Annotated in this window: 39 protein-coding genes and 1 tRNA gene (2 of these 40 cut by a window edge); 22 read left to right on the forward strand and 18 right to left on the reverse strand. The window is 69.5% G+C overall.

Annotated features, from left to right (window positions below):
- On the reverse strand, nucleotides 1-1,784 hold the 5' portion of the coding sequence (locus CYJ26_RS07480; RefSeq protein ID WP_101638220.1) for a prolyl oligopeptidase family serine peptidase. 514 nt of this gene lie to the left of the window's left edge; 1,784 of the gene's 2,298 nt are visible here — the first part of the coding sequence; the start codon lies at nucleotides 1,782-1,784; its stop codon lies off the left edge, out of view.
- 238 nt (nucleotides 1,785-2,022) lie between these two features.
- Between CYJ26_RS07480 and CYJ26_RS07485 the strand changes: the two genes are divergently transcribed.
- Nucleotides 2,023-2,550, forward strand: a complete 528-nt coding sequence (locus tag CYJ26_RS07485) for a YceI family protein (protein ID WP_006547637.1) — start codon at nucleotides 2,023-2,025, stop codon at nucleotides 2,548-2,550.
- A gap of 20 nt (nucleotides 2,551-2,570) precedes the next feature.
- Here the strand turns inward: CYJ26_RS07485 and CYJ26_RS07490 are convergent, their stop codons facing one another.
- From CYJ26_RS07490 to lysX, 3 genes are read right to left on the reverse strand one after another with little or no spacing between them, the layout of a single operon-like run.
- Nucleotides 2,571-3,470: an alpha/beta fold hydrolase gene (locus tag CYJ26_RS07490; RefSeq protein ID WP_180950872.1), complete on the reverse strand. Its 900-nt coding sequence runs from the start codon at nucleotides 3,468-3,470 to the stop codon at nucleotides 2,571-2,573.
- Complete coding sequence (locus tag CYJ26_RS07495; RefSeq protein WP_024036238.1) at nucleotides 3,460-4,194, reverse strand: DUF998 domain-containing protein; 735 nt, start codon at nucleotides 4,192-4,194, stop codon at nucleotides 3,460-3,462. The genes CYJ26_RS07490 and CYJ26_RS07495 overlap by 11 nt, the downstream gene beginning before the upstream one ends.
- Complete coding sequence (gene lysX, locus CYJ26_RS07500; protein WP_101638223.1) at nucleotides 4,191-7,508, reverse strand: bifunctional lysylphosphatidylglycerol synthetase/lysine--tRNA ligase LysX; 3,318 nt, start codon at nucleotides 7,506-7,508, stop codon at nucleotides 4,191-4,193. The genes CYJ26_RS07495 and lysX overlap by 4 nt, the downstream gene beginning before the upstream one ends.
- A gap of 677 nt (nucleotides 7,509-8,185) precedes the next feature.
- Here lysX and CYJ26_RS07505 point away from each other — a divergent pair.
- From CYJ26_RS07505 to CYJ26_RS07520, 4 genes are all read left to right on the forward strand, one after another.
- On the forward strand, nucleotides 8,186-9,121 hold the full coding sequence (locus CYJ26_RS07505) for a hypothetical protein (RefSeq protein ID WP_101638224.1): 936 nt from the start codon (nucleotides 8,186-8,188) through the stop codon (nucleotides 9,119-9,121).
- A 906-nt stretch (nucleotides 9,122-10,027) separates the two neighbouring features.
- Nucleotides 10,028-12,739 (forward strand): ATP-dependent Clp protease ATP-binding subunit, encoded by a 2,712-nt coding sequence (locus CYJ26_RS07510; protein ID WP_101638225.1) that lies wholly within the window; start codon nucleotides 10,028-10,030, stop codon nucleotides 12,737-12,739.
- 185 nt (nucleotides 12,740-12,924) lie between these two features.
- Complete coding sequence (locus tag CYJ26_RS07515) at nucleotides 12,925-13,608, forward strand: TetR/AcrR family transcriptional regulator (protein ID WP_034237323.1); 684 nt, start codon at nucleotides 12,925-12,927, stop codon at nucleotides 13,606-13,608.
- Between the two features lie 451 nt (nucleotides 13,609-14,059).
- The gene (locus tag CYJ26_RS07520) at nucleotides 14,060-18,295 is read left to right on the forward strand and encodes a Rib/alpha-like domain-containing protein (protein WP_101638226.1); all 4,236 of its coding nucleotides are present in this window, start codon (nucleotides 14,060-14,062) and stop codon (nucleotides 18,293-18,295) included.
- 340 nt (nucleotides 18,296-18,635) lie between these two features.
- Here the strand turns inward: CYJ26_RS07520 and CYJ26_RS07525 are convergent, their stop codons facing one another.
- Nucleotides 18,636-19,460 (reverse strand): glycerophosphodiester phosphodiesterase family protein, encoded by an 825-nt coding sequence (locus CYJ26_RS07525; RefSeq protein ID WP_081449119.1) that lies wholly within the window; start codon nucleotides 19,458-19,460, stop codon nucleotides 18,636-18,638.
- A 96-nt stretch (nucleotides 19,461-19,556) separates the two neighbouring features.
- On the opposite strand from CYJ26_RS07525, the gene CYJ26_RS07530 reads away from it, so the two are divergent.
- Genes CYJ26_RS07530 through CYJ26_RS07540 form a run of 3 tightly spaced genes read left to right on the forward strand, consistent with a single transcriptional unit; the run spans nucleotide 19,557 to nucleotide 23,531 of the window.
- A complete protein-coding gene (locus CYJ26_RS07530; protein ID WP_180950873.1) occupies nucleotides 19,557-21,761 on the forward strand; it encodes an NAD(+) synthase in 2,205 nt (734 codons plus the stop codon).
- Between the two features lie 10 nt (nucleotides 21,762-21,771).
- On the forward strand, nucleotides 21,772-22,710 hold the full coding sequence (locus CYJ26_RS07535) for an HAD family hydrolase (protein WP_244902047.1): 939 nt from the start codon (nucleotides 21,772-21,774) through the stop codon (nucleotides 22,708-22,710).
- Nucleotides 22,707-23,531 carry an HAD family hydrolase gene (locus tag CYJ26_RS07540; protein WP_101638227.1) on the forward strand — a complete coding sequence of 275 codons (825 nt, stop codon included), beginning with the start codon at nucleotides 22,707-22,709 and terminating at the stop codon, nucleotides 23,529-23,531. Before CYJ26_RS07535 ends, CYJ26_RS07540 begins: the two co-directional genes overlap by 4 nt.
- 36 nt (nucleotides 23,532-23,567) lie before the next feature.
- Here the strand turns inward: CYJ26_RS07540 and CYJ26_RS07545 are convergent, their stop codons facing one another.
- Nucleotides 23,568-24,017: a GNAT family N-acetyltransferase gene (locus tag CYJ26_RS07545; RefSeq protein ID WP_006547623.1), complete on the reverse strand. Its 450-nt coding sequence runs from the start codon at nucleotides 24,015-24,017 to the stop codon at nucleotides 23,568-23,570.
- A 245-nt stretch (nucleotides 24,018-24,262) separates the two neighbouring features.
- Here CYJ26_RS07545 and CYJ26_RS07550 point away from each other — a divergent pair, with 245 nt between their 5' ends.
- Complete coding sequence (locus CYJ26_RS07550; RefSeq protein WP_006547622.1) at nucleotides 24,263-25,642, forward strand: PAS domain-containing protein; 1,380 nt, start codon at nucleotides 24,263-24,265, stop codon at nucleotides 25,640-25,642.
- 51 nt (nucleotides 25,643-25,693) lie between these two features.
- Here CYJ26_RS07550 and CYJ26_RS07555 read toward each other — a convergent pair whose 3' ends face one another.
- Nucleotides 25,694-26,926 (reverse strand): methyltransferase domain-containing protein, encoded by a 1,233-nt coding sequence (locus CYJ26_RS07555; protein WP_006547621.1) that lies wholly within the window; start codon nucleotides 26,924-26,926, stop codon nucleotides 25,694-25,696.
- 34 nt (nucleotides 26,927-26,960) lie between these two features.
- Between CYJ26_RS07555 and ispF the strand changes: the two genes are divergently transcribed.
- From ispF to CYJ26_RS07575, 4 genes are all read left to right on the forward strand, one after another.
- The gene (gene ispF / locus CYJ26_RS07560; RefSeq protein WP_006547620.1) at nucleotides 26,961-27,479 is read left to right on the forward strand and encodes a 2-C-methyl-D-erythritol 2,4-cyclodiphosphate synthase; all 519 of its coding nucleotides are present in this window, start codon (nucleotides 26,961-26,963) and stop codon (nucleotides 27,477-27,479) included.
- Nucleotides 27,480-27,631: 152 nt separating this feature from the next.
- Nucleotides 27,632-29,122, forward strand: coding sequence for a cysteine--tRNA ligase (gene cysS, locus CYJ26_RS07565; protein ID WP_048685220.1), 1,491 nt, complete (start codon nucleotides 27,632-27,634; stop codon nucleotides 29,120-29,122).
- A gap of 100 nt (nucleotides 29,123-29,222) precedes the next feature.
- Complete coding sequence (rlmB, locus tag CYJ26_RS07570) at nucleotides 29,223-30,215, forward strand: 23S rRNA (guanosine(2251)-2'-O)-methyltransferase RlmB (RefSeq protein WP_024036740.1); 993 nt, start codon at nucleotides 29,223-29,225, stop codon at nucleotides 30,213-30,215.
- A gap of 182 nt (nucleotides 30,216-30,397) precedes the next feature.
- A complete protein-coding gene (locus tag CYJ26_RS07575) occupies nucleotides 30,398-31,666 on the forward strand; it encodes a hypothetical protein (protein WP_101638229.1) in 1,269 nt (422 codons plus the stop codon).
- Here the strand turns inward: CYJ26_RS07575 and CYJ26_RS07580 are convergent.
- Both CYJ26_RS07580 and CYJ26_RS07585 read right to left on the reverse strand, forming a co-directional pair.
- Nucleotides 31,650-33,029 (reverse strand): DUF4032 domain-containing protein, encoded by a 1,380-nt coding sequence (locus CYJ26_RS07580; RefSeq protein WP_006547616.1) that lies wholly within the window; start codon nucleotides 33,027-33,029, stop codon nucleotides 31,650-31,652. The two genes, CYJ26_RS07575 and CYJ26_RS07580, sit on opposite strands and share 17 nt — an antisense overlap.
- A 356-nt stretch (nucleotides 33,030-33,385) precedes the next feature.
- Nucleotides 33,386-34,513: an ABC transporter ATP-binding protein gene (locus tag CYJ26_RS07585; RefSeq protein ID WP_006547614.1), complete on the reverse strand. Its 1,128-nt coding sequence runs from the start codon at nucleotides 34,511-34,513 to the stop codon at nucleotides 33,386-33,388.
- 221 nt (nucleotides 34,514-34,734) lie between these two features.
- On the opposite strand from CYJ26_RS07585, the gene CYJ26_RS07590 reads away from it, so the two are divergent.
- From CYJ26_RS07590 to CYJ26_RS07600, 3 genes are all read left to right on the forward strand, one after another.
- On the forward strand, nucleotides 34,735-36,612 hold the full coding sequence (locus CYJ26_RS07590; RefSeq protein ID WP_006547613.1) for a serine/threonine-protein kinase: 1,878 nt from the start codon (nucleotides 34,735-34,737) through the stop codon (nucleotides 36,610-36,612).
- Between the two features lie 147 nt (nucleotides 36,613-36,759).
- Nucleotides 36,760-37,587 (forward strand): DsbA family protein, encoded by an 828-nt coding sequence (locus tag CYJ26_RS07595; protein ID WP_034237330.1) that lies wholly within the window; start codon nucleotides 36,760-36,762, stop codon nucleotides 37,585-37,587.
- Between the two features lie 135 nt (nucleotides 37,588-37,722).
- A tRNA-Thr gene (locus CYJ26_RS07600) sits at nucleotides 37,723-37,798 on the forward strand.
- Nucleotides 37,799-37,947: 149 nt separating this feature from the next.
- Here the strand turns inward: CYJ26_RS07600 and CYJ26_RS07605 are convergent.
- The gene (locus tag CYJ26_RS07605) at nucleotides 37,948-38,625 is read right to left on the reverse strand and encodes a uracil-DNA glycosylase (RefSeq protein ID WP_006547611.1); all 678 of its coding nucleotides are present in this window, start codon (nucleotides 38,623-38,625) and stop codon (nucleotides 37,948-37,950) included.
- A 196-nt stretch (nucleotides 38,626-38,821) separates the two neighbouring features.
- On the opposite strand from CYJ26_RS07605, the gene CYJ26_RS07610 reads away from it, so the two are divergent.
- The 3 genes from CYJ26_RS07610 (at nucleotide 38,822) to groL (ending at nucleotide 42,891) form a co-directional block, all read left to right on the forward strand.
- The gene (locus CYJ26_RS07610; protein WP_006547610.1) at nucleotides 38,822-39,478 is read left to right on the forward strand and encodes a LytR C-terminal domain-containing protein; all 657 of its coding nucleotides are present in this window, start codon (nucleotides 38,822-38,824) and stop codon (nucleotides 39,476-39,478) included.
- A gap of 169 nt (nucleotides 39,479-39,647) precedes the next feature.
- A complete protein-coding gene (locus tag CYJ26_RS07615) occupies nucleotides 39,648-40,985 on the forward strand; it encodes a glycoside hydrolase family 15 (RefSeq protein WP_145990775.1) in 1,338 nt (445 codons plus the stop codon).
- A gap of 286 nt (nucleotides 40,986-41,271) precedes the next feature.
- Entirely contained in the window at nucleotides 41,272-42,891 is a 1,620-nt protein-coding gene (gene groL, locus CYJ26_RS07620) for a chaperonin GroEL (protein ID WP_006547606.1), read from the forward strand.
- Between the two features lie 110 nt (nucleotides 42,892-43,001).
- Here the strand turns inward: groL and CYJ26_RS07625 are convergent, their stop codons facing one another.
- The 7 genes from CYJ26_RS07625 to CYJ26_RS07655 all read right to left on the reverse strand — a co-directional run bounded on the left by CYJ26_RS07625 (nucleotide 43,002) and on the right by CYJ26_RS07655 (nucleotide 51,411).
- Nucleotides 43,002-43,295, reverse strand: coding sequence for a WXG100 family type VII secretion target (locus CYJ26_RS07625; RefSeq protein WP_006547605.1), 294 nt, complete (start codon nucleotides 43,293-43,295; stop codon nucleotides 43,002-43,004).
- A gap of 140 nt (nucleotides 43,296-43,435) precedes the next feature.
- On the reverse strand, nucleotides 43,436-44,779 hold the full coding sequence (locus tag CYJ26_RS07630) for a hypothetical protein (RefSeq protein WP_101638232.1): 1,344 nt from the start codon (nucleotides 44,777-44,779) through the stop codon (nucleotides 43,436-43,438).
- A gap of 126 nt (nucleotides 44,780-44,905) precedes the next feature.
- The gene (locus CYJ26_RS07635) at nucleotides 44,906-46,447 is read right to left on the reverse strand and encodes a sensor histidine kinase (RefSeq protein WP_034237314.1); all 1,542 of its coding nucleotides are present in this window, start codon (nucleotides 46,445-46,447) and stop codon (nucleotides 44,906-44,908) included.
- A 121-nt stretch (nucleotides 46,448-46,568) separates the two neighbouring features.
- On the reverse strand, nucleotides 46,569-47,315 hold the full coding sequence (locus tag CYJ26_RS07640) for a response regulator transcription factor (protein WP_006547601.1): 747 nt from the start codon (nucleotides 47,313-47,315) through the stop codon (nucleotides 46,569-46,571).
- An 84-nt stretch (nucleotides 47,316-47,399) separates the two neighbouring features.
- Nucleotides 47,400-48,011, reverse strand: coding sequence for an NYN domain-containing protein (locus CYJ26_RS07645; RefSeq protein WP_006547600.1), 612 nt, complete (start codon nucleotides 48,009-48,011; stop codon nucleotides 47,400-47,402).
- A 167-nt stretch (nucleotides 48,012-48,178) separates the two neighbouring features.
- The gene (locus CYJ26_RS07650; protein ID WP_006547599.1) at nucleotides 48,179-49,006 is read right to left on the reverse strand and encodes a PspA/IM30 family protein; all 828 of its coding nucleotides are present in this window, start codon (nucleotides 49,004-49,006) and stop codon (nucleotides 48,179-48,181) included.
- Between the two features lie 161 nt (nucleotides 49,007-49,167).
- Nucleotides 49,168-51,411, reverse strand: coding sequence for a TPM domain-containing protein (locus tag CYJ26_RS07655; protein ID WP_101638233.1), 2,244 nt, complete (start codon nucleotides 51,409-51,411; stop codon nucleotides 49,168-49,170).
- A 194-nt stretch (nucleotides 51,412-51,605) separates the two neighbouring features.
- Between CYJ26_RS07655 and CYJ26_RS07660 the strand changes: the two genes are divergently transcribed.
- A complete protein-coding gene (locus CYJ26_RS07660) occupies nucleotides 51,606-52,559 on the forward strand; it encodes a type 1 glutamine amidotransferase (protein ID WP_101638234.1) in 954 nt (317 codons plus the stop codon).
- Between the two features lie 1,021 nt (nucleotides 52,560-53,580).
- Here the strand turns inward: CYJ26_RS07660 and CYJ26_RS07665 are convergent.
- Nucleotides 53,581-55,260 carry a DNA repair helicase XPB gene (locus CYJ26_RS07665; RefSeq protein WP_006547596.1) on the reverse strand — a complete coding sequence of 560 codons (1,680 nt, stop codon included), beginning with the start codon at nucleotides 55,258-55,260 and terminating at the stop codon, nucleotides 53,581-53,583.
- A gap of 133 nt (nucleotides 55,261-55,393) precedes the next feature.
- Between CYJ26_RS07665 and CYJ26_RS07670 the strand changes: the two genes are divergently transcribed.
- Nucleotides 55,394-57,490, forward strand: a complete 2,097-nt coding sequence (locus CYJ26_RS07670; RefSeq protein WP_101638235.1) for a helicase-associated domain-containing protein — start codon at nucleotides 55,394-55,396, stop codon at nucleotides 57,488-57,490.
- Between the two features lie 66 nt (nucleotides 57,491-57,556).
- Nucleotides 57,557-57,671: the beginning of a DUF3027 domain-containing protein gene (locus tag CYJ26_RS07675; protein WP_006547593.1), read on the forward strand. Its footprint extends 1,112 nt past the window's final position; only the first 115 of its 1,227 coding nucleotides appear in the window; its start codon is at nucleotides 57,557-57,559; its stop codon lies beyond the right edge, outside the window.

Here is a 57,671-nt window from a genome sequence, read left to right on the forward strand (position 1 = left end):
TGCCGGTCCTCCTTGAGGCCGGCGCGGTGCCAGGCCGGTCCGTACTCCCCGCCGCCACGGATATTGGCGATGACGTAGGTGCCGCCCTGCTCCAGCCAGGCCTTGCCGGTCACGGCCAGGTAGCCCACGCCCATCGGGATCTCGAAGCCGCCGTAGCCGTAGAGGATCGTGGGGGCCGGACCGTCTGCGGGCCTGCCGATCTGGAAGTAGGGCACGCGCGTGCCGTCCTCGGAGACCGCCACGTGCTGGGTGGCCACGACGCCGGAGGAGTCGTAGCGGTGTGGTGCCTGCCGCAGGACCTCGGCTGAGTCCAGGCGGCCGTCCGGGGTCAGCCTTCCCAGGGCCAGGGTGGTTGGCTGAGTGAAGGAGGAGACCGTCATCCACAGCTCGTCGGAGTCCAGGGAGTCGACGGCGCCTGCTGACACCTCCACCAGGGTGCGTCCCGGACGCAGCAGGGTCGGGTCTGGCGTGTTGGCGCCTGATCCGCCTGGGATCGAGGCCGACGGCGCAGCCAGGGCGGCAAGGTCCAGGGCCTGTTGGGTCCAGCCCTCCTGGCTCGTCTCCTCACCCGCGCCCGACGCCGGGGGAGTGAGGACCTGGAGGGTGGCGACGACGTCGTCGAGCAGGGAGAGGACCAGGTGGTGGGAGGTGACGGTCCACCCCTGCAGGAAGGTTGAGCTGGTCGGGGTGAACAGTGCGGTCAGCTGGCGCTCGCCGTCGAGCCAGGCGGCCAGGGGCGCCGCGAGCAGACTGCCGGTGGGGTAGGTCTGGGCGCCCAGGGTCCATGGTTCGCGCAGGTGGATGAGCAGGTAGTCCCAGGCGGCGGAGACCTCAGCCGACTCGGGGACCTCGATGAGGTGGGTGCCCTCTGCGCTGACGGTGGCGGTGGCCGCCAGCAGCTCAGCCGAGCGCTCAGCGGCCAGAGCGGTGGCGTCGTCGTCCACCAGCCAGGTGCGCGAGGTGTAGAAGCTCATCTGCTCGCTCAGCCACGTGCGGCCTCGGCGGTCACGCCAGGCGCTGACCGCCATGGACTCGTGCGGTGCGGTCAGGAGGATCTCGGCCTCGGCCAGGTCCTGGCCCCGGCGGGCGCGGCGCACCTGGCGGGGGTAGCCGGAGCTGGAGAGGCTGTCTGGCCCCCAGTCGGTGGTCACGAGCACGCTGTGGCCGGCGTCGTCCGCCCAGGTCATGGAGCCCTTGGACGGGGACCGGTAGAAGCCGCCGTCGGCCGGGTCGATGAAGGTCAAGGTGTCCAGGTCAAGCTCGCGCGTGACGTCCGTGTCCGAGCCGCCGTCGGACAGGTCAATGAGTGCGCGGAGGCCAGCCAGGGGGCCGGTGCGCAGGACGCTGGCGCCGTGCCACACCCAGGTCACGCCCTCGGCCTGCCCCAGGGCGTCCAGGTCCAGCAAGACCTCCCACTGGGTGGTGCCGCCCGCCTGCGGGGCGCCGGCACGGTAGGACTCCCAGGTGGTCCGGCGCCACAGGCCGCGCGGGTGCTCGGCGTCTGTCCAGAAGTTGTAGAGCTTGCCGGCGGCCAGGGCCACGCCGGGGATCTTGTCTGCGGAGTCGAGGATCTCCTCGATGTCGGCGCGCAGCTGCTCAAAGCCGGGGGCGTCCTCGTAGGTGGCGCGGGTGGCCTCGTTGCGCTCGCGCACCCACTCCAGGGCCTGCTCACCCTCGACCTCGTCCAGCCAGGCAGGGGTCTCAGGCAGGGGCGGGAGGGCTGCGGCGGGATCGGCCTGTGAGGAGGGGTGTGCCTGGGCTGGCTGGCGCGGCGTCGTCGTCATAAGGGAAGTTCATCACGGGGGCGTGCCCTCCCGCACCCCTGAGTGTGCACGTACGTGCATCAGTGTGCAGCGGCCGGGTGCACACCCATGGATGCACCTGCACACTCGCGCTCGATGGGGGTGTGGCGTCCTTCATGCGAGAAATGATTGAAGATGAAACATCTGCAAGCTAAGATTTAATCATCAACCACATCGAGGTTGCACTGACCTCGATCCCATCATCTCGACAGGAGCACTCATGACCACCTACGTCATCGACGCTGACCACTCCACCCTCGGCTTCACCATCCGCCACGCCGGCATCGGCAAGACTCGCGGCCAGTTTGACGAGTTCAACGGCACCATCGAGGTCGCCGACGACTCCACCCCCACCGGCTCCACCGCCTCCGCGACCATCAAGGCGGCCTCGGTCAACACCCGCAACAACGACCGTGACAACCACCTGCGCTCGGCCGACTTCTTCGACGTCGAGACCTACCCCGAGTGGACCTTCGCGACCACGGGCGTGTCCGGCTCCAAGGAGTCCTTCACCCTCACCGGTGACCTCACCATCCACGGCGTGACGAAGTCCGTGGACCTGGAGGTCGAGTTCCTGGGCGCCGCCACGGACCCCTTCGGTAACGACCGTGCTGCCTTCGAGGCCTCGACGGTCATCTCCCGCAAGGACTTCGGGCTGACCTGGAACGCTGCGCTGGAGGCCGGCGGCGTCCTCGTGGGTGACAAGGTCACGATCACCCTGGAGATCGAGGCGATCAAGCAGGCCTGAGCCCGCTGGTGGCACCGGCGTCAGGATCGCTCGCTCATCTGCCGGATGGCCGCCACGATCTGCTCGGGCGCGTCCAGCATCATGAGGTGGCGCGAGTGCGGCACCTGCCGGAGCTCGACGGCGGCAAAGGCCTCGCCTAGCGCCTCCTCCTGCGCCCTGCTCGCGTAGGGCGGAGCCTGGAGGACGACGGCGCAGGCGGTGGCCGGAGCGTCCTGGCGCCGGCGCAGCTGGTCCAGGGCAGCGGCCTGCTGGCCGTAGGACAGCCACTCGGCCGCACCGGCGGCCAGTGCGGCCTGCGAGTCCCAGGTGCGTTCCCACTCGCGACGTCCCGTCTCCTGCGGGCGGTGGGTCTGGGAACGCAACCCGGCGCGAAATCCCATCTGAGCCAACTCGCGCACCGGCCGCAGCGCCAGGCTGTGGCGGGCCGCCTGCCACAAGGGGCCCGCCAGCCGGGGCCGGCGGGCGGAGGACACCAGGAGCGAGGGGTCCACCAGGACGACGCCGCGGACAAGGTCCGGACGCAGCCGCGCCAGGGCCTCGGCCTGGAAGGCTGCCATCGAGTGGGCCGCGACCGTGACCGGTCCTGTGCCCAGGCGGTCGAGGACCCTGGCCAGCACCCGCACCTCGCCCGGCAGTGTGGGCAGGCGGCGTCGGGTGGTGCCGCGGTAGCCGGGGCGGTCCACGGTGATGATCTCGCCCTGCCTCAGCCTCTCCCAGACTTCCCGCCAGCCTCCGGAGACCAGGCCTGCGCCGTTGAGCAGGAGCACGGGGGAAGGAGCGGGGCGCGCTGCCACCGCGGGGGCGGTGGGCTCACCAGTCCCTGCGGCGCCCGTGGCCTGGGCGGCACCGTGAGGAGGCTGAGAAGGCCGCCACCGGATGACGTGTTCGTCAGTCTTCCAGCTCTGCCAGCTATCGCTCATGCGCCCCATCATCCAGCCGCCAGGCCAGCCACGCCACCCACGCCGAGCAGATGAGGACCTGGATCGCCTGGGCCGCGCCCTGGGTACCCGGGGCAACCCAAGGGGCGACGGCGCTGACGAGCATGAGCAGGCCGGAGACGGTGCCGGCCACGGTCACCACCAGCGCGGCGCGCGACCAGCCGCCGCGGCCCAGGAGGGCGGCCAGTACCAGGATGAAGCTGGCTACGAAGGCCAGGCCCACGGTCGATGACGTCACCGCGTGCAGGTCCCGGACCAGGCTTGGCGTCGCCTTGCAGACGGCGTCATGGCTCTCTGCGCAGGGCAGGGCGACCACGCAGTCCAGTGCCGTGGCGGCTGCGACCACGGCCAGGGCTGCTGCCAGGCGAGGAGCCCAGGGCCCAAGCCACGGACGCCAGGCGCGCCTGCCGATCCAGGCGATGACGGCGAAGAGCAGCGCAGAGATGAGGTCGCCGGTGCGGAAGAACCAGAAGTAGGGCTGGTCGGAGGCTGCGAGCTCAGACAGGTACCCCGTCAGGATCCGGGGATTGCCGTTGATCGGCCAGGCCAGCCAGGTGTTGTAGGTCAGGAGCACGCTGATGGCCAGCGCCGGAGCGAGAGCCCGCAACCGGGAGTGGGGTTGCGGACGGGCGCTGCCGGGTGCGGGCGTGGCCGTCCCAGCGGGCGAGGCCCCCTGCGGGGGCTCAGTGCGACGTCGTGCGCTCACTTGCCGGGCCTGACCAGAGGGAAGGTGATGGTCTCCCGGATCGAGGCGCCGGTGAGCATCATGACGAGGCGGTCCAGGCCCACCCCCAGGCCGCCGGTGGGAGGCATGCCCTGCTCCAGGGCCTGGAGGAAGGCCTCGTCCAGTTCCATCGCCTCCGGGTCGCCGCCCGCGGCGGCCAGGGACTGGGCCGTGAGCCGCTCGCGCTGGAGGACCGGGTCCACCAGCTCGGAGTAGGCAGTGCCGACCTCGGAACCAAAGATGATGAGGTCCCAGCGCTCCGCCAGCAGGGGCAGGCTGCGGTGCGGGCGCGTGAGCGGCGAGGTCTCGGCCGGGAAGTCGGTGAAGAAGGTGGGCTGTGCCGTCGTGCCCTCGGCCAGGTGCTCGTACAGGTGCTGGACCAGCGTGCCCCAGCCCCAGGCCGGGTCGTAGGCCAGGTTGAGGCGGTCCGCGAAAGCCTGGAGGGTGCCCAGGCTCGTGCTGGCGTCCACCGGCTCACCCAGGTGCTCGGCCACGGCGTCGCACACGCTTACCGTGCGCCAGGGAGCAGCCAGGTCCACCTCATGGACGACCCCGCCCACGGTGCCTCGGATGACTGTGGTCCCCAGGGCCGCCTTCGCGGCGTGTACGGCCAGGTCCTGGACGACCTCCTTCATCACGGTGTAGTCCGCGTAGGACTGGTAGGCCTCCAGCATGGTGAACTCGGGGTTGTGCGTCGCGTCCGCCCCCTCGTTGCGGAAGGACCGGCCGATCTCGAAGACGCGGTCAGCCCCGGCCACCATGAGGCGCTTGAGGTAGAGCTCCGGGGCGATGCGCAGGTAGAGGTCGAGGTCGTAGGCGTTGATATGGGTGCGGAAGGGCCGCGCGTTCGCCCCACCGTGGACCGGGTGGAGCATCGGGGTCTCGACCTCCAGGTAGCCGCGCTGCAGCAGCGTGGAGCGCACGGCCTGGATGGCGTGGGAGCGGGCCACGAGCATCCGGCGGTCACGGGAGGAGATGATCAGGGCCAGGTGACGCTGACGCACGCGCATCTCCGGGTCCTGCAGACCGCGGTGCTTGTTCGGCAGCGGGCGCAGGGCCTTGGAGGTCATGGTCCAGGAGGAGGCCACGAGGCTGGGGGTCCCGTTGCGCGAGGCCCCGGGCGCGCCCGTGACTGCCACCTGGTCACCGATGCGCACCAGGCGGCGGAAGGAGGCCAGGCACTCCTGCCCAGCGCCACCGGCGTCCAAGAGCACCTGGAGGTCGCCGCTCCAGTCACGTAGCGAGGCGAAGATGACGCCGCCGTGGTCGCGCAGGGACATCACTCGCCCGGCCACCGTCACGGGAGAGATGGCACCGGTGCCTGCTGCGGCGTCGTCGGAGCCGGAGCCGGAGCCGGAGGCGGGGGTGGGCTGCGCCGGGCCGGCAGCCAGCGCTGCGGCGCAGCTGGAGGTCACGGTGACGCAGGCGGGGTAGGGCTCGACGCCGTCGGCCAGCATCCGCTCGCGCGACGCCAGCCGCTCGCGCACCTCAGTGGGCACGCGAGCCGGGCGCTTGCGCTCGACGGCCCCGGCGGTGACGGCGAGCAGGCGCTCGGAGTCCTCAGCGCTGCGCATGGGCTGCGGGCCCGTGTCCCCGCCCAGGCGCGCCGGGAGGTTGACGAATCCCTCGGCCACGCCCATGGCCAGGGACGTGCGGGGCATGTCTGCGGCGTCGGCGTAGCAGATCAGACGCGGGAACCACTCCGGGTTGTACTTCTGGTTGGAGCGGTAGAGCGACTCCAGCTGCCACCACCGCGAGGCGAAGAGCAGGATCTTGTGCCACAGGCTCAGCAGGGCGCTGGCGCCGATCTTCTCGCCCTGCTCGAAGGCGGAGCGGAAGACGACGAAGTTGAGCGAGACCTGGTTGATGGACAGGTCCGAGCCGGCGGCCATGAGCGAGGAGACCATGAGCTCGGTGACGCCGTTGTCCGCTCGGGGGTGGCGGCGCATGACGTCCAGGCTCAGTCCGTCGGCGCCCCAAGGCACGAAGGAGAGCAGGGCGGCGACCTCGCCGCGCTCGTCGCCGGCGGGGAAGAGGGCCTCGACCATGACGCACTGGCCGTCTGAGGGGTCGCCCAGGCGTGACAGGGCCATGGAGAAGCCGCGCTCCTCCCCGCCGCCCAGCCACTGGTCGGCCAGGAAGGTCAGGTGGGCCAGCTCCTCGGCCGGGATCTGGCGGTGACGGCGGATACGGACGGTGTAGCCCAGATCGGTCACGTGCCGCACCGCGCGGCGCACCTCAGGAAGCTCGGCCAGTCGGAAGCGGGAAGGACGCAGGACCGCCTCGTCGCCGATGCGCACGGCTTTCAGACCCGCCTGGACGTAGGCGCGCGCGCCGGCCTCCGAGGCGCCGATGACGGCTGGGGCAAGGCCGTAGTCGGAGGCGTGAGTGAGGAAGGCGCGGGCCGCCGTCGGCCACACCGAGGGGTCACCGAGGGGGTCTCCCGAGGCCAGTGCCACGCCCATGGTGGAGCGGTAGACCACGCCGCCGTGCTCGGTGAGGATCGCGGACTTGTCCCGGCGGGTGGCGAAGTAGCCCAGGGAGTCAGTCGGGTTGTCCGCCAGGAGAGCGCGGATGCGCAGCTCTTCCTCGGTGTCGATCTGCGCGGCCTTGTGCCGGGCCTGCATGATGAGCCACAGGGACGCCAGCGCGCACAGGGCCCAGCCCAGGCCCATGGCGCTGAAGAGCCAGTCCGGCTCGTGGCGTCCGGCGAGCAGGTCGAAGACCTGGTGCAGGCCCACACCTCGCATCATGAACAGGACATTGATGCCGATGACGGCGACGGTGGTGGCGCCCAGGACGAAGACGCTCAGGGCCCGCTTGTAGTCACCGGGCTGGGAGCGCACGGTGTAGTAGCCGCGGTGGCGCAGCAGTGCGGCCAGAATGATGAGGAGAATGATGACGTTGGCCGTCATCGCGCATACGAGCCACGCGGGCAGCGTCTCGGGGGTGGCTTGCGCGGGGCTCGGGGCATCCGAGACGGAGTTGGGGACGAATAGCGCGACGCCGAGGATCAGCGAGTAGAGGACAAGCAGGCCTGCGGCGATGAGCGTGGTGGCGACCCAGGCCAGGCGCTTGCGCCTGCCCAGGCCTGCGGCGAGCAGGATCGTGACGATCGCGGAGAACCAGTCGATGATCGGCAGCGGGATGAGCCAGGTGAAGACCAGGTCCAGGGAGCGGTCCACCCAGGAGATGGAGCCGAAGACCGTCTCGATGATCACCAGGACAGCCGCGATGTACAGGCCAGTGGGCAGCAGCCTGCAGGCCAGTGGTGGCTTGTGGCGGGCAGAACGCATGTCTTCCTTCTCTGGTTCGGATGTCGGCTGCCGTGGGAGGTGGAGGTCGACGCGGTGCGCCGATGGGTGGCGGCGCGTCATGGCAAGCAGGCTATCGGTCATGGGCTCACGCGTCCTCGTGCCGGGGGAGGACCTTGGTGGCGGTGGGGCTCTCCGCCTGAAGGAGGAGCGTGGGAGGCATAGTGGAGGAGGAACGGGGCTCGGCGGAGGTGGAGCGGGGCCCGGTGGAGACTGTGCCTGGCCAATTCAGTCCTCGTACTCCTCCTTCTTCCTCGGTCTGCACTTCTTCCCCGGGCTGCCGCTTTTCCCTGGCCTGCCGCCGGCGCTGTCCCCTGACCACCCCATGCGCGACGGACCGCGTGTTCCTGGTCTGACCGCCGGTGTGCTGTCCTGTTCCTCCGCGACCGACCACCAAATGCGCGACGGACCGCGTGTTCCTCGAGCGACCACGGTATTCGCGCGAATGCGGTGGTCGGCGGAGGTTTTTGTGGTCTGTCGCGCATGGGGTGGTCGGTGGGCGCATAGGTGGTCGATCGGGGAAGCGAAGGCGGCCCGAAGAGCGGCGGCCGCGTCCAGAGTCGTTGCTCGGGCTCCACAGGCTGGCCCCGTGACACCCCTGGAAGCTCCCGTCCACAGGCGCCAAGCGGCGCGAGCTCCTCTGCCTCCATCCTTGGACCATGGTGGATGCGCCGATCGAGATCACGCTGACCCGGGACCTGCTAGATCGCGGGCTGAGTCGTTACGCCCTGGCACGCGCGACCCGCGAGGACAGTGCCGATCTGATCCGACTGTGCCCGGGGGCGTACGTGCGCGCAGCGGACTTCCGCGAGCTTCATGCCAGTCAGCAGCACCTTGTGCGTGTCTGTGCGTTGAACCTGGTTGACCGCGTCCGCCCGGGGGCGGTGCTCGCGCGGGAGTCGGCGGCCGTCATCCATGGCATCCCGCTCATTGGAGCGCTGCCCGAGCAGGTGCAGCTGGTTCGTGTGGGCCGAGCCGGCGGCCGGCGCACGACGGCGACGCGCACCCTTCCCGGCCCGGCTGACTATGAGGTGGTTGAGACCGAAGGTATATCGATATCCAGCGTCGCCCAGACCCTCGTCGACCTGGGCAGACGCCGGTCTCTCGCCTCGAACCTGGCCAGCCTGGACCATGTGCTCAGACAGGGGTGGGTGACGAAGGAGTCCCTCATGGAGCTCGTCGACCGCCATCCTGGAACGAGGGGCAATGCGTCGATGCGGAGATGGATTGAGCTCGCGGACCCGCAGTCAGAGTCTCCGGGTGAGAGCCTGAGCCGAGCGGTGATGATCGAGAACCATCTGCCGATGCCCAAGCTTCAGCGCAAGGTGCTCGATGCGCGGGGCACGTTCCTAGGGCGGGTCGATTTCATCTGGCCTGAGCTCGGCGTCATCGGTGAGTTTGACGGGAAGGTGAAGTACGGGCGGGAGTTGACGAGCGGGAGGATCGAGGATGTCATCGAGCGTGAGCGGCGGCGAGAGATCGCGATCGAGCAGGCGACCGGCATGCGCCTGGTGCGGTGGATGTGGAGTGACGTGTGGGGCAGTCAGTGCATGGTGCAGATGCTCGCGGATGCTGGAGTGTGCGCCACGCACTGAATGCTCGCAAGCGCTGTGCACTGCGGTGGAGCAGCGAGGTGGTGCCGGACGGTGGTCGTGCCGGAGTGGGCGGGCCTCTTGCTGTCCGACGGCGCGAGTCACGACCGACCATCCAGTGCGCGACGGACCGCGTGTTCCTCGTCCGACCGTCGGCGTGTGGCCTCCTTCTGTCCTGATGGACCACATAGCCCTCGTTGGACCACCTATTCCTCGATCGACCGTCGGTGTGCTGTCCTTGTGCTCCGCGACCGACCATCCAGCGCGCGACGGACTACTTCTTCCTCGAGCGACCACGGTATTCGCGCGAATGTGGCGGTCGGTGGAGGTTTTTGTGGTCGGTCGCGCATGGGGTGGTCGGTGGGGAATGCGTGATCGATCGTTGGGCGGTCGGTCGTGCATGAGGTGGTCGGCGGGCACACACGTGGTCGGTGGCGTGCAGGCAGTTAGTGAGGTGGCGGCCGGCTGGGCCAGAGTCGGCCTTCATGGCGCAGACAGGATCGGGGTGTCGGCTGCCGGCTGGGGTGTGGCCGGGGTGTCGGCTACTGCTGGGGTACGCGCACCTGGCAATGGCAACCTGCCGTGGCGCCGGCGGCCAGTTCCTGCCTCGGCGCATGCTCCGGCGCCGGCGCACGCTCTGGCCCTGGCACGCTCCGCCGAACCAGCACCTGTCTGGGGCGTCACGCGCATTCGGGGAAGGAAAATGAAGTTGAGTGGAATAGACTCAACCTTGCTTCGGTTGGACTGATCGGAGACCCACGGGACCCCCGCCCGGGACCAGGCCTGGACCTCACCGCCACCGGCCGACGGCGTCGCGCAGCTCGCGCCGCACGTCACCGGAGTGCGGACCCCAGGCCCGGCTCCCTGGCCAGGACCCGCGAGCCTGATCAACCTCAAGGAGGTCCGAATATGGACACGAACTACACCACCCGATCGCAGGAGGCCATCAGCGGCGCCATGCAGGCCGCTGCGGCTGCCGGCAACCCGCAGGTCGACACTGCGCACCTGCTCAACGAGCTCCTCGGGCAGGAGGACGGCGTGGCCCTCGGCCTGCTCGCCGCCGTCGGCCCTGACTCCTCGCAGGCAGCCACCACCCGCACCGCCGTGGGCCAGAAGGTCCGCCGCGTGCTGACCCAGCTACCCGCGTCGTCCGGTTCCTCGGTCAGCCAGCCCCAGCCCTCGCGCGCCCTGCTCGCTGCGTTGGAGGCTGCCTCCACGGAGGCCAAGAACCTTAACGACGACTACATCTCGACCGAGCACCTGCTCATTGGCCTGGCCTCGGGCAGCCCCTCCAACGATCCGGTCGCCCGCATCCTCGCCGAGGCTGGCGCCACCGCGGTCGCCCTGCGTGACGCCCTGCCCAAGGTCCGCGGCAACGCCCGCGTGACCTCGCCCAACCCCGAGGGCACCTACAAGACGCTGGAGAAGTACGGCACGGACCTGACCGAGGCCGCCCGCGAGGGCAAGCTCGATCCGGTCATTGGCCGCGATTCCGAGATCCGGCGCGTGGTCCAGGTCCTGTCCCGCCGCACCAAGAACAACCCGGTGCTCATCGGTGAGCCGGGCGTGGGCAAGACGGCGGTCGTCGAGGGGCTGGCCCAGCGCATCGTCGCCGGGGACGTCCCGACCTCGTTGCGGGGCAAGCGCCTGATCGCGCTGGACCTGGCGGGCATGGTCGCGGGCGCGAAGTACCGCGGCGAGTTCGAGGAGCGGCTCAAGGCCGTCCTGCAGGAGATCAAGGATTCCGACGGCGAAGTCGTCACCTTTATCGACGAGCTCCACACAGTGGTCGGTGCTGGCGGCGGCTCCGAGGGCGCCATGGACGCGGGCAACATGCTCAAGCCCATGCTGGCGCGTGGCGAGCTGCGGCTGGTCGGTGCGACCACGCTGGACGAGTACCGTGAGCGCATCGAGAAAGATCCGGCCCTGGAGCGTCGTTTCCAGCAGGTCTTCGTCGGTGAGCCCTCGGTGGCGGACACGGTCGCCATCCTGCGCGGCATCGCACCCAAGTACGAGGCCCACCACCAGGTGACGATCTCCGATGGCGCCCTCGTGGCGGCGGCCCAGCTGTCCGACCGCTACATCACCGCCCGGCAGCTGCCGGACAAGGCGATCGACCTGATCGACGAGGCCGCCTCGCGCCTGCGTATGGAGCTGGACTCCTCGCCGGTGGAGATCGACGAGCTGCGTCGGCGCGTGGACCGCATGACGATGGAGGAGTCCTACCTGGCTGACTCCCTGGAGGAGTCGAGCGAGAGTGACCCGGCCGCCGTCGAGCGCCTGGAGAAGCTGCGCGCTGAGCTGGCTGACGCCACCGAGAAGCTCACGGCCCTCAACGCCCGCTGGGAGGCGGAGAAGGCGGGGCACAACCGCATCGGTGAGCTGCGTGCCCACTTGGACGAGCTGCGCACCAAGGCTGACCTGGCTGAGCGCAACGGCGACTTCGAGGAGGCTGGGCGCCTGCGCTACGGCGAGATGCCGGCCCTGGAGAAGCAGATCCGTGACGCCGAGGCCTCCGAGGCTGCGGCGGAGACGGTGGTGGGCCCCGACGGCGTCGAGCGCGCGGCGAGCGAGCCGATGATCGCCGAGAAGGTCGGCCCGTTGGAGATCGCTGAGGTGGTTGGCTCGTGGACCGGTATCCCGGTTGGCAAGCTCATGCAGGGCGAGCAGGCCAAGCTGCTCCAGATGGAGCAGGTCATTGGTGAGCGCCTCATCGGCCAGAAGAAGGCTGTGGCGGCTGTGGCTGACGCGGTGCGCCGCTCGCGCGCTGGCGTGGCTGACCCGGACCGTCCGACCGGCTCCTTCCTCTTCCTGGGTCCCACGGGCGTGGGCAAGACCGAGCTGGCTAAGTCCCTGGCGGACTTCCTCTTCGATGACGAGCGCGCCATGGTGCGCATCGATATGTCCGAGTACTCCGAGAAGCACTCGGTGGCGCGTCTGGTTGGCGCACCCCCGGGGTACGTGGGCTACGAGGAGGGTGGTCAGCTGACCGAGGCCGTGCGGCGTCGCCCTTACTCGGTGGTGCTGCTGGATGAGGTGGAGAAGGCCCACCCTGAGATCTTCGACATCCTCCTGCAGGTCCTCGACGACGGGCGCCTGACCGACGGTCAGGGCCGGACCGTGGACTTCCGCAACGTCATCCTGGTGCTCACCTCCAACCTGGGCTCCCAGTTCCTCATCGACCCGATCATGAGCCCGCAGGAGAAGGAGCACGAGGTGATGACCCAGGTGCGTGCCTCCTTCAAGCCGGAGTTCCTCAACCGCCTGGACGACATCCTCATCTTCGACGCCCTGAGCAAAGAGGAGCTGGGCCGCATCGTCCAGATCCAGCTGGACAAGATGCAGGAGCGCCTGGCGGACCACCGCCTCACGCTTACGGTCACTGACGCGGCTCGCTCCTGGCTGGCGGACGAGGGCTACGACCCGGCCTACGGGGCGCGCCCGCTGCGCCGCCTGGTCCAGCGCGAGATTGGCGACCAGCTGGCACGCATGATCCTGGGTGGCGAGGTGCTCGACGGCCAGGAGGTCGTCGTCGACGTCAGCCCGGAGGGCGCCTCGGCAGGGCTTGTGCTCGCGGCACGCGGGGAGGCCTGGGCGCCGAGCGCAGCCAGCGCCGTGTGAGCCGGCCTAGCGAGTACTGATTGCCGACGGCGCAGCGCGGTCGGTAGCGCGGCTGGGCTCGGCGCTGCGGGCAGGAAGGATGACCCGGCTGGTCTAGGACCGGCCGGGCCGCTTCTGCAGGTTGGCGAGGGGTGCTGGCCTAGGCACTGGAAGCACCGTGTTGCGCGAGATGGGACAATGCCTGCATGGCTACCTCACAGTCCTCGGATTCCAACGTTTCGCCCCAGCCTCGTCGGCGCGGGCCGGGGCGTCCGCCGGCAGGCAGTGAGGACAAGCGTGAGCGAGTGCTGACCGAAGCGGTACGGCTGTTCGGGGCGCACGGCTACGCCGGGACCTCGCTAGCGGATATCGCAGAGGCTGCGCAGATCTCGAAAGCGGGTCTGCTGCACCACTTCTCCTCGAAGGAGGAGTTGTTCGCGCGGGTGCTGGAACACCGTGACGAGGAGACGGGGCAGGCCTTCCTGGCAGCCGTGGATGATTCTGATCCCTGGGGTGTGCTGGACGCTTTTGTCCGTCTGGTGGAGCACAACACCCACCAGCGGGAGATGGTGGCCATCTACACGGCGACGGCGGCCTCGGTCATGGACGCGGAGCACCCGGCGCACACGTGGTTCGCTCGGCACCTGGAGACCTCGGTGGTGAGCATGGAAGAGGCTCTGGAGCTGGGTAAGAAGCGGGGGCTGGTGCGGCCTGAGGCGCCGTCACTGCTCATTGCGAGGACGTTGACCGCGCTGAGTGACGGTCTGCAGATCCAGTGGCTGTGCTCGACGACGCCGGGCAGCGCGGCGAGCAAGGCACTGGCCACGCAGATGGTGGAGGAGATCCAGCTGTACGTCGATGGGCTCAAGGAGCTGTGGCGGTTGCCGTAGGGCAGACACAGAGATCTAGGACGAGCTTGGTTGCGGTGGCCCTGGGAGCGTAGCTCCCGGGACCACCGTTGTCTGTACTGCCGGCTCGCGGAGACGTCGTCGTGAAGCGCGCTGCCAGGGGGCGGCGGCGTGGGACGTTCGACCTTGGGGCCGTGAGGCGGCAAGAGACTGTCTCTGAGAGTGTCGAGAATGCAGTGGTGTTCGTCACGAAAAAAATAGGTGAAGAAACCGCGCAGGAGGGGGGCGTTTTTGTTGGAATTACAGGGTTTAGTCGCTGTTGGTCTGTAGGTCGCCCAGTGGTGGACGATCGAGAAAAACCTTGGAAAACACCAAATCGTCACTAGTCTTAACGGCGTCTACATGCCTCGTCGCATCCCTACTCCCCTAGCGGTCCCGGCGGACCTAGGGCCCAGTGCGGTGATGGCAGGCAATCCCTATTCAAGGAGAAGTTATGAGATCTTCCCTCGACGTGCCCCGCAAGTCGGTGCTTCTCACGCGACGTTCGAAGACTGCGGCTGCCATGGGCGCCGTTGCGCTCGTTCTTGGTGTTGGAGCCGGTGTGGCGGTGCCTGTACTGACTAGCCTGTCTCCGGCTGCTGTCGCTGCAGTCACGCCTGGTAACTCGGTGGCGCCCGAGATTGACGGAGTCAACGTCATCGAGAGCGGCACGACCGACAAGAATGCTCAGCACAGCGTCAACGGAAAAGTTGTCCTCCAGACCTCGGGTCATGGCGGTGAGATCGACAATACGGCCGTTGCGACCCCGCTGGAGAATGTACGTGTCTATGCCCAGTGGTACGAGAAGGACGGTTCGGCCTCCCCGATCTACACCGGCACAACGGCGGCTGACGGCACCTACAGCATCGTCATGAAGGACTTCGTCAAGCATGACGGCACGACGGTCTCGTTCGACGCGGACCCGAACTTGCCTCAGGGGGAGAAGTGGCGCGTATGGGCAAAGACGCCGGAGGGGACGTATCTCTGGTACAGCTGGGAGGAAAGCCAGCTTGGTCCGCAGTCGTCCATTATGGATACCGCTTTCGGAGCGGGAAACCTGGTGGGATCTGACCAGCTCACCGGCTTCAACTTCATCTATGCCCCCAAGACCGACGCCGTCATGCATGACATGGCCCACGCTCGCGAGGCGAAGGCTGTCAGTGGTGAGCAGGGCTACATCAGCGGTGAGGTCTATTGGAACAATCGCGCCAATCCGGGTGCGACAACCATGGACATGGTGACGGCACGCGATAGCGGTGATACCGCGGCTCGTCACATTAAGGTTGTCGGGTCGTACCTCTCGGACTACGCGCTCACGCGGATCTACGCCGACGGCCCGGCTGCGATTGGCACCAATGACATTCGTGGACTTGGCTGGAACGACAGCAAGGAAGCGGCTCTGCAGGCCTGGATCAAGGAGCAGATCAAGGCTGAGGGCGTGGACAAGTGGATTGCTGAGACGGTCACCACGACTACTGACGATAACGGCCAGTACCGTCTTCAGTTCAATGGCACCTACGGCAAGGCATATAACGACCGTGGGTACAACGACCGCGTTCTACTTGCTTCTAACCTCTACTCGGACGCGCTGCTTCCTGACAATGTCGCTACTGCCGAGGGGATGACTCCTGGCAAGGCAAAGTATTCTGATCTCTTCAACCGTGTTGCCTCGAGCCCTGAGGTCGGTTCGTGGTACAGGAACGAGACTGACAAGAAAGCGAGGAGCATCGACAAGACTCCGAAGCATGTCAACTTCGACTGGGCTTATGTCTCTCTTGAGGGTGTTGACAGGTACGGCGTGACGACTCCGTACTACGGAAACAAGTTCGCGTTCGATGACGCTGGCACGAGTTGGACTGGCTTCATCTACAACACCACCACCGCGCCTGGTGCGTCGATGCAGAACATTGTTCGTGCGAAGTTCGCCTTGTCTCTCGACGAGCTGTCCTTTGATGTGACGCCTTATGACTCCTTCGGGAACTTCGCCTCCTCGGGGGACACAGTCAAGACGGTCACGACGGGACTACCGAGCGCTGATCTTGGTAACAACCGCTACCAGATCGCCTGGTTTGACCCTGAGGGTAAGGAAGTCAAAGCCTGCAATATAGCGATTCCTGACAACACCGGGACTCTCGCGTCCTGTGGCTTTGAGGCTCCGAACGTGAAGGAAGCGACCACGTACACGGCGCGCCTCTACGCTATCGATACGGAAGGCGAGCGCGGCAGCTACCCGATGTCTCAGGACGCCTTCACTGTCCTCCCGAAGACTACTGATTACGACCCGGTCTACAAGGATGACACCAAGGTTGTGCAGGGAAGCTCGACCACCATCCCGGTGCCAACCTTTGACGACCCTCGCACCAAGGACGTCGTTGAGACCAATGCCACTCCGAAGGACACCACCTTCGAGCAGGATGGCACGGATGTCACCCTTCCTGACGGCACGAAGGGTGCCTTCCCGGGCACCATCGTCGTCAACGACGATGGATCCATCGAGGTGACCCCAAACGCGGACGCTTCGTTGGGCTCCTACCAGGTCCCGGTCAAGGTGACTTACGTGGATGGCTCGACTGACACGGTCTCTGTCCCCTTCGAGGTGACCGAGAGGCTCACGAATGCGGATGAGAATGATCCGTCGTATGAGGGGGTGTCGGTGACTAAGGGTGAGTCGGTGACGTCTGAGTCGCCGAAGAACTCTGACGGTTCGGAGGTTCCGTCTGGTTCAGAGTTCTCGATCCCGGCGGACTTCAAGGCTCCTGAGGGTACGACGGTGTCGGTGGACAAGACCACCGGCAAGGTGACTGTGAAGACGAGTGACGGTACTCCTGTGGGTGAGATCAAGGTGCCGGTGACGGTGACTTACCCGGACAAGACCACGGACTCGACCTCGGTGACGGTTACCGTCAAGGACGCTGCGCCCCAGCCGTCTGACGCGGATGAGAATGATCCGTCGTATGAGGGGGTGTCGGTGACTAAGGGTGAGTCGGTGACGTCTGAGTCGCCGAAGAACTCTGACGGTTCGGAGGTTCCGTCTGGTTCAGAGTTCTCGATCCCGGCGGACTTCAAGGCTCCTGAGGGTACGACGGTGTCGGTGGACAAGACCACCGGCAAGGTGACTGTGAAGACGAGTGACGGTACTCCTGTGGGTGAGATCAAGGTGCCGGTGACGGTGACTTACCCGGACAAGACCACGGACTCGACCTCGGTGACGGTTACCGTCAAGGACGCTGCGCCCCAGCCGACGGTCGACCCGAAGCCGGTTTACGCCGACACCGTTGTCCCCGCAGGGAAAACCACCACGGTCACGCCGACCAACGAGGGCGACGCCTACCCAAGCGGCACGGTCTTCGCGATCGACCCGAGCTTCCAGGCTCCTGGGGGCTACACCATTACGATCGACCCGGCTACTGGCACCCTCTCGGTGACCGTCGCCCCGGCCGGCAAGGACGGCGCGGACGCCGAGTCCGTCACTGTCCCTGTCGTCGTCACCTACCCCGACGGGTCCAACGCCACCAACGACTCCGTCAACGCCGTGATCAAGCTCGACACCGACGGCGACGGCCAGCCGGACGTGACGGACCCCGACGACGACAACGACGGTGTCTCTGACGAGGATGAGGCCAAGAACGGTACCGATCCGAAGAACCCCGACACTGACGGCGACGGTCTGAACGATGGTGACGAGATCACTCGCGGCACCGACCCGAACAAGGCCGACACCGACGGTGACGGCGTCAACGACGGTGACGAGGTCACTGGTGACAAGAACAAGGACTGGGACGGTGACGGGAAGGGTGACCCGACCGATCCGACCAAGGCCGACTCTGATGGCGATGGCCTGAACGATGGTGACGAGATCACTCGCGGAACCGACCCGAACAAGGCCGACACCGACGGTGACGGCGTCAACGACGGTGACGAGGTCACTGGTGACAAGAACAAGGACTGGGACGGTGACGGGAAGGGTGACCCGACCGATCCGACCAAGGCCGACTCTGATGGCGATGGCCTGAACGATGGTGACGAGATCACTCGCGGCACCGACCCGAACAAGGCCGACACCGACGGTGACGGCATCAGCGACGGTGACGAGGTCACTGGTGACAAGAACAAGGACTGGGACGGTGACGGGAAGGGTGACCCGACCGATCCGACCAAGGCCGACTCTGATGGCGATGGCCTGAACGATGGTGACGAGATCACTCGCGGCACCGACCCGAACAAGGCCGACACCGACGGTGACGGCATCAGCGACGGCAACGAGGTCTCTGGCAAGGACAACCCGTTCCAGGACGGCAAGCACGACCCGAACGGCGAGCCCGGCAACACTGACCCGCTCAACCCCGACACTGACGGCGATGGCATCAGCGACGGCGACGAGGTCACCGGCAAGGGCAACACCTACGATGGCAAGCCCACTGACCCGAACAAGGCCGACACTGACGGTGACGGCGTCAACGATGGTGACGAGGTCAAGAACGGGACTGACCCGCTTGTGCCGAACGCGGATGGCAAGCCCTCCACGCAGCCGACTGACCAGGGATCTCAGAAGTCTTCTGGCAAGACGGCCTCGGTGAAGAAGTCGCTGGCGAAGACTGGTGCTGCTGCGGGTCTGACTGCTGTGGTGGCCGCTGGTCTGGCTGGTCTGGGTGGCCTCCTGGTGCGTCGTCGTCGCACTGATGAGGACTGAGACCCTGGCTGGGTTGAGCAGTGACTGACTGTCTGGCCGATGGCCTGAGTCGGTCCTGATGAAGGTGGCCCTGGGAGCACACGCTCCCAGGGCCACCCCCTCTTTGCTCGTGGGGCTCGAAGGTTCGAAGGTCCGAACCAGAGAACCTTTGAGTACAGCAGTCGCACAGATAAAACCTGTAGAAAACACAGGCGTGGCCCAGTGCTATGCACTGGGCCACGGTCGGTATCGGAGGCGCGGTCCCTGAAACGCGTCATCTCCGAACGCGGCAGCAGGTCATCGGGGTCCCTGATCCCCTCGTGCTAGACGCGGTCCGACATTTCTATGGTACAGGTAAGAACTACCTTTCTCCGGCCAGTGGTCCTAGCCGGTGCACCCGGTCCGTGAAGATCCCGCTCACGCCCCACGAGAACAGCTCCTCGGCGCGCTCGTAGGAGTTCACGGTCCACACGTTGACTCCGTAGCCCAGCTCCCTGATCTCCTCGACCCGGCTACGTTCCAGGCCCTCGTCGCCAGGATTGACCGCGATCGCTCCGAGATTCTCCACGTAGGAGCGCCAGTCATCACCCAGCATGCGTGAGTCAGTCAGCAGCGCCAGGTCCGTGCCCTCTCGTCGCACCCGCATCCGCTCCAGCAGCAGCGGGTTGAAGGAGGAGACGAGGACCTCCTTCCCGCCTCGCTCGGCATGAGCGTCAAGCAGCTCAGCCACGCCGTCGGCCAGCCTCCGGCACGCCTGGGCTCCAGCCTCGCAGGACTTCAGCTCGACGTTGACGTTCATCCCGGTCTGCGCCACCACGTCCAGGGCCGCTCGGAGAGTCGGCAGGCTCTCGCCGGCATAGGGGTGGGCGCCCTCGGCGTCTGCGAACCAGGATCCCGCATCAACCTGCGCCAGGTCGGCAGCGGTGAGGTCGTAGTACGAGCCCGAGCGGTTCGTGGTGCGGTCCAGGCGCGAGTCGTGGATGACGATGACGGTCCCGTCGCTGATGACGTCGACGTCTAGCTCGATCCACGCAGCACCTTCGGCTGCCGCCCGGCGGAAGGCCGCCAACGTGTTCTCCGGAGCCAGCGCCGAGGCGCCGCGGTGGGCGAAGACGGTGCGTGCGCCTCCAGGGACGGGAGAAGGACTGGCAAGGGCAGGGTAAGCGCGTGGCGTTGGTGCGGACATGGCGGGATTGTCCCACCGACCGGTAGTCGGCAGGTGACCAATCGCTGTCAGTCAGGTGATCGACGCCGTCGGCCCGGCTCATGGGAGGATCGGGGTATGTCGAGCGACCTGGCACCCTCCACCCAGCCACCTGCCCCCACGACCGAGGCTGACGCGAATCTCGAACCGACCCTGGTCTTCCGCTCCGCTTACGATCAGGGCTTTGCGCGCGTGGCCGCCGTGACGCTGCCGGTGCATCTGGCCGATCCCGCGGCCAACGCCCGCGCCATGATCGAGCAGGCGCGCGCGCTGGACGGCAAGGGAGTCTGCCTGGTCGCCTTCCCGGAGCTGAGCCTGACCGGCTACTCAGTGGACGACCTCTTCCTGTCCGACGTCCTGGCCACCGCCGTCCTTGAGGCTATCGAGCAGATCCGTGCTGCCAGCGCCGAGCTTCTGCCGGCGCTCGTCATCGGCGCCCCGCTGCGCGTGGGCACACGGCTGTACAACTGTGCCGTCGTCATCCAGGGCGGCCGGGTCCTGGGCATCGCGCCGAAGTCCTACCTGCCCACCTACCGCGAGTTCTACGAGGGCCGGTACTTCGCCTGTGGGACCGAGATCGGCGTCGAGCACCTCACGCTGCCCGGCGTGAGGGACGCCGCCGCCCCCTCCTCCGCCCCGCAGCCTGCCTCGGCCGGTGCCGCGCAGCAGGCGGCAGGTCGCGGTGCCTGCGTGCCCTTCGGTGCGGACCTGCTCTTCGAGGTCCCAGACGTGCCGGGCCTGACCTTCCACGTCGAGGTCTGTGAGGACATGTGGGTCCCAGTGCCCCCCTCCTCGCTGGCCGCGCTGGCCGGCGCCTGCGTCCTGGTCAACATCTCCGGCTCGCCCATCACGGTTGGCCGGGCCGAGGACCGCGAGCTGCTGGCCCGCGCCTCCTCCGCCCGGAACCTGGCTGCCTACGTCTACGCCGCCGCCGGCCAGGGGGAGTCCTCCACGGACCTGGCCTGGGACGGGCAGACCTTCGTCTACGAGTGTGGGCAGCTGCTGGGCTCCACCGAGCGCTTCCCGGACGGCCCGCGCGCCACGGTGGTCGACGTCGACATCGAGTCCTTGGCAGCCGAGCGCCTGCGCCAGGGCACCTTCGATGACAACCGCGCCGCGCTGCTCACTGACGCCTCCTTCCGGCGTATCCCGGTCCCCGGACTGCGCGCCCCGCGCACCGACATCGGGCTGCGCCGCGCCGTGGACCGCTTCCCCTTTGTCCCGGACGACCCTGCCCGCCTGGCCCAGGACTGCTACGAGGCCTACAACATCCAGGTCGCGGCCCTGGTCCAGCGTATGCAGGCCATCGGCCTGCCCACGATCGTCATCGGCGTGTCCGGCGGGCTGGACTCCACCCACGCCCTCATCGTCGCCGCCCGGGCGGTGGACCGCCTGGGTCTGGGGCGCGAGCACATCCACGCCATCACCATGCCGGGCTTCGCCACCTCCGAGCACACCAAGTCCAATGCCCTGGCCCTGGCCCGGGCTCTGGGCTGCCACGTCGAGGAGCTGGACATCCGTCCCGCCGCCACCCAGATGCTCACTGAGATGGGTCACCCCTACGGCCGCGGCGAGCGGGGCCGGGAGGTCTATGACGTCACCTTTGAGAACGTCCAGGCGGGCCTGCGCACTGACTTCCTCTTCCGTATCGCGGGCCAGCGCGGCGGGATCGTGCTGGGTACGGGGGACCTGTCCGAGCTGGCCCTGGGCTGGTGCACCTTCGGTGTGGGCGACCAGATGAGCCACTACAACGTCAACGCCGGTATCCCCAAGACCCTCATCCAGCACCTCATCCGATGGGTGGTCTCCGAGAAGCTCTTCTCTGACGACGCCGGCCGGGTTCTGCTGTCCATCCTGGACACCGAGATCAGCCCCGAGCTGGTCCCGGCCGCTGACGGTGAGCCGATCCAGTCCACCCAGGCCAAGATCGGTCCCTACGCCCTGCAGGACTTCACCCTGTGGCACGTGCTGCGCCGAGGCGCCCGCCCCTCGCGGATCGCCTTCCTGGCGGAGAAGGCCTGGGCGGACGCCTCCAGTGGCCTGTGGCCCGAGGGCCTGCCTGAGGAGGACAGGGTCTCTTATGACCTGGCCACGATCCGGCGCTGGGAGCTGCTGTTCTTCCGCCGCTTCTTCACCAACCAGTTCAAGCGCTCGACCCTGCCCAACGGCCCGAAGGTCGTAGCCGGCGGCTCCCTGTCCCCGCGCGGGGACTGGCGCATGCCCTCGGACGCCTCCGCCGCGGCCTGGATCGCCGAGCTGACCCGCAACGTCCCTGAGGCCTGAGGAACGCATGATGACAACACGCCAGAGCCAGAACTGCTCGGGCTGTCCGGGCCACCAGGACGCCCCGGACCAGCCTGCGATCAAGCTCCTGTCCACGGACCTGGACGGCACTATCATCTTCGACGGCCGCGTGCGGCCCGAGGACGCCGAGGCGATGCGCCGGTGGCGCGAGGCCGGCCACTTGCTGGTCATGAACACCGGCCGCTCCAACACTGCCCTGGCCTCGGCCCTGGACGGCTTCGGGGTCGACTACGACTACGCGGTGCTCTACACCGGCGCCGTCCTGCTCGATGCTGCCGGGACCGTGCTCAGCGCCCGCACCTTGCCTCACGGCGTCGTCGACGAGGTCCTGGAGACTCTGTCTGCCGAGGACCCGATCACGATCTTTGCCACCACCTTGAGCGGCGACCTCCAGCTGCACGACTCGATCGGCTCCGGCACTGAGCTCCTCACCCTCTTTGCCAAGGGGACGACGGCGGACCTGGGCGGGCGCGACGTCATCGGCATCCCCCTGCACCTGGGACGTCCGGAGGAGAACGAGCGCATCCTGGCCACGGTGCGTGAGCGCTGGGGCCAGGTGCTCGACGGCGCCCGTAACCAGGACTTCCTTGACCTCATCCCCGCCGGAGCGAGCAAGGGTGCGGGGCTCACCGAGCTGGTCGAGCTGCTCACGGCTCCCGGCGGCGCCTACGAAGGGCGCGAGATCCTCACCTACACGGTGGGAGACTCCTGGAACGACATCCCCATGCACGAGGTGGCGGACTGCGCCGTCGCCATGGGCGGGGCCCCGGACGACGTCGTGGCGGCCTGCGACGTCACGACCCCCTCCGTAGCGGCCCTGGTGGACTGGGTCCTGGCCCACGAGCAGGACGGTGAGGCTGCCTCGGCGCGCTGGAGGACGGACTTGGGCGAGAACGTCTGGCCGCTGGACCTGGGGGCGGGGCGATGAGCGAGCAGCCCATGCTGCTGGTCACCGACCTGGACGGCACGCTCGTGCGCGAGCGCGACGTCGATCCTCGCGACGCGCGCGCCCTGCTGCGCTGGCAGGAGGCGGGCAACCTCCTGGCCGTGGCCACCGGACGCTCAGTGACGCTGGCGCGTCTGGCCGTGGCTGACGCTTCCGCGGCTGCCGAGGTGGCGCTGCGCCCCGACTTCGTCATCTGCGCCTCGGGAACCACCCTCCTGGACGCTGATGGCCAGGTGCTGCGTAGCCAGACCATTCCGCCCCAGGAGGTGACCCGGGCGGTGGACTACCTGTCCACGCGCCAGGACTGCGCCGTCGTCGCTACCACGCTGGAGGGCGACTACCTCCTGCACAACCCCTTCGCTGGGCGTGAGGACTCCTTCAACCGCTTTGCCGCCAGCTTCTACACCACGATCCCTGCCCAGGACGCCGCGGGGCTGGCGGTGACCTCCATGCCTGTGCGCGTGCCGGATGATGCTCTGGCCGACGCGCTGGCAGCCGAGCTGGAGCGGCGCAGCGGCGGGGCGATCAGCGTGCCGCGCTCGATCCAGTACCTGGACCTGGTGCCCGCCGGCCAGGACAAGGGCGCGGCGGTACGCCATCTGCGCCAGGTCCTGGCGGAGCGCGGCGTCACGCTCTCGCGCACGGTTGCGGTGGGCGACTCCTGGAATGACATCCCCATGTTCGCCGTCGCTGACCACGCCTATGCCATGGCCGACGGCGCCGCGGGCGCCCGGCGGGCCGCGCTGGAGGGCGGCGGGTCGCTGACGCAGGGGCTGGCCGACATCGTCGACCGTGAGCTGTGAGGCCGGGGTACGGCGGGCAGCGGGCGGCCGTGGCCCCTACTTGCCGGTGAAGCGGTAGACGTTGGTCTCGCGCAGCTCGAAGCCGGCGCGGCGGTAGAGCCGGTTGGCGGCCTCACGCGAGGGGCGGGAGGTCAGGTCCACGGTGCGCGCGCCCAGCTCGCCGGCGTGGGCGACGGCAGCCTCAACCAGTGCTCGCCCGGCGCCCTGGCCGCGGGCCTGAGAGTCGACGACGACGTCCTCGACCCAGGCGCGCAGGCCGGTGGGGATGGAGAAGGTTGCCAGCGTCAGCATGCCCAGGATCGGGTAGGTGCCGTCCTCGGCGCGCTTGGCCGGGCGGAAGACGAAGAGGTAGACGCCCTCCTGCGCGATGAACTCCTCGCACTGCTCAGGCGTCAGCGGCGCCGCCGAGCGCGAGAGCTGGGGAATGAGGCGCTCCATGGCCTCGACGATCTCAGGGCTGGACTCGGTGACGATCTCGACGGTCATGGTCTCTGCCTCTCCTTAGCGTCCCTGCGGTCAGGTGCGTGTCATCGGTCTGGGTGCAGGACGAGCCTAGCCTCCGCTCCACCAATTCTCGGCGCACCCGGGCAAGTGCGAGTAACCTCGGCCACAGGTCCAACGTCCTAGGGTTCCTGCAGGGGCACATCGCTGCGGGAGCGGGCGGCGCGCGTCGGCCGCATGGCCCTGGGCGCTCGCGGGACGATCTACCCCTTGCTACTGGAAGGCTCTTGATGACTGAGACTGCTGCCCTGCACCCCGCAGGAACCGAGCGCACCTATGCTGCCGAGGAGCTCTTCTTCTCCACCACGGACGCTGCCGGCCGCATCCGCCGCGCCAACTCCACCTTCATGCGTCTGGCGGGTTACCCCCGTGGCGCCCTGGTGGGCAAGCCGCACAACGTCGTGCGTCACGAGGTCATGCCGGCCGGCGTCTTCCGTTTGGTGTGGAACGCGATCCAGGACGGCAAGGCAGCCAGCGCCTACATCACGAACAAGGCCTCGGACGGCAACTACTACCGTGTCTTCGCCACCATCGTCCCCTCCGGGGACGGGTACCTGTCTGTGCGCACCCTTCCCATGCTCACCGAGCTGCGGGACAAGGTGGAGGCCGCCTACGCCCGGGTGCTGGAGGTCGAGCAGGCCTCCGCCCAGGCCGGTTCCCCGGCACGTGAGGTCGCCGCGGCGGGGGAGGCCGCGCTGCTGGCCGAGCTGAAGGAGCTGGGGTACGCCGACGCCGTTGAGTTCACCCGTCAGACCCTCACCGCCGAGGTCGCCGCGCTGGTGGCCAGCGGCGTCGACATCCCCGAGCGTCCGGACGCTGAGGGCGCGGTGGCCACGGTCCTGGCGCAGATGAACGCCATCGAGTCGGCCACCGGCGGGCTGGTGGGCCTGTTGGACGAGTGCGCCCGCCTCGTCACGCTCCTGGGGCGCCGGGCTGAGGAGATCGGGGCCCTGTCCACGCGCCTGAGCCAGCTGCGCGAGGACCTGCGCCTGGCCGCGGACGACGTCGACCGCCTGGGCGCGGGCCAGGAGGCGGACGAGGTGCGTGAGCGCTACCAGGAGGTGGACGCCCTGGTCCTGGAGTGCTTTGAGCAGCTACGCCCCCTGGCCGGGCAGGTCGAGGAGCTGGGACGGGACACGGACTCCGTGCGCTTCGCGATCGCGCTGCTGCGCCTGCACAACCTGGCGGCCGGCTTCTTCGCCCTCCAGCTCCTGGACGGCGAGGACGCCCTGGACGCCAATGACGCCGTCGGCTCCCTGCACGAGCTCACCCAGGCCCTGCACGAGGGTGCGGCCTCCCTGGCGCAGCGCCTGTCTCTGTACCGGGCGCGTGCTGAGCTCGTGGGCGGGGAGCTCGACGTCGTCGCCCGAGCACTGACGGACACGCACCGCCCGCTCATTGACCTGCTGGGCGCGGCCTCGGACGCGGGGGCCGCGAACGAGACCTCGGTGCGCCAGGCCCGCTCCCTGGTGCGTGATGGCTTCCCGGAGGCCCGGGACCTGGCGGATCTGGCTGACGCGGTGCGGGACCTGGAGGTGCCGGACCTGACCGAGACCATCGACTCCTGCCTAGCCAAGGTGCGCACCGCCCTGGCTGAGCTGAGCGCCTAGGGCTTGGGAACGCGCTGAGGGCCTGGGCGAGCGTAGGGTCTGGGGCCTCGCCTAGGCGCTGGGGGAGCGACGCAGCTCGATCAGGACCTCGGCGTGGTCGGTGTGCGGGAACATGTCGAACAGCTGGGCTCGCACGGCCGTGTAGGAGCTCATCGCCTCCAGGTCGCGGGCCAGGGAGGCCGGGTTGCATGAGGAGTACAGGACCCGCTCCACTCCTGCGGACTCGATCCGCGCGGCCAGGTCCTGCCCGATCCCGCGCCGGGGCGGGTTGAGGACCAGCAGGTCCGGGACCGCGCCGGCGCCAGGGTCCAGCACCCGTGCGTCACCTGCCTCAAAGCGCGCCGCCTGCGCATCGAGCCCCATGAGCCGAGCCGCCTGGCGGGCGCCGTCGATCGCCGGGGCGGAGACCTCCACACCCAGCACCTGGCGGCCTGGGCCCGCCAGAGCCAGGGCGAAGCCTCCCACGCCGCAGAACAGGTCCCACACCTGGGCCGGCCGGCTGCCGGTGTCTAGGTCTCCGGCCCAGCGTGCGGCCGTGGCGTAGAGCTGCTCGGCTACCGCGGTGTTGGTCTGGAAGAAGGACTGCGTGGGCAGCAAGAGCGGCAGGTCCCGGTGGTCCGCGCTAGGACCTGCCTGCTCGGGCAGCTCCAGCCGCATGAGCAGACGGTCGCCGCCTGGCTCTGTGGTCAGGACGATCTCCTCCTCGCCCTCGATGATCGCCTGGTGCACGGGCTGGAGGTTGACGCTCATGACCGCTAAGGTCTCCAGCTCCTCGCGCAGACGGGGCAGCTCATCGCGCAGCACCTCCAGGTGACGGCGCGAGCGCAGGACCCAGCGCACCATGAGGTCGCCGTCGGGAGAGGCGGTGACCAGGAGGTGCTTGAGCTCGCCGCGGCGCGCGGAGACGTCATAGGGCACCAGGCCGAGCCGGGTGACGGTGCGCGCGAGCACCGGCAGCGCCTCTTCGATGGCCTCAACGTGGAGCGGGCAGGCGCGCAGGTCGATGCCGCGGCCCTGCGGCCCCAGGATCCCCAGAACAGGAGCCTGGACGGTTCCGGAGACCACCATCTTGGCCTTGTTGCGGAATCGCGACGCGGCGCTGGCCACCGGCTCCTGCCAGACCTGCGGACTGAGCGCAGCGGCGCCGTCGGCCAGCAGCGCGGCCACGCGAGCCTGCTTGAGCGCCAGCTGCTCGGCCAGAGGCAGGTCCTGGTGCGGGCACGAGTGGCAGGTGCCCGCACGGTGCCGCTGGCAGAAGGCGGCGCTCGGCCCGGTCGCAGTCATGGGGCCATTGTGCTGCCTCGGGCACACTAGACCCATGACGCACGCACCTGCCCTCCTTCCTCGCACCGGGATCGGCACCGATGTCCACGCCTTCGCCGCGGCCGACTCCGGCACCCCGATGCACCTGGCCTGCCTGTCCTGGCCCGGCGAGATCGGTCTGGAAGGGCACTCCGACGGCGACGTCGTCGCCCACGCCTGCTGCGACGCCCTGTTCTCCGCGGCGGGGCTGGGGGACCTCGGCTCGAACTTCGGGACCGCGCAGCCGCAGTGGAAGGGGGCTGCGGGCGCGACGCTTCTGGCCGAGGCCGCTCGGCGCGTGCGGGAAGCCGGATTTGAGATCGGCAACGTAGCCGTCCAGCTGGTGGGGGCGCGCCCCCGCGTGGCCGGCAGGATGAGTGAGGCCAGCCAGGCTCTGAGTCAGGCCGCCGGAGCGCCTGTCTCCTTCAGCGCCACCACCACCGACCACCTGGGATTCCTCGGACGTGAGGAGGGGCTGCTCGCCATCGCCTCGGCCCTGGTCTACCCGGCGGCGACGGCGACCCCCGGCGCCTAGGCGCGGTCCTGGCGGTCGGCAGGGCTGGAGAGGCTCCGGAGCGGCTGGAGGGTCCTGGCTCGGGTGGCGATGGCTCCGGAGCGGCTGGAGGAGCCGAGGCCAGCTGGTGGGCCGGGCCAGCCCCTACTTGCTCGGACCGATACCCTGGTGCGGTGACTACCGACACCGCTCCTGCCCTGCGCCTGTATGACTCCGCGGCGCGCGCCGTCGTCCCGCTGGCGCCCACCGTCACGCCCGGCACGGTGGCGATCTACCTGTGTGGTGCCACGGTTCAGGGTTCACCGCACATTGGGCATATGCGTTCGGGAATCGCCTTCGACGTCCTGCGTCGCTGGCTGGAGCGCTGCGGGCAGCATGTCCTGCTGGTTCGTAACGTCACGGACATTGATGACAAGATCCTGGCCAAGTCCGCCGCCGCCACGCCGCCCGTACCCTGGTGGGCCTGGGCCCAGCGTTTTGAGCGCGAGTTTGACGCCGCCTACCGCGCCTTGGGGGTCACCCCTCCCACCTACGAGCCGCGCGCGACCGGCCACGTGCCCCAGATGATTGATCTCATCCAGCGTCTGCTCGACGCCGGGCACGCCTACGTCGGTGAGGCCGGCAACGTCTACTTCGACGTGCGCTCCCTGCCCGACTACGGGTCACTGACCAACCAGTGGGTGGACGACCTGGCCACCACCGAGGACGAGTCCCAGCTGGACGAGGACGTCGAGGCGGACAAGCGCGACCCGCGCGACTTCGCCCTGTGGAAGAAGGCCAAGCCCGGCGAGCCCGCCGATGCCGCCTGGGACACGCCCTGGGGCCGTGGCCGGCCTGGCTGGCACCTGGAGTGCTCGGCCATGAGCCGGCGATACCTGGGGGAGTCCTTTGACATCCACGGCGGCGGCATCGACCTGCGCTTCCCCCACCACGAGAACGAGCAGGCCCAGTCTCACGGTGCCGGCTGGGGATTCGCCCGCCGCTGGGTCCACAACGCCTGGGTCACGGTCAAGGGCGAGAAGATGAGCAAGTCGCTGGGCAACTCCCTGGTGGTGGCCGAGCTGCTCAAGTCCTACGACCCTGCCGTCCTGCGCCTGGCGCTGGGGACGGTCCACTACCGCTCGACGGTTGAGTTCTCTGAGGAGACCCTCGACTCCGCCGCCGCCCTGTGGGAGCGCCTGGCCGGGGCCGTTACCCGTGCCGCGGAGGTGAGCGACGACGTCGACGCCCCCGGCGAGCAGCTGCGCGAACGTGCGCTGCCGGCCGAGTACGTGGCCGCCATGGATGATGACCTTAACCTTGCCGGCGCCATGGCAGTGGTCCACGCGACCCTCAAGCGCCTCAACACCGCGCTCGCGGCCTCGGCCGTGGACGCGACCGAGGTAGGCGAGGCGGCGCTGGACCTGCGCGCCGAGCTTGACGTCATGGGGCTGGACCCGTTGGCCGAGCCCTGGCGCTCGCGGGTGCTGGGGGCGGGCGCGGCCGGAGGGTCGGACGCCGCGATGTCCGCGCTCGACCACCTCGTGACCGCCCTCATCGAGGACCGTGCTGCAGCCCGCGCTGCGAAGGACTGGGCCCGCGCTGACGCCCTGCGTGATCAGCTCACCGCGGCCGGCGTCGTGGTCGAGGACGGAGCCGACGGCGCTCGCTGGCACCTGGCGTAGCCCACCGGCCACCTAGCACCACCCTGGCTACGGGGCGCCGTCGTCCCGTAGCGTCACCGCTTCAGCTGGCTAGCCGACCGGCACAGAAAGGACCGAGACCATGCCTGGAAACGAGCAGTACCCCGGAGCCCGGCGCCGCCCCGGATCCAAGAAGGGACCGACCAAGGGCTCAGGGGGCAACCGCCGCCAGGGCCTGGAGGGACGTGGCCCTACGCCCAAGGCCGAGGACCGCGTAGGCCACCCCAAGGCTCGCGCCAAGGCGAGGGCCGAGGCTCGCGCGGCCCAGCCCACGCGCACCAAGCAGCTGGAGAAGATCCGGCGGCGCTTCGATGTGCCCGAGGGCTACGAGATCGTGTGCGGGCGCAACGCCGTGGCGGAGGCCGCGCGCGCTGGAGTCCCGATCAGCCGCGTCTTCATGGCGGTCTCGGCCGAGTCAGACGATCGCCTGGGCGCGGTGGTGCGTCGCGCGACCCTCATCGGCTGCCCGGTCCTGGAGACCACGAAGCTGGACCTGGAGGCCCTGACCGACGGCGCCGTCCACCAGGGGGTGGCCATCGAGGTACCGGCCTACGAGTATACCAGCGCGCTTGACCTGCTGGACCGCGCCCGCGCGGTGGGGCACACGCCGCTGCTGGTGGCGCTGGACCAGGTCACGGACCCGCACAACCTTGGCGCCGTGCTGCGCTCGACCGGTGCCTTTGGTGGCGACGGCGTCATCATCCCCGAGCGGCGCTCGGTAGGTGTCAACGCCACCGTTTGGAAGGTCTCGGCCGGGGCTGCCGCGCGTGTGCCGGTGGCGCGGGAGACCAACCTCGTGCGCACCCTGGAGACGCTGAAGAAGGAGGGCTGCTTCGTCGTCGGGCTCGACGGCGGGGGTGAGACCCTCATGGAGGATCTCAGCCTTGCGGACTCTCCCCTCGTGCTGGTGACCGGCGCCGAGGGGGCCGGCCTGTCCCGGCTCGTGCGCGAGACCTGCGACGTGATCGCCTCGATCCCGATCTCCCAGACCGTGGAGTCCCTCAACGCCGCTGTCGCCACCGGAATCAGCCTCTACGAGGTTGATCGGCTGCGTCGCGCGGCGGCCAAGGCCTGAGGCGCTTGCCCCGGGCGCGTGCCGCGCTGCGGGCTCCCGGGCGGGCCGTGGGCTCCCGGGCGGGCCGTGGGCTCCCGGGCGGGCCGTGGGCTCCCGGCCGCGGCCCGATACTGACACAATGGGGCTCGTTGACGCGCCGGCCCACAAGGCTGGTCGCACCGCCACCGACAGGAGGCCACCTCATGGCACAGGACACGGCTCAGCGCTGGAACCGCACCGAGGGCGTACTCATCGCACCCCGGTCCACGCCGCAAGACGTGGAGGAACGCCTGCGCGAGCACGGTGTGGTGGCGCGCATGGAGTGGTACCCCTCGACCGCCCACCTGCTGAGTCTGACCCTGCTGTCTGACGCCGAGGGCAGGGTCGCCGTCACTCCGCCCTCACGCGGCGGCGTCGTGCCCGGGATCAAGGTCTCTGAGCTGGCGGAGGACCTCGCGCGTGAGCTGGCTGCTGACGCCAGCATCGGCCCGGCGTCGTTTGACGCCCTGCCGCAGGACGTCGAGCTGCCCCAGATCAGCACGGGTGGCTCGGCCACCAGCCGCACCGTCGTCGTCTCGCCGTTGAGCGCCTACACGGTTCCGCTGCAGGCCACGCTGCTCGAGCGTCCGCTGGCGGTCGCCTCCGCTCCCGGGATCGACCGTCGCATCGTCATGTACAGCGGCCAGGGACCTGAGCTCGGTGCCTTCGGCTGGGATGACGAGTCCCTGCCGGCTCTCATCCTCAGCGCGGACGAGCGCGATTTGTCCGTGCGCGCCGTCCCCACCGGGGAGAGCGAGGATGACGCCGTCTACTCCTGGTCCATGACCTCGCGCTACGTGTGGGGCTCGGTCGATGAGCCGGGTCCGGCGCTGCGGACCCTGGTGGACGAGATGCTCACCGACTCCACCGACGCTTCAGTCATCGCCGCGGCGGTCCCCGGGGCCGACGTCGAGGCGGCGGCCCAGGCGCTGGCTGAGCCCGGCACTCAGGGACTGGCGGCCATGATCACGGCGCTGGGACTGCCTGGCTGGATCGAGGACGTGCTCACCGGCCGTCTCGCTCCGGCTGAGGTCCCGGGCGCCGTCGTCCACGAGCCGCGTGGGTTGTCTAACGCCGTCAGCCGCTCGGTGGGCATGATGCTGCGCGATCCGGAGGTCCCCGGTTCTGCCTACTGGCAGCGCTACGTCCAGGCCGTCACGGAGATGCCGTGGCTGATCCGCGCCGGCGCTGCGGTGCAGGCCGGTGTGGGCGGCGCCCTGATCGGCGCCGCGATCCGGCGCCGCAACCGCACCGGCGAGCTGCCGGGTGGCTTCGTGGCGGTGGGCGCCCTGCTGGTCTTGGACGCCGTGGCGGAGACCTCGCTGGCCTCGTGGACGCGGCATCGTGAGCTGCGCCGTCGTGCTGACGAGGAGACGGCTCTCGTGACCGAGGAGCTGGGGGCCCGAGCCCGGGCCGCTACTCCTCGCCCTTGAACTTCATCCCCGCGGTGAAGCCCATGGGGTTGAGGGCGTACTGGTTGGCGGTCTCCTCGTCGCGGGCGGCGAACTCGGCGTCGTCCTCGGGGACGTCTTCCTCGTCGTCGGCGAAGATCGCCTCCATCTCCTGGGTGTCGCCCAGGGACAGGTAAGACTCCTCGTCCCAGTGCTGGGGCAGGACCGTTGCCACGTAGTCCGCCACGGCCTCCTCGGTGGAGACGTCACTCTGGCGCTGCTCGGACATGTACCAGCGGTGCTCCAGGACCTCGTGGAAGATCTCGGCAGGCTCGATCTTGCGTCGCAGCTCCACCGGGACGGCAGCGATCGTGGGCTCGAAGACCTCGGCCAGCCACGCGTGCGCGACCAGTTCGATCGGCTGGTCCTCGCGCCCGGTGTAGGTGCGGTAGGCCTCCAGGTTATTGAGCATGCGCTGGCCCTGACGCTCCTGGACGTCCAGACCCGTCAGGCGCATGACCTGGCGGTGGTAGTGGCCGGCGTCGACCACCTTGGGCTGGATGACCACGCGGGCACCCGAGCCGTCTGCCTCGGTCTTCATCGACAGCTCGCCGACGTCGAAGCCGAGCTCGTTGAGGCGCTCCACGCGCTGACGCACGCGCCAGCGCTCGCTCATGGGGAAGCTCTCCTTGGCGGTGAGCACCCGCCACAGGTCGGTGTAGCGCGAGACGATGCGGTCGCCGACCTCGATGGTGTCGACGCTGGGCTCCAGGAGGGCGCCGGCCTGGAGGTCCATGAGCTCGCCGATGATGTTGGTGCGTGCGACGTCGATGTCGTACAGGCGCTTGCCCTCGGTCAGGCCCTCGGGGTAGAGCTCGCCGGTCTCGGCGTCCACGAGGTAGGCGGCGAAGGCACCGGCGTCACGCCTGAACAGGGTGTTGGACAGCGAGACGTCTCCCCAGTAGAAGCCCAGCAGGTGCAGGCGTACGAGGAGTACGGCCAAGGCGTCGATGAGACGCGTGGCGGTCTCAGGCCTCATGTACTGACTGAACAGGGCGCGGTAGGGCAGGGAGTAGGACAGGTGCTCCGTGACAAGCACGGAGTTGAGAGGTTCGCCATCCAGGTCGCTGCGGCCCGTGATGACGGCAGTCGGCGTCACGCAGGGGGCGCCCAGGCGCACGAGGTCTCGCAGGAGCTCGAACTCGCGGTAGGCGACGGACTCGCCGATCTCCTTGACGGCGATGACGCGCTCGGAGAGGTTGACGAAGCGCACGATGTGCCGGGACAGGCCGCGGGGCAAGGCGGCCAGGACATCAGTCGGCCACTGCTCAAGCGGGATCTCCCACGGCAGGTCGAGCAGCGCGGGGTCAATGGTCGCTGCGGTGATCTGCATGGACTGTGGCATGGGCTCATCCTCTCAGAACTCGGCGTCCTTGGCCTACCCGCGGGCCGATTCAGATTGGGGACAACCGGCTGGGGTGCCTCCCTGCCGTCGGTTGAGGTCATGGGCAGATCGGTTCTGGCGCTGGTGGCCTTCGGGCTCCCCTCCACCTCCGTCGGTTTAGGCCGGGAACAGTCGGTTTGGTTGTGGCGGGGATGGGGCTTGACTGTTGAGGGCCTAAGGCGACGGGGTGTGGGCGTACCTGGGTAGGAGCGGCGCAGGGACGCAGGCGGTTGCGGGTCTTAGACGACGGCGAGCCCCGCACCTCACGAGGAGGAGCAGGGCTCGCCATCATCCGGTCACGCCGGACTCAACGTCGCTCAGGCTGGCAGGCGCTTGCCAGTGGAGGCGGAGAAGATGTGCGCCTGGCCGGGGCGGATGCGCACGTGGATCGTGTCGCCCGGCTGCGGGGCGGTGCGCGGAGGAACGCGGACGATCACCTGGCTGGAGTCCTCACCGGATCCCAGCTTCTCGTCCGAGCTCTCGGCGCCGACCAGCTCGCCGTAGATGTAGGCGTCCGAGCCCAGCTCCTCGACGAAGGACAGGCGCACCGGGATGGAGTGCTCGTCCGTCTCGGAGACGACGTCGAGGGACTCGGGGCGGAAACCGATGACGATCTTGCCGCCATCCTCCGGGGTCATGGCGTCCAGGGTGGCCTTGGACAGCTTGACCTTGGCCGAGCCCAGGGTGGCAACGTCACCCTGAACGGTGAAGCGGCCCAGGTTCATGGCCGGGGAGCCGATGAAGCCGGCAACGAACTCGTTGGCCGGGTGCTCGTACATGTCGCGCGGGGTACCGACCTGCTGCAGGACGCCGTCCTTGAGGACCGCGATGCGGTCACCCATGGTCAGGGCCTCGGTCTGGTCGTGGGTGACGTAGACCGTGGTGACACCGAGCGAGCGCTGCAGCGAGGCGATCTGGGTGCGGGTCTGGACACGGAGCTTGGCGTCCAGGTTGGACAGCGGCTCGTCCATGAGGAAGACCTTGGGCTTACGCACGATGGCGCGGCCCATGGCCACACGCTGACGCTGACCACCGGACAGAGCCTTGGGCTTGCGGTCCAGGTACTCGGTCAGGCCCAGGATCTTGGCGGCCTCCTTGACGCGCTGCTCGATCTCGGCCTTGGGGGTGCCGGCGATCTTGAGAGCGAAGCCCATGTTGTCCGCGACCGACATGTGCGGGTACAGGGCGTAGTTCTGGAAGACCATGGCGATGTCACGGTCCTTCGGCTGGACGTCGGTCACGTCCTTGTCGCCGATGAGAATGCGGCCGGAGTTGACGTCCTCCAGGCCGGCGAGCATGCGCAGGGAGGTCGACTTACCGCAGCCGGAGGGGCCGACCAGGACGAGGAACTCGCCGTCCGCGATCTCGAGGTTGAGCTCGTCCACCGAGGGGCGGTCGTTGCCCGGGTAGATACGAGTGGCGTGGTCAAAGGTGACGGTTGCCATGGGATGCTTCCCTTCACCGGCAGGTACGTGCCGGACGATCCGTTGTGAAAGGTGCCTATGCGTGTCCGCATTGACACGTGCTGGTGGCAGGGTGCCGCCGGCTGGCTCATTGTGTCACAGTTCGGAGGCCGATGGACAATTCGTTTCCTGAGAACACGTCACATGCTGTATGGATTGAGTCACATCACGTGCGTCTGTGGGTCCCCCGGTACTGTGGCGGCATGTCCGTGAGTCCGCAGGAACCCGCCACCACGCGCCTGGCCAGTGTGGCTCCCGGCGCGCAGGTGGGCGGCTACCAGCTGCTCAGGCGCCTGGGCGCGGGCGGCATGGGAGTGGTCTGGGAGGCCCGGGACGCTGACGGCCTGCACGTGGCGATGAAGATCCTCCACCCACAGGTGGCTGCGGACCCCGTAGCGCGCAGGCGCCTGGAGCGAGAGGCTGGCGTTCTGGCACGGGTGCGCGGTCCCCGCGTCTCGCGCATCCTGGATATCGAGTCCGGGGACGAGTCGGATGACGGGCTGAGCTTCGTGGTCACCGAGCTCGTGGACGGCCCGAGCCTGCAGACCGAGGTCGAACGAGAGGGCGCCTACGCTCTGCCGCGGGACGCCGCTGACCTGGCCGACCTGGCTCACGGACTGGTTGAAGCGCTTGAGGCTGTTCATGCTGCCGGCGTCATCCACCGCGACCTGAAGCCTTCCAACGTCATGCTCGGCTCGGCGGGACCGGTGCTCATCGACTTCGGGATCGCCCAGGTCGCCGACGACGTCCGCCTGACCCAGACCGGCCTGGTGACCGGTACGCCCGGCTTCATCCCGCCTGAGATGCTCGACGGCGGTGAGCCCGACCCGCAGGCCGACTGGTACGCCTGCGCCGGCGTGCTGCTCTTCGCTGTCACGGTTCGCCCGCCCTTCGGGTCGGGGCCGTGGCAGACGGTCTTCCACCGTGTCTACGAGGGGCGCGCCGAGGTTGGGCCGCTGGAGGAGCAGTGGCCGGCGCTCGCCCGCGCCTTCGAGGCGGCTCTGGCGCCCCGTAGCGAGGACCGCCTGGCCATGGGGGACCTGCTGGCGGTGATCGACGACGTCGCCGAGGGTGGGGACGGATGGGTCGGCCCGCTGGCCAGCATGGCTGCCACGCAGGATGACGCCGAGGTGCCCTACGGGATCATGCCGGAGGCCGCGCAGGACCCGGGTGAGCGCACAGATGTGCTGGTCGCGCCGTCGTTCCCGACGACGGCGAGGCCTCCCTCGTATGGCGTCATGCCCGCGCGCCCCGCCCTCCAGGGTGAGACTGCGCCGGCGACGGCGCCGCTCCAGGCCTGTGACGAGCAGTCGACCTGGCAGCCGCAGACCGCGGTGATGGCGCCGGTCGCGCAGCCGCCCCAGCCGGCGGTTCCCTACGCTCAGCCTGCGCCCGTCGAGCCGGCGTGGGAGCCAGGCCCGGGCGGTCCGGGTCAGTGGGGCGGCGTGGGAGTGCTGCCGGACTGGGCGCGAGAGCCGGCCTCTCATGGAGGGGTTGTGGCCTGCTTCGGCCTGCTCCTGGTAGCACTGGGCGCCTGGGCGCCGTCGTGGGTGTGCAGCCTGCTGGTGGTGCTCACGGTGGCGGCTGGGACTGTGGGGCGCGCGAGCCAGGCGCTGCGGTGGCGGCGTCTTCAGCGTGGTCAGGCGCTGGGGGGAGACCTGGCTCGGGCATGGATGATGACGCCCTTCTATCTGCTGCGTTCGGTGCTGGTGACGGGGGTCGCGCTCGTGGTGGCGCTGGTGGTGCTGTGGGCGTCGGCCTATCTCTTGGGGCTGGTGCCGCAGGTGTCCTCCCCGACCGGGTACGTGCTGGGGGCCGAGCTGGGGCAGCCGCGCCAGGAGGGAGTCTCGGGCATGGTCCAGGTCGCCGTCGTCGCGATCGGTCTGTGGGGGCTGCCTGGGGCGAGGCCGGTGCGGCGAGGAGCGGCACAGGTGGTGGAGGGCGTAGCGGCGTCGCTGGCGGTGCGGGTCGCGATCGGGGCGCTTCTTCTCGCGGCGACGACGGCGGTGGTGGCCTCGTTCCTATCCGGCACCCTGGTCCCGGTGCCGGGCACCTCGGTGCTCACGCTCCTGGCGGGCTAAGGGGTGCCCTCCCCGCGGAGGAGGCGGAGATGGCGTGGGTCTCAACTTCGTTGATGAGTGGCGCTCGTCCGTGGTGAACGCCTATCGTGGCGGTGCCGAATGATTGATGATTCATTCGTCAATCTCACCGACGCTGAGGAGACCCGCGTGGCTAGCAACAGCACCCGTCCGACCAAGGCTGAGCGCCGCTCGGCTGCTCGCGCCCAGGCGCAGGCCCTGCGTGAGGAGCAGGAGCGCAAGGAGCGTCGCGCCAAGATCACCCGCCGCTCCCTGCTGGGAGTCGGCGCGCTGGCCGTGGTGGGTGTGGGTGCCGGTCTGGCCTACTCCGCGCGCGAGGACGGCTCGCAGGGCTCGGCCGCCGTGGCTACGGGCAAGGCGAATAAGGACGGCGTGCCCTCGGTGGTGCTGTCTGACGGCTCCTGGAGCTACGGCAAGGGCATGGTCGCCGGCACCGTCAACGACGGCGCCAAGGTCCTGGACGTCTTCTTCGACTACTCCTGCCACTTCTGCGTTGCCTTCGAGACGCTTCACGCGGACGAGATCACCGACCTGGTCAACGCCGGCACGGTCACCCTGGTGCTGCACCCCTGCAAGATCCTGGGGATGGACTGGACGGATATGGTCATGAACGCCCAGGGCCTGGTCCTGGACGAGGACCCTGAGCACGCCCTGGAGTTCCACAACACCGCCTCGGCGCTGTTCACCAAGATCTACAACGCCCAGGACACCAGCATGATGACGGCGGACAACCTTGTTGCCGCTGCCACCGAGGCGGGGGTCTCGCAGGAGGTCAGCACCAAGTTCGCTGATGCCATCAAGGCCAACACCTACGGTGCGTGGACCGAGCTGGGCACCCAGACCTTCCAGGACAAGGGCTTCACCGGCACGCCCACGATCCTGCTGGACGGCGAGAGCGTGGACCTCAGCGCGATCGGCACGGCCACGGGACTGACTGACCTCATCAAGAAGGGCTGATCCGGCGTCGTGCACCGGTAAGCCGGGGCGTGGTGACGGCTGCGGCCGCGGCCGGCCCGGTGGGTTCGGCTAGCCCGGCCGGTGCCGTTGGCGGGTTGGTCAACACAGGCGTCAGCCAGGTAGGCTGGCGCGCGCGCCGTCTTAGCTCAGTTGGTAGAGCAGCTGTCTTGTAAACAGCAGGTCATCGGTTCGAGCCCGATAGACGGCTCCAGACTTTCCCCCGGAACCACGCGGTTCCGGGGGATCGTGCTACCTGGCTCCCGAGGGCGGGGACGCGTTGTGAACACGTTGTGAGCGTGCCCCGATGCGGCTAATGCGCGCTCCGATATGACTCAAGCACGCCCCGACGAGGCGGCGCCGTCAGGGCAGGCGCCAGTCCACCGGCGCAGCCCCTTGCTGGGAGAGCAGCTCATTGGCACGGCTGAAGGGCCGTGAACCGAAGAAGCCACGGGAGGCGCTCAGCGGCGAGGGGTGGGGCGAGGCCACGATCGGCGTCGTGCCCAGCATGGGGGTCAAGGACTGGGCGGGCCGTCCCCACAAGATGGCCACCAGCGGAGTCTGGCGTGCCACGAGCGCCTCGATCGCCCGCTGCGTGACCGCTTCCCAGCCCCAGCCGCGGTGAGAGGCCGGGGAACCAGGGCGGACGGTGAGGACCCGATTGAGCAGCATGACGCCTTGACGTGACCAGGGGGTGAGGTCCCCGGAGGTGGGTCGAGCTACGCCGAGGTCATTGACCATCTCAGTGAAGATGTTCTCCAGGCTGCGTGGTGGACGTACTCCCGGCTGCACCGAGAAGCTCAGGCCCATGGGGTGCCCGGGCGTGGGGTAGGGGTCCTGCCCCACGATGAGGACCTTGACGTCCTGCATGGGGTAGGTGAAGGCGCGTAGGACGTCGGTGCCGGCCGGCAGGTAGCCTCGGCCGGCAGCCACTTCCTGGCGCAGGCGGTCACCGATCTCGTGGATCGTCTGCTCCACGGGCGCCAGGGCCTGGGCCCAGGACGGATCAACCAGCTCGGACAGGGGTCGCGCGTCACTCACGGGATGAGCCTAGGGCCTGCCTCGTGGGGATGGCTGGCTCCCGGGGCATGTCAGTCCCGTGGGAGGGCTGGCTCCTGGGATCTGCCAGCGCTGCGCGGCAGGCCGTGGTGGCCGTGGTGACTGCGGCGCACGATGCCGTCGTCACAGGTTCGGGGTGTCTGCCCCGCGATCGCGCCCCAGCGACTATTCTCACGACGTGTCTCCTTACGAGTATCCCGACGACGAGTTCGACGCCCGCAACGACGAGGCGCACGAACCCATCGGCGTTCACCGCGCCCCGGTTCCGGCATGGCGCAGCTGGGTGCCGCTGCTGGCGGTGATCGTGATCGTCCCGCTGCTGGCCTGGGCGGCCGTGACCCTGCTGGGCAAGGCCGGATACACCGCGCCCTCTGCGCAGGGCTCTGCCTCGGCTTCTGCCACCGCGGAGCTGGCTGGCGGCGAGGAGGCCACCGAGGCCACGGCGGCCGCTGAGGGTGAGCAGACCGCTGCCCCGCAGGAGTCGGCTGCTGGTGAGAGCGAGCCGGTCCAGACCGAGGAGCCGGCGGCGCCAGCCGTGCAGGACGCGGACCTGACCACGGGCGTGACCATCCACAACGGCAGCTCGGTCAACGGCCTGGCGGGGCGCACCGGTGACCGCCTGGCCAACGCCGGCTACACGGACGTCAACGTCCAGCAGGGCGTCTACCGCCAGTCCACGCCGGAGACGACGACGATTTACTACGCCTCGGCAGACAACGAGGCGACTGCACGTGCTATCGGCGAGGCCCTGGGGATCACCAACGTGGTCGAGTCCGCCGAGGTGGCCCAGTCCAACCCCATCGTCATCGTCCTGCGCTCGGACTTCACGGAGTAGGGCAATCGCCCGCCCACCTCGCTCCGGGGCCACGTGGCGTGGCCGTATCCCCGGCCGCCTGAGTCGTCGCGCGATGCTGGCTGGCGGCGGGCTGACCCTGGCGGGAGCGTGGGGTGCCCAGGCGTCCCGGTGTGCTCCCAGGCCTCTTCCGGGGCTGGCTAGTGAGGGCGTGGCGCTGGGGCCCGGCGGTGTCCTCGTTCCCCTACCGGTCGGGGCGCGTTGCCGTTACGTGGCGGGGACGCGGGTTCCGGCCTGGGTGTCGCTGCCCGAGGGGCTGGAGGGGCTCGTTCGCCTTCCGAGCGAGCAGGAGGCCGACCGCCTCATCGCACAGGCCCGTGAGCGACGCGCCGCGGCGGTGGTGCCGCCGGGGCGGTGGCACGCGCTGGCGCACAGCGCCCCGAGCGACTTGCTTGCCCTGACCGGCCCGAGCCTGGCCACCTCCCACGGCGGGCCTGGCGGCCAGGCGGACGTGGATCGCTTCGCTCCGGGCGCGGTGGTGTCGGCGCCGGTGTCCTACTGGCGGTACGTCTGGACTCGCGACGCCTCCTTCGCTGCGGCGGCCTACGGCGCTGTCGGCCTGTTCGACGAGTCTCGCCAGGTACTCAGCCACTTGGCGAGACTCCAGGAGGGTCTCGGCAGCGGGACGTGGCGTGCTGGACAGCACGAGGTCCGGCGCCCGCTTGAGGCGCGTTACACGGCTGACGGCGGTGTGCCCGATGACCGGGCGGCCCAGCTCGACGGCGTCGGCTGGCTCCTGTGGGCGGCCGGGCGCCTGGCTGATGACCTTGAGGCCTCAGGCCGTGACCCGGAGGAGGTCCGCTCCTTCCTCGCTCCTGTGGAGGCCGTGGCTGCACGCTCGGCCAGCCACCTCATGTGGCTGACCCCGGGGCCTGGCTACCTGCCGCCGGCCTCCCCCGACTACTGGGAGGTCAGCGAGACCCGGTTGACACTTGGAACCGCTGCGCCGGTCCTGCTCGGGCTGGAGGCGGCCGCCCGCCTGTGCTCGCTGGGGCTCGACCTGCAGGTGGGGCCGGATGTCCTGCAGGCGCGCGTGGGGCAGGTCCGCGAGGCGATGACGCGCGCTTTCGCCCCGCACTGGGGGCGCCATGAGGGACGCGACGACGTCGATGCGGCGCTCACGCTCGTCCTGCCACCTTTCACGCAGGCCCTGGACGGGGCGCTGGAGGTGCGCCGGCAGGCCTGGCAGCGGATGCAGCGTCCGGCCGGCGGCGTAGCGCCAGGCTCATCCTGGCGCCAGGACGGCATCTCCTGGACGCCGCAGACTGCGCTGCTGGCCTGGTCCGGGCTGGCGCAGGCGCAGCGTGATCCGCAGCTGGGGCGCGAGGGGGAGATCCTGCTGGACTGGCTGGAGGGTCATCGCACGAGTGTCGGGGCGCTGCCGGAGAAGGTACGGGCGGATGGTCGGCCCGCCGGTCCGGCTCCGCTGGCCTGGACCTGCGCCCTGGTGCTCCTGGCCGTGACGCAGGCACGCGGCCGCTCGGCGTAAGAGGCTCTGGACGGGGTCGGGCGCGGCCTGCCGGCAGCCGTTGTGTTTCGCCTCCAGCCGAGGGGCGTGGTCTGCGTCTTGCACTCGAGGGGTGAGAGTGCCAGAGTTGCGGTTAGCACTCGGGGCTGCCGAGTGACAGACCGGGACCCGGTCGCCAGGACGGCAGCCTCAGTGAGCACACCAGGTCGTCGGGTGAGGGCCGGGGCGGCGCGTGACAAGAACGTGCCATCTCGATCCGTCCGTCGCGGGCGCCAGTCGACCGTCCAACCCAAGTGGAGGAACCCACATGGCCAAGATCATTGCTTTTGACGAGGAGGCCCGCCGCGGCATGGAGCGGGGTCTGAACGCCCTCGCTGACACCGTCAAGGTCACCCTCGGCCCCAAGGGCCGCAACGTCGTGCTCGACAAGAAGTGGGGCGCCCCGACCATCACCAACGACGGTGTCACCATCGCCAAGGAGATCGAGCTCGAGGACCCCTACGAGAAGATCGGCGCCGAGCTCGTCAAGGAGGTCGCCAAGAAGACCGACGACGTCGCCGGTGACGGTACGACCACCGCGACCGTCCTCGCCCAGGCCCTGGTTCGCGAGGGTCTGCGCAACGTGGCCGCCGGCGCCAACCCGATCGCCGTGCGTCGCGGTATCGACAAGGCCGTGGCCACCGTCGTCGAGCGCCTGCTGTCCGACGCCAAGGAGGTCGAGACCCAGGACGAGATCGCGGCCACCGCCTCGATCTCCGCCGCTGACGAGCAGATCGGCGCCCTCATCGCCGAGGCTCTGGAGAAGGTCGGCCACGACGGCGTCATCACCGTCGAGGAGTCCAACACCTTCGGCCTCGAGCTTGAGGTCACCGAGGGTATGCGCTTCGACAAGGGCTTCATCTCCCCCTACTTCGTCACCGACGCTGACCGTCAGGAGGCCGTCCTGGAGGACGCCTACGTCCTGCTGGTCGAGTCCAAGATCTCCAACGTTAAGGACCTGCTGCCCCTGCTGGAGAAGGTCATGCAGTCCGGCAAGCCTCTGGCGATCATCGCCGAGGACGTCGAGGCTGAGGCCCTGGCCACCCTCGTGGTCAACCGCATCCGTGGCACCTTCAAGTCCGTGGCCGTCAAGGCTCCCGGCTTCGGCGACCGCCGCAAGGCGATGCTGCAGGACATGGCGATCCTGACCGGCGGCACCGTCATCTCCGAGACGGTCGGCCTCAAGCTGGAGAACGCCACCCTGGAGGACCTGGGTCAGGCCCGCAAGGTGGTTGTCACCAAGGACGAGACCACGATCGTCGAGGGCGCTGGGGACAAGGACGCCATCGAGGCCCGTGTCCAGCAGATCCGCAACGAGATCGAGAACTCCGACTCCGAGTACGACAAGGAGAAGCTCTCCGAGCGTCTGGCCAAGCTGGCTGGCGGCGTCGCCGTCCTGAAGTCCGGTGCGGCCACCGAGGTCGAGCTCAAGGAGCGCAAGCACCGCATCGAGGACGCCGTGCGTAACGCCAAGGCTGCCGTCGAGGAGGGCATCGTCGCCGGTGGTGGCGTTGCGCTCATCCAGGCCGCCGAGGCCCTCAGCTCTCTCCAGCTCGAGGGCGACGAGGCCACCGGTGCCTCGATCGTCAAGGTTGCCGTGGAGGCCCCGCTCAAGCAGATCGCCGTCAACGCTGGCCTTGAGGGCGGCGTCGTCGTCGACCGCGTGCGCAACCTGCCCACCGGTGAGGGCCTGAACGCCGCCACCGGCGAGTACGTCAACCTGCTGGCCGCCGGCATCGCCGACCCGGTCAAGGTCACCCGCTCCGCCCTGCAGAACGCCGCGTCCATCGCGGGCCTGTTCCTGACCACCGAGGCCGTTGTGGCGGACAAGCCGGAGCCCCCGGCTCCCGCCCCGGCTGGTGGCGAGGACATGGGCGGCATGTACTGATCGGTCGCCTGGCCACCGTCAGTCACTGACGCGATAGCGAAACGGGCCGTCCTCCTGCGGGAGGGCGGCCCGTTTCGCTATCGCTGGGCGGCACGGGTGGCCGGTGGCGGTCACCGGGCGCCGAAGCGGCCGACGTTGGCCGACTCGGCGTCGTCATAGGCCAGGGCGGAGGCGTCCAGCGCCTGGCTGATGGCGTCGAGACTGGCCTGGACCTGAGCCTGGGTCAGGTGCCAGTCTGCGGCGCAGGCGGCCATAGCGGCGCTGGCGCCGCCGGTCCAGGAGGCCTGGAGAGCGGCGATGTCGCCGTTCATCGCGTCCACCTCCGCCTGGATCGTGGCCACACGCGTGCGGGCTGCTGAGGCGGTGTCCAGGACCGCCTGGGTATCAACGGAGAAGAGAGGCATGAGCGCACCTTTCTGCAGGGCGCCGCTTGTCGGCGCTGGTGCGTTCCAGGCTAGGGAGAACGGGCCCGACGCCGCAGGGCGCCTGTGGAGGGTCACTTATGCCCCTGTCACGGGGCCGGCCTGTGGAGCCCGGGCGAGGTCTAGGCCTGGTGCCCAGCGCCGTCGTCGATGATCTCCTCGGTGATGGGCTGGAACTCGCCCGTCCGAGCCTCGCGCAGGATCTTGGCCTCCTCGACCTTGGCGCGCAGCTTCTCGGCCAGGCGCAGGCGCGCAGCCTCTGCCATCGACTGACGGTCGACGACGGGCACTCCGCCGGTGGGCGTGAGCGAGGCGGCCTCGGCCCCGGCAGGCGCGGTGGTCACGCGTGGGGTGCTCATGAGCCGGTCGATGTCTGCCACGCAGGACTCCATCGAGGTGGTGTGGGACAGGTCCTCGTGGCCAGGCACGGGAGGAGGTGTCGGGGCGGCCGGGGCCGACGGCGTGACTGGAGCAGCTCCAGGCCGTGGCACGCCGGCAGCGGGCGTGGGCGGCGCCACCGGCACTCCGCGCGGGGGCGTGACCGGACGGGCGGCCGGGGGTTGATCGGCCGACGGCGTCGCCGCGCCAGCCGCCATCGTGACCAGGGGCGCGGAGGGAAGGGTGGACGTGGTTGCCTGTGCGGCCGGTGCCTCGCCCGGTCCAGCGGCTCGGGCTGCGGCGACCTGCTCGCCCTCGGCCGCCGCCTGCTCGACGCTGGCGGCCAGGTGGGCCAGGGCGGCGTCAGCCGCGGTGCACGTGGTCTGACCTGCCTTGGCGGCCAGCTTCGCCAGACCGTCCTCCAGCAGGCGCTTCTCCGCTTCCAGGTTCTGGCGCGCGGCCAGCTCCCAGCGTGCACCCAAGGGGGAGGAGAAGAGTGTCTCGCGGGCCAGGAGCTTGGAGACGATCGTCAGGCGTGCCTGCAGATAGTGCTCGGCAGGGATGTGGGCGTACTCCTCGCGTACGAGCTCGCGGTAACGCTTGTACTGCTGCGGGCCAACCGCCAGGGCGCCCAGGTCGGCGTCGTTGAGGGCAAGGGCATCGATGTCCTCGTGGGTCAGGTTGTGTCGCTTGAGGTTGAGGATGAGGGCGCAGATCCGGTCGGTGACTTTGTCCGGCACGCCCAGAGCGTGCAGGTCCTCCGCGGCGTAGGCCGCTGAGGCGACCTCGTCCTCTCCGCCGTTGCGCTTGTAAGTCTCCTCCGTGGCGGAGGAGAAGACGCAGCCGTGGTACCACACCGCCAGCCGCATGACATCGGGGTTGTGGGACTCGTCAGCCAGCTCATCCACGCGCGCCAGCATGTCGATGGCGTGCTTGAGGTTGTGGAAACGTCGGTCAGGGCTGAGCCACATGCTGACCAGGCGCTCTCCGGCCTCCTGGATCTGCTCGGCGCCCGCCGTCGCGCCGACCGCCTTGACAGAGCGGACGTACGCCGGCAGCAGCCACTGAGGTGCGTCCAAGACGCCCATGCACAGCCTCCGAGGTCGGGAGAGGAAACGCTGGCCATCGTATGCTCGCTCCGCACGGAAGTCGAAGGGAATGCCTGTTCGTCCGGCCACCTTTCGCCTCTCAGCGTGGCCGAGGTGGCCCAGGTCCTAGTGCTGGTCGGGCCTTTGGTCGGTGCTGGCCGGGATCTCGATGCGCACGGTGGCGCCGCCGCCGGGGGTCTGCAGCATCTGGACCGTGCCGCCGTGGCGCGCCACGATCGCCGAGACGATCGCGAGCCCCAGACCCGAGCCCCCGGTCTCGCGGTTGCGTGAGGTATCGGCGCGGTAGAAGCGTTGGAAGACCTTGGTGGCCTCGCTCAGCGGCACGCCGGGCCCGTGGTCGCGTACCTCAACCACGGCGGTGCGCTGGGCGGCCCCCGGGGCAGGAGCCGGCAGGTTGCGGTCCTCCGACTTTGCCGTGAGCACAGGAGCGTCGACGACTCCGATGGCGATCTCCACCGGCGAACCCGCCGGGGTATGGCGGGTGACGTTGCCCAGCAGGTTCGTGATCACCTGGCTGAGTCGGTCGCGGTCTGCGATGACGACGGCGGGGCCTGGCTCGGCCTGCTCGTCCTGGAGGGAGATGAGGGCGCACTCGCGGTCAGGGGCCAGAACAGCCATGTCTGACAGCGCCCCGCGGCTGACCTCGGTCAGGTCCACCGGCTCCATGTTCATCTTGCGGCCCTCGTCCATACGTGCGAGCTGCAGGAGGTCGTCCACCAGCCGGCCCATGCGCGAGGCCTCGGTCTCGATACGGCCCATCACCTCGTTCTGGCGCTCGGGCGGGACACCGCCCATGCGGTAGAGCTCGCCGTAACCGCGGATGGCGGCCAGCGGGGTGCGCAGCTCGTGGGAGGCGTCGGAGACAAAGCGGGTCATGCGCTCCTGGGCCACCACCTGGACGGAGAAGGCCTGCTCATTCTGCTGGAGCATTGTGTTCAGCGCCCGCTGGAGCGAGCCGACCTCGGTGGTCGCGGGCTCGGTGACCGGTACGCGTGCGGACAGGTCACCTTTGGCGATCCGCCCCGCCACGGCCTCGATCTGGCGCAGTGGGCGGAAGGAACGGATGACGAGGTAAGCGGCTGCCAACGTACCAAGGAGGATGACGGCCACGTCCGCCATGGCCACGATGAGCCGGGTACGGGCCACGGTCTCCATCATTCCGCTCAGAGGCAGCGCGATCGCGACGACGCCGCGGTACTCCTGGGTGTCGGCGTCCTTGATCGGTAGGGCGATGACACGCCACTGCCTGCCCGGGAGGTCAGAGTCCACGGTGTACAGGTCCGGGGAGTCCTTCTGAGCGATCGTCTCCTCAAGCGAGAGCCGGCCGATCTGGGGCGTGCCGTACTCGGCGGCGGTGTCCGCCGAGATCATGGAGCCGTTCTGGCCGTCGATGTACTGGGCCTCGACGTAGTAGGTCGAGGGCATGAGCGAGGAGTTGCCGGTGCGGATCTGGGTCAGGGCCTGAGAGCCGATGGCGCGCGAGGTCACGCTCAGCTGGTCGTCGACCTGGCCGAGCAGGTGGGTGTAGAGCAGGGAGGTCACGGCCAGCGAGGCGATGAGCAGCCCGAGGGTGAGCAGGGCGGTCGTAATGAGGACCAGACGCTTGCTCAGCGGAAGGCTGTGCCAGCCTCGCCGGGCAGAGGTCATCAGGTGCCACCGCCCCTTCTTGACGGGGCGGTGCTGCTTGCCGTGAGGCGGCCTGGCGGTGTGCGCCGTCGCCGCCTCGTAGATTCCCAGACCGGGCCGCCTGCTTCCGCGCGGCCGCACGTTACTCGCCCTTGGGCTCACGAAGCATGTAGCCCACGCCGCGACGGGTCTGGATCAAGGGTGCCACTGGCTGCCCGTCAGCGGTCTCGATCTGGTCGATCTTGCGGCGCAGGTAGGAGATGTAGGACTCCACGATCGCGGCGTCGCCGTTCCAGTCGTACTCCCAGACGTGGTCCAGGATCTGTGCCTTGGACACCACGCGGCCGGCGTTGAGCATGAGGTAACGCAGCAGCTTGAACTCGGTGGGGGACAGGTCCACCTCGACGCCAGCACGGTGGACCTCGTGGGCGTCCTCGTCCAGGACCAGGTCAGCCACTCGCACGATGCCGTCGTTCTCGTCCTGGGTGGCGTGCGTGCGACGCAGGATCGCGCGGATGCGGGCCACGACCTCCTCCAGGCCGAAGGGCTTGGTGACGTAGTCGTCCCCGCCGACCGTCAGGCCCTGGACCTTGTCTGACATGTCGTCGCGCGCGGTGAGGAAGAGGATCGGCGTGGTCACATCGCGCTCACGCAGGCGCCGGGCCACGGTGAAGCCGTCCATGTCCGGGAGCATGACGTCCAGGACCACGAGGTCAGGCTCCTCCTGGTCAACGGCGCGCAGTGCCCCGTTGCCGTCAGCGGCCGTGACCACCTCGAAGCCGGCAAAACGCAGGGAGGAGGCGAGCAGGTCGCGGATGTTGGGCTCGTCGTCGACGACGAGAAGACGAGCCTCGTGCCGCTGCTGTGCAGAGTCCTGGGAACGATCCATAGCGGCACTGTGCCCCCGGAGGCTGAATGTTGCCTGAACGGATCGTAGGTGGTCGGTGCGAGGCGGCCGACCACCCCGACGGGCCTAGATGAAGGCGGTGGGGTCGAACTCCTCCAGGGAGATGATCCGCACGCGCGGCAGGGCGATGGTGAAGGCCCGCACGTCCGACTCCAGGTCATGGATGACCAGCCCGCGCGACTCCAGCGCAGCCAGCTGCGCGTTGAGGAACTCCTTGAAGCACAGCACCCCGACCTTGGCCCCGGCGTCCAGGAGACGCTCGATCTGAGGGATGTAGTCGCCGTCGTGCGAGCCGAGCAGGACCTGGGCGCTTAGGCCGGACTCGACCCGCTCCGCCAGGGCGTCCAGGGTGCGCTGGATACCGATGTCGACGACCTTCTCTTCGGGGTTGCCCGAGCCGGCCAGGGGGATGGGGCGGTAGTCCATGGCCAGCAGCGCCTGGACGAAGCTCATCGGCATGTGCCCGGAGGTGGCGTTGAGGAAGAACAGGGCGTGGGTGTCCTCGTCCTCGCCGCCGGCCTCCTGATCGGACAGGGTGTCGCAGAAGGACAGGACCCGGTCCCAGCGTGGGCGCTCCTCGGGCTCAGGCCGCCGTCCCAGGACACTCATGCCCAAGGTGGCGTCGATGTTCTCCCCGTCGACGAGGAGGTAGGTGGGCACGGCTGAGGTGGCGATCATAGGGACATCGTATCGGCGGCTGCTCGGGCGGCGCACCTTGTGGGCGGCTCTGCGGCGCGCAGCCGGGCTTCGCGGCCTCCAGGAGGCCGGGGACCACGACGGCGCAGCCGCACCACGGTGGTTGTGGTGCGGCTGCGCTAGTGGTCGGCTGTGGTGGGTGCGCGACCTCAGTAGGAGGAGGTCTCCTCCTCAGCGTCCTGCGCCTTGAGAGCGGCAAAGGCGGCGTCGACCTCGCCGTCGGTGATCTGCGCCGGTGCCTGGGCGGAAGGCAGGGCGGAGGAGCCTCCCGCCTTGAGCGCGGCCAGACGAGCCTCCGCCTCGGTCATGGCGGCGGCGGACTCCAGCTCAGCGAACTGGGCCTCCAGCGAGGTACCGGCCAGCTCGGCCTGGCCCTCGGCCTGAGCCTCGATGCGGCGCACCTGGTCCTCGTAGCGAGCGAGCTCGGAGGTGGGGTCCATGACGTTGATCGAGCGGATTGCACCCTGGACCTTGACCTGTGCCTGCGCGGACTTCTGGCGAGCCACCAGGGCGTCGCGGCGGGACTTGAGGTCACCCAGACGCGCCTCCATCTGGGTCAGACCCGTCTTGAGCTGCTCGACGACCTGGCGCTGGGAGTCGATCATCGGCTCGGCCGACTTCGCCTCGTTCTCCGCCGCGATCTGCTTGGTGATGGCGATCTTGGCCAGGGAGTCCCACTTGTCGGCTCCCGCCTCATCCCCACCGGCACGCAGCTGGTCAGCCTTGGTCGAGGCGGCCAGGGCCTTGTTGCCCCAGTCCTTGGCCTCGGCGAGGTCGGCGTCGTGGTCCTTCTCCGCCAGGCGCAGGTTGCCGATGGTCTGGGCCACGGCCTCGCGGGCCTCGGCGATGGAGGAGGTGTAGTCGCGCACGAGCTGGTCGAGCATCTTCTCCGGGTCCTCGGCGCGGTCGAGGAGAGCGTTGATGTTGGCACGGGTCAGCTGGGCAATGCGGCCCAGGATCGACTGCTTCTCAGCCATGGGTTGTCCCTTTCGTAGATCGTGTCGGTGACAAACGGGTGTGGGGCGGTCACCGCGGTGCGGTGCCAGCAGTCGCCTGCTGACCTGGATGCTTCCACGGAACCTGCCTGCGCGTCGCGGTCATGACGGCGGTATCGCTGTGGGCATGAGGGCGGGCACACTCAGAAACGGCCGCCTCCACCGCCGAAGCCTCCTCCACCGCCGAAGCTGCCACCGCCGCCGCCAAAGCCGCCGCCGGGGCGCGGGCCTCCCCAGCCACCGTACCCGTGGTCCCGGTGGCCGCCTCCCAGGCCGCCCAGAAGGATGCCGCCTAGGACCAGCGAACCCAGGTCCAGGTCACCTCCTCCGCCACGGGGGCCGCCCAGTCCTCCGAAGGAGTCCTCGTTGTCACGCACATCGGCCTCAGCGATGGCCTGAGCCTGTGCCACCAGCGGCTCGCCGGCAGCGACCTCGGCAAGGGCCGCCGTCGGATCGCTGGTCTGCAGCGAGGTGGCTGCGGCAGCGTGGCGAGTGGCCTCGGACAGCGCGGTGCGAGCCGAGGAGCCGACGGCGCCGCGGTGGGTGGAGATATAGGAGGTCACGGCCTCGATCTGGGAGTTGAGGCGGGCCAGACGCGAACCGAGTGAGGCCCGTGCACGTGAGTCGTTCTCCTCCTTGGCGCGGGCGGGTGCCAGGGCGGCGTCCAGGGCTGCCTCGCAGCGAGCCAGGCGGTCCAGGGCTGCCAGCGGGTCGCCCCCGCTCGTCAGTGCCTCGGCGCCGGTGGAGGTGTCGGGGGAAGCGCTGGTGAGCATCGCGCCGCTGGCGACCGGCAGGGCGGCCCGCCCTTGCTCCACCGCTGCCTCAGCCTGGCGAACCAGGGGCGCCAGGGTTGCTGCAGGTACCTGGGCGGCCAGGCGCTGGGCGTCGATGAGGTCGGAGGAGATCGAGGCGATCGCTGCCTCCAGGTCTGTTGCCGCCCGCTCCAGGCGCTCGCGGGCCCCGCGGACCTGGGCGGCGAGCTGGCCAGCCTGGGCGATCGCACCCTGGGCGATGCGGACCTGTTCGACCGCGGTGGTCTGCTGGCCGTCGTCGACCGAGGCCTGCGCCTGCTCCAAGGCGGTGCGTCCGGCCGCGAGCAGCCGCAGGCCCTGATCGGGGGCGTGGGACACCGAGCTCAGCGCCGAAGGCGGGAAGGTCGCGTGGAGCGTGACCAGGAGGGTCTGCGCCGCATGCAGGGCCTGCTCGGTCTCTGCCGCGCGCTGCCGGGTCTCGGCGATCGCCGTGGGCAGGTTGGCCTCGATACCGCGCCGCTCGTGGAAGGCCTTCTCCTGGGCGGAGATGACGGTGGTGGCCTGCTCGCAGCGCTGGAGCATCTCGCCGTACATCTGGCGCTGGACCGCCTCGGTCTCGGGGATGTCGTCATCCAGCAGCTTGCGCAGCTCGAAGGCACGCTCCATGTGCTCACGTGCCTGGGCCAGAGCCTGGGTGAAGTCGTCCGTGGCGGACAGCCCGAACTGCGCCTGAGCGTAGGACAGCTCCTCGTCGGCGGCGCGTACGGCGTCGTCGGCCGCAAGGAGCGTGGCTGAGGCCTGGGCGCGCAGGGTCTCCAGCGGCAGGGTCTGGGACGGTGGCAGCGCGTTGTTCATGCCTTCTCCTTGCGTCGTGGGCTGGCGGCCTTTGCGTCGTCGTGCCGCTGCCGTCAGGCGGCGCACCAGGGTGGCCGAGCCGAGGGCGCCGACCCCGACGAATGCGAGAAGCATCCAGGGGGCAGGGTGCTCGCCAGCATCGGGCTCAGCGTGCTCAACGACCTCACGCTGGGCGGGGGAGGCAGAGGAGTCGCTGCCGGTGGACAGGTCCTCCACGATCGAGGTCACGGCCCCGTCCCAGTCCCCGGCCTTCAGGTGCTCCTCGATGCGCAGGCGGACCTCACCCAGGCGGGCCTGGGACCACACCGAGCCTCGAGAGTCGCCGTCGAAGGCGTAGCTGCGCTGGGAGGGATCGGCGGTGGAGATGTTGATGACCAGCAGGACGTCATAGGCACCCAGCCCGGTCCAGGACCAGGCCTCGGCGGCAAAGTCGGTAGCGAGCTCGGAAGCGTCGTCGTAGGTGACGACCCACAGGTGGACGCCGTTGCGCTCCGCCGTGGCCACGGCCTTCTCAGCGGTGGAGGCGGTGAGGATCCCGGCGGCGTCCGTCACCTGGTCCAGCAGGGTGGTTGAGGGCAGGGAGTCTGTTGTGGTCGTTGCCGGCAGGGAGGTGAGAGCGGCCTGCGGTGCGGACACGGCAGTGAGGGCGGGTTCGCTGGTGCGGGCAGGCACTTGTGGGGCGGCGAGCGCGACGGGTGCCACGAGCGCGGCGGACAGAAGCAGGCCGCAGCCAGCCAGGCCCCCGAGGGCTGGGCGCCGAGGCGAAGGTGTCGTGTGCATCACGACATATGGTGCTGGCTGGAGCTCGGGCGAGGCAACTTCTTTCGCCGCCAGCGCGTTGACTCGCCTTGTCAGTCCGGGCCGCGGCAGGTGTGTGCGCGGCACGTGGGTGGCGTGGTGCCGGAGTGCGCGGCTGACGGCGAACGTGATCCGCTCGGCTTGCGCGACCGCGGCGGCTTGGAGTCAATAGACCCATGACTCAGCCCAGCGACATGACGTCATCTTCCTCCACCGGTACCAGCGCGCTCGGCCAGACGCCGTCGGTCCCGGTTATCCCGGCGTCCACGCCGCGGCCTGCCGGGCCGCTCATCACGGTGATCGAGCCGGACGCCGTCGCGCCCTTGGACCGCCTGGGCGAGTGGCTCTTCGCTTCCGGGGCCCGGCTGCGCACCATCCGGGTGTGGAAGGGTGAGGCGCTGCCGGCTACGGATGACCTGGGTGACGGCCTCGTGGTCCTGGGAGGCCAGATGAGCGCCCACGATGACGCGGCCCACCCGTGGCTGGAGGGGCTGCGCGAGATCATCCGCCATGCCGTGGCAGATGGGCTGCCGACCCTGACGATCTGCCTGGGTGCCCAGGTGGCGGCTGAGGCCCTCGGCGCGGTGACGGCTGTGCCGTCGCCTGACGGCGGTGAGCACGGGGTTGCCGAGCTGGAGCTGACTGAGGCTGCCTTGGTCGATCGGGTCCTGGGGCCCGTGATCGACGAGGCCGTGCGCGCTGCGGTGCGTGCCGGGATCTCGACCCAGGACGGCACCCGCCTGCCTGCCGTCGTCTCGCACGACGACGCCGTCGTGAGCCTGCCGGAGGGGGCCACGCTCCTGGCCTCCTCCCAGCGCTGCCCGATCCACACCTGGCGTGTGGGGCGGATGCTCGCCTTCCAGCACCACCCCGAGGCCAGCCCTGCCCGTCTGGGTTCGTGGACTGAGCGTGAGGTGGCGCAGAAGATGGGCGTTGAGCCGCCCGCCGTCACGGACTCCGCCGTGCCCTCCGGCCGTGAGCTTCCTGCTGAGGCGGTGGCTGCGGGCAAGCAGGCGCGTGCCACTGCTGAGGAGGCGGACTCGGTGGCGCAGGCCTACGGGCGTGGTCTGGCGCGCGAGCTCGTGCGCCACGCCCGCGCCTACGCCGCGCAGCGCGACGCCCGGGACTGACCTCCCTCGCTCGGGGCGCGCTACGAAACGCGATAGGTGACATCTGCGCGGCGGTGACTTCCCTCGCCCGGGGGGCGGGGCCCTAGACCTCGCCCGGCGGTGAAGCGAACTGACTTCCCTCGCCCGGCAGTGGCGCACGTTTGCGTGCGATGCCGCTGGGTGTGTGCCCGGGGGCTGGCATTCTTTGCCCGGCAGCGGTGCACGCTCGCGGGGACAGATGCCGTATCCGTTCATCGGAATCTGGGCGGACGCACCTTGGTGGGGCCCCGGCAGCGGTGCGCGCTCGCTGGGGCGCTCGTTCGCGAGTGTTCGGCGCTATCCCATGCTGGTTGCCACCACCCCGTTCTCACCGTCGCTACCTCGTTCTGGCGGTCGCTACCCCTTGGTGTTGTCCGCTATCCCGTAGCGCGCGCTACGGGGGTGCGAAGGACGCCAAGGGGTAGTGAAGGTGGTGATGGGGTAGCGGGGTTCGCGAGAGGACGATGGTCGGTGCCCATGGTCGCGTTGTTTGTTACCGTCCCGCGTGTTCGCAGCTGCCTCGCTTGGCGTTCTCCGCCTCTTCCTGCTGTCTTTCGTTATCTGGCGTCCGTGTTCGCTACCCCTTGGTGTTGTCCGACCGTGCGTGTGCGGGCCAGGCCCTGCTGGCTTCGCTACCCGACCGCGTTCACCGCTACCCCGTTCTGTCTGTCGCTACCTCTTGGTGTTGTCCGCTACCTGGTAGCGCGCGCTACGGGGGTGCGAAGGACGCGGAGGGGTAGCGGAGGTGGTGAAGGGGTGGCGAAGGAGCGGCGAAGGGGTGGCGAAGGAGCGGCGTGGGAGGTCTTGGTGGGGGTGCGAAGGACGCCAAGGGGTAGCGAAGGGCGCGGAGGGGTAGCGAGGAAGGAGCGCGAACAGTGCGGGGGAGGGCGAGAGGCCCAGAGAAGGGCGGCCCGGCACCCCAGACGGCCGGCTGCCCCTTCCGCCCCTCCTTCAGGCCCCTGCAGTTCCTCCTTCAACCCCTTCCTCAGGAACCAACCGCCCTTCAGAGGTCGGAGGCGTCCGTGACCTCGTAGGCGTAGCCCTGCTCGGCCAGGAAGCGCTGGCGGTGAGAGGCAAACTCCTGGTCCACGGTGTCGCGGGTGACCACGGTGTAGAAGTGGGCCTGACGCCCGTCGGACTTGGGACGCACGATCCGCCCCAGACGCTGGGCCTCCTCCTGGCGCGAGCCGAAGGAGCCCGAGACCTGGATCGCCACCGAGGCGCCGGGCAGGTCAATGGAGAAGTTGGCGACCTTGGAGACCACGAGGGTGCTCACCTCCCCGTCGCGGAAGGCCTGGTAGAGCTTCTGCCGCTCGCGCACGGTGGTCGACCCGGTGATGACCGGCGCCCCCAGGTGCTCCGCGAGCTCCTCCAGCTGGTCGACGTACTGACCAATGACCAGCGCCGACTCGCCTGCATGGCGGGCCAGCAGTTGGTCCACCACCGCCACCTTGGCCGGCGTCGTCGCTGCCAACCGGTAACGGTCCTCGCTCTCGGCGGTGGCGTAGGTCATCCGCTCGCCGGCCTCCAGGCTCAGCCGCACCTCGGTGCACACTGCCGGCGCGATCCAGCCCTGGTTCTCCAGGTCCTTCCACGGCGCGTCATAGCGCTTGGGCCCGATGAGGCTGAAGACCTCGTCCTCGCGCCCGTCCTCGCGTACCAGCGTGGCCGTCAGGCCCAGGCGACGCCGGGCCTGCAGGTCCGCGGTCATGCGAAAGATCGGCGCGGGCAGGAGGTGGACCTCGTCGTAGACGATGAGTCCCCAGTCGTGGGCGTCCAGCAGGTCCAGGTGAGGGTAGACACCCTTCCTCTTGGTCGTGAGCACCTGGTAGGTGGCGATCGTGACCGGGCGGACCTCCTTGCGCGAGCCCGAGTACTCCCCGATCTCGTCCTCGGTCAGGGAGGTGAAGCGAATGAGCTCCTCCTTCCACTGCCGTGCCGAGACCGCGTTGGTGACCAGGATGAGGGTCGTCGTCGAGCTGCGGGCCATCGAGGCCGCGCCCACCAGGGTCTTGCCGGCCCCGCAGGGCAGGACGACGACGCCGCTTCCTCCCGCCCAGAAGGCGTCCACCGCCTCGGCCTGGTAGGGGCGCAGAGCGAAGGCTCCTGGCTGGCCGGCCGCAGCTGCCTGCGGGTCGTCGTGCAGGGCGATCGGGTGCGCCTCGCCGTCGACGTAGCCGGCCAGGTCCTCCGCCGGCCAGCCCAGCTTGATGAGCACCTGCTTGAGGTGACCGCGCTCGGAGGGATGGACCACGACGTCCTCGGGGGACAGTCTCTCGCCCAGCAACCCCTTGGTCCGCTTGGAGCGCATGACCTCCTCCAGGACCGGTACGTCGGTCGCGTGCAGGACGAGCCTGTGCGCGGGGTCGGTGACCAGCTGCAGGCGGCCGTAGCGTCCCATCGTCTCGGCGATCTCGGTGAGCAGCGAGTGCGGCACCGGGAAGCGGGAGTAGGTGATCAGCACGTGGATGACCGTCTCCGCGTCCAGACCGGCGGCGCGAGCGTTCCACAGTGCCAGCGGCGTGATGCGGTAGGTGTGGATGTGCTCCGGCGCCCGCTCCAGCTCGGCGAAGGGGGCGATGGCGCGTCGGGCGTCGGCGGAGGCCGGGTGGGAGACCTCCAGCAGGACGGTCTTGTCGCTCTGGACGATGAGGGGTCCGTCGGGCGGGGCAGAGGCAGGCATGGGGGGAGTATCGCGCGACGAGCGCCTCCGGGCCGTGACGCAGGCGACGCCTTCACCGGCGGCGGAGCGCGCAGGCCGGTCAGCGTGGCCCGTGCCACCAGGCGCGGGTGGCAGGAGCGGTAATGTGACAAGGATGAGCACCCCAGGCACTTCCCGCACCAGCCGCACGCGCGCGGCCACCGGCCAGGACGCGACGCCGCCGACGCAGCCGCCCACTGGTGGCATCGCGGGCACGGACGACCTCGCCGCCACCCTCACCGCTCGTTCCGACGCCGAGATCGCCCAGCTCCTGCAGTCTCGCCGCGACCTTATCGCCCCGCCCTCGTCCTCCTTCACCACCCTGGCTGCCCGCGCCGGCGGACGCCCGAGCGTGGAGATCGCGCTCGCGGACCTGGGCGCCCAGCCCCTGGCTGTGGCCCAGGCAGTCGTGGCGCTGGGAACCCAGGATGCGGGCGTCATCAGCCGTGCCACCGGGCTCGGAGCCGACGACGTCGCTGCCGGACTGGAGCGGTTGCGTCACCTGGCGCTGGTGGTCGAGGCCGGAGCAGTGCCCGGGCTGGCTGAGGTCTTCGGTCCCCGTCCGCAGGTGCCTCAGGCCCCCGTTGCCCCCAGGCCCGAGGAGCTGGAGGTCCAGGAGGCTGCCGCCGTGGCGGACCAGGCATCGCGCGCGGCCGAGGAGCTCGTCCGCCTGGTGACGGTGCTGCTGGAGGAGTGGGGTCGCGAGGCAGGGGCGATCCTGCGCACCGGAGGGGTCGGCGTGCGGGTGCTGACCCGCACCGCGCAGGCGCTTCAGGAGAGCACGCAGGTCACCGCTACCGTCATCGAGATGGCCGCAGGCGCCGGGCTCCTGGGGCTGGACGAGGACGGTGAGACGTGGGTGCCCTCGCGCGAGGCGGCCGCCTGGCGGCAGGCCGGGCTGGCCGAGCGCTGGGCTCCGCTGGCCCTGGCCTGGGCCAGGAGCGCGCGCACGCCCTGGCTCGTGGGCACGCGTGGCGACGACGGCACCTTACGGCCGGTCCTGGGCGACGACGTCGAGGCGGGCTGGGCCCGCGCGCTGCGCGCCCGCGTGCTCGCGCTCATGGCCTCGCTGCCGGCCGGGGTGGTCCTCGATCCGTCCTGGGTGCGTCAGGCCCTGACCTACGCCCGGCCCAGGCGCGTTGTGCCCGAAGGCGCTGTGACCGCTGTGCTAGAGGAGGCCGAGCTGCTGGGGCTCAGCGGCGGGGGCTCAGCGTCACGGGCGGCGCTGCGGCTGGCCCGCGGCTTGCGCGAGCTCGGCGAAGGCCAGACGCTCCAGGAGGATCAGGATCGCCTCCTGGCGCTGCTGGAGCAGACCCTGGAAGAGGACCTGCCTGAGCCAGTGGACATGCTGCTGGTCCAGTCGGACCTGACCGCCATCGTGCCGGGCCGGCCGACCTCGGCGCTGGGGGAGCTGTTGGAGCGCTCCAGCGAGGTCGAGTCGCGCGGCGGTGCGCTGACGGTGCGTTTCACCCCGCAGTCGGTGCGTGCGGCCCTGGACGTGGGGATGAGTGCCTCCGAGCTGACCGAGGCCCTGGAACGCTACTCGCCGACCCCCTTGCCCAGCGCGCTGGCGGTCCTCATTCAGGACGCGGCCCGTCACCACGGCGCGGTGCGGGTGCGTGAGGTGGCCTGTCTCCTACGCGTGGCAGACCCGGCGGTGGCCGCCGGACTGGTGGCCGATACCCAGCTGGCGGAGCTGGAGCTGGACGAGGTCGCTCCCGGGATCCTCACCTCCACCGCCCCCGCTGGGCAGGTGCTGCGGGTGCTGCGCGTGAGCGGAGGGGCGCCCGTCCTGGAGGACGCCCACGGCGCCCTGCTGCTGGCAGCCGACCAGCTCCCGAGGTGGCGCGGGCACCTGGCTCCCGAGGCGGCGCGGCCCGGATCGGACGGGCCGGTGCGGCGTCGTCGGCCCTCGCCCCGGGACCTGGCTGTGCTCGTGGGGCGGATGCGAGCCGGCGAGCAGGCCCGCATCGACTCCGGCCAGGGCCGGGGCGCAGCCACGGACCCGGTGCACGCCCTGGCGCTGCTGCGTCAGGCCCGGGCCTCGCGCTCGCGGCTACGCCTGCGTCTGGCGGGACAGGACGGAAGCGTCCAGGAGCGGCGCGTGCGGGTGCTCGCGGTGGAGCCCGGCAGGGTGCGGCTGGCCGACGTCGTGCGTGAGACTGAGCTGACGGTCGCCGTTCACCGGATCGTGGGCGTTGAGGAGGAGTAGGGCTGGCGCGGGATCGGTGGGAGACGGTGATGCCGCACCTGTGGACCTGCCCCCTACACTGGTCGGGTGACATCTACCGCGACTGATCCCGAGACAGTACCCCCGACCGAGACCGGACATCCGGCCCCTGGCCAGGCTGGTACCCTCGCGGACCCTGCGACCGCCTCCCTGGAGCGTGCCG

Origin of the sequence: Actinomyces urogenitalis (assembly GCF_002861525.1) — a bacterium.
Lineage (GTDB): Bacteria > Actinomycetota > Actinomycetes > Actinomycetales > Actinomycetaceae > Actinomyces > Actinomyces urogenitalis.

Bases quoted from the DNA above. Each gene is read 5' to 3' on its own strand.
- CYJ26_RS07485 (WP_006547637.1), top strand. From the start codon at position 2,023: ATGACCACCTACGTCATCGACGCTGACCACTCCACCCTCGGCTTCACC.
- CYJ26_RS07490 (WP_180950872.1), bottom strand. From the start codon at position 3,470: ATGAGCGATAGCTGGCAGAGCTGGAAGACTGACGAACACGTCATCCGG.
- lysX (WP_101638223.1), bottom strand. From the start codon at position 7,508: ATGCGTTCTGCCCGCCACAAGCCACCACTGGCCTGCAGGCTGCTGCCC.
- CYJ26_RS07505 (WP_101638224.1), top strand. From the start codon at position 8,186: ATGGTGGATGCGCCGATCGAGATCACGCTGACCCGGGACCTGCTAGAT.
- CYJ26_RS07510 (WP_101638225.1), top strand. From the start codon at position 10,028: ATGGACACGAACTACACCACCCGATCGCAGGAGGCCATCAGCGGCGCC.
- CYJ26_RS07515 (WP_034237323.1), top strand. From the start codon at position 12,925: ATGGCTACCTCACAGTCCTCGGATTCCAACGTTTCGCCCCAGCCTCGT.
- CYJ26_RS07520 (WP_101638226.1), top strand. From the start codon at position 14,060: ATGAGATCTTCCCTCGACGTGCCCCGCAAGTCGGTGCTTCTCACGCGA.
- CYJ26_RS07525 (WP_081449119.1), bottom strand. From the start codon at position 19,460: ATGTCCGCACCAACGCCACGCGCTTACCCTGCCCTTGCCAGTCCTTCT.
- CYJ26_RS07530 (WP_180950873.1), top strand. From the start codon at position 19,557: ATGTCGAGCGACCTGGCACCCTCCACCCAGCCACCTGCCCCCACGACC.
- CYJ26_RS07535 (WP_244902047.1), top strand. From the start codon at position 21,772: ATGACAACACGCCAGAGCCAGAACTGCTCGGGCTGTCCGGGCCACCAG.
- CYJ26_RS07540 (WP_101638227.1), top strand. From the start codon at position 22,707: ATGAGCGAGCAGCCCATGCTGCTGGTCACCGACCTGGACGGCACGCTC.
- CYJ26_RS07545 (WP_006547623.1), bottom strand. From the start codon at position 24,017: ATGACCGTCGAGATCGTCACCGAGTCCAGCCCTGAGATCGTCGAGGCC.
- CYJ26_RS07550 (WP_006547622.1), top strand. From the start codon at position 24,263: ATGACTGAGACTGCTGCCCTGCACCCCGCAGGAACCGAGCGCACCTAT.
- CYJ26_RS07555 (WP_006547621.1), bottom strand. From the start codon at position 26,926: ATGACTGCGACCGGGCCGAGCGCCGCCTTCTGCCAGCGGCACCGTGCG.
- ispF (WP_006547620.1), top strand. From the start codon at position 26,961: ATGACGCACGCACCTGCCCTCCTTCCTCGCACCGGGATCGGCACCGAT.
- rlmB (WP_024036740.1), top strand. From the start codon at position 29,223: ATGCCTGGAAACGAGCAGTACCCCGGAGCCCGGCGCCGCCCCGGATCC.
- CYJ26_RS07575 (WP_101638229.1), top strand. From the start codon at position 30,398: ATGGCACAGGACACGGCTCAGCGCTGGAACCGCACCGAGGGCGTACTC.
- CYJ26_RS07580 (WP_006547616.1), bottom strand. From the start codon at position 33,029: ATGCCACAGTCCATGCAGATCACCGCAGCGACCATTGACCCCGCGCTG.
- CYJ26_RS07585 (WP_006547614.1), bottom strand. From the start codon at position 34,513: ATGGCAACCGTCACCTTTGACCACGCCACTCGTATCTACCCGGGCAAC.
- CYJ26_RS07590 (WP_006547613.1), top strand. From the start codon at position 34,735: ATGTCCGTGAGTCCGCAGGAACCCGCCACCACGCGCCTGGCCAGTGTG.
- groL (WP_006547606.1), top strand. From the start codon at position 41,272: ATGGCCAAGATCATTGCTTTTGACGAGGAGGCCCGCCGCGGCATGGAG.
- CYJ26_RS07625 (WP_006547605.1), bottom strand. From the start codon at position 43,295: ATGCCTCTCTTCTCCGTTGATACCCAGGCGGTCCTGGACACCGCCTCA.
- CYJ26_RS07630 (WP_101638232.1), bottom strand. From the start codon at position 44,779: ATGGGCGTCTTGGACGCACCTCAGTGGCTGCTGCCGGCGTACGTCCGC.
- CYJ26_RS07635 (WP_034237314.1), bottom strand. From the start codon at position 46,447: ATGACCTCTGCCCGGCGAGGCTGGCACAGCCTTCCGCTGAGCAAGCGT.
- CYJ26_RS07640 (WP_006547601.1), bottom strand. From the start codon at position 47,315: ATGGATCGTTCCCAGGACTCTGCACAGCAGCGGCACGAGGCTCGTCTT.
- CYJ26_RS07645 (WP_006547600.1), bottom strand. From the start codon at position 48,011: ATGATCGCCACCTCAGCCGTGCCCACCTACCTCCTCGTCGACGGGGAG.
- CYJ26_RS07650 (WP_006547599.1), bottom strand. From the start codon at position 49,006: ATGGCTGAGAAGCAGTCGATCCTGGGCCGCATTGCCCAGCTGACCCGT.
- CYJ26_RS07655 (WP_101638233.1), bottom strand. From the start codon at position 51,411: ATGCACACGACACCTTCGCCTCGGCGCCCAGCCCTCGGGGGCCTGGCT.
- CYJ26_RS07660 (WP_101638234.1), top strand. From the start codon at position 51,606: ATGACTCAGCCCAGCGACATGACGTCATCTTCCTCCACCGGTACCAGC.
- CYJ26_RS07665 (WP_006547596.1), bottom strand. From the start codon at position 55,260: ATGCCTGCCTCTGCCCCGCCCGACGGACCCCTCATCGTCCAGAGCGAC.
- CYJ26_RS07670 (WP_101638235.1), top strand. From the start codon at position 55,394: ATGAGCACCCCAGGCACTTCCCGCACCAGCCGCACGCGCGCGGCCACC.